39 protein-coding genes are annotated in these 51,684 nt (G+C 46.1%); 10 read left to right on the top strand and 29 right to left on the bottom strand.

The annotated features are described in order from the left end of the window. Positions 1-336: 336 nt before the first annotated feature. Entirely contained in the window at positions 337-921 is a 585-nt protein-coding gene (locus tag ACKI5J_RS06670) for a riboflavin synthase (RefSeq protein WP_407427786.1), read from the bottom strand. Positions 922-1,033: 112 nt separating this feature from the next. Between ACKI5J_RS06670 and rpoN the strand changes: the two genes are divergently transcribed. Together rpoN and ACKI5J_RS06680 are read left to right on the top strand one after the other, a co-directional pair. Continuing rightward, positions 1,034-2,506, top strand: a complete 1,473-nt coding sequence (gene rpoN / locus ACKI5J_RS06675) for an RNA polymerase factor sigma-54 (protein ID WP_407427788.1) — start codon at positions 1,034-1,036, stop codon at positions 2,504-2,506. A gap of 89 nt (positions 2,507-2,595) precedes the next feature. Beyond that, positions 2,596-2,790 carry a cold-shock protein gene (locus ACKI5J_RS06680; protein ID WP_106294003.1) on the top strand — a complete coding sequence of 65 codons (195 nt, stop codon included), beginning with the start codon at positions 2,596-2,598 and terminating at the stop codon, positions 2,788-2,790. Between the two features lie 64 nt (positions 2,791-2,854). Here the strand turns inward: ACKI5J_RS06680 and ACKI5J_RS06685 are convergent, their stop codons facing one another. Beyond that, positions 2,855-4,198 carry an MATE family efflux transporter gene (locus tag ACKI5J_RS06685; RefSeq protein ID WP_407427790.1) on the bottom strand — a complete coding sequence of 448 codons (1,344 nt, stop codon included), beginning with the start codon at positions 4,196-4,198 and terminating at the stop codon, positions 2,855-2,857. Between the two features lie 213 nt (positions 4,199-4,411). Here ACKI5J_RS06685 and ACKI5J_RS06690 point away from each other — a divergent pair, with 213 nt between their 5' ends. Beyond that, positions 4,412-4,984: a hypothetical protein gene (locus tag ACKI5J_RS06690; RefSeq protein WP_407427792.1), complete on the top strand. Its 573-nt coding sequence runs from the start codon at positions 4,412-4,414 to the stop codon at positions 4,982-4,984. 49 nt (positions 4,985-5,033) lie between these two features. On the opposite strand, the gene ACKI5J_RS06695 is transcribed toward ACKI5J_RS06690, so the two are convergent. The 12 genes from ACKI5J_RS06695 to ACKI5J_RS06750 all read right to left on the bottom strand — a co-directional run bounded on the left by ACKI5J_RS06695 (position 5,034) and on the right by ACKI5J_RS06750 (position 24,790). After that, positions 5,034-6,542 carry an amino acid permease gene (locus tag ACKI5J_RS06695; protein WP_407427794.1) on the bottom strand — a complete coding sequence of 503 codons (1,509 nt, stop codon included), beginning with the start codon at positions 6,540-6,542 and terminating at the stop codon, positions 5,034-5,036. Between the two features lie 145 nt (positions 6,543-6,687). Then, positions 6,688-7,068, bottom strand: a complete 381-nt coding sequence (gene gcvH, locus ACKI5J_RS06700) for a glycine cleavage system protein GcvH (RefSeq protein ID WP_407427796.1) — start codon at positions 7,066-7,068, stop codon at positions 6,688-6,690. A gap of 4 nt (positions 7,069-7,072) precedes the next feature. Continuing rightward, the gene (locus tag ACKI5J_RS06705; RefSeq protein WP_407427798.1) at positions 7,073-7,519 is read right to left on the bottom strand and encodes a hypothetical protein; all 447 of its coding nucleotides are present in this window, start codon (positions 7,517-7,519) and stop codon (positions 7,073-7,075) included. A gap of 58 nt (positions 7,520-7,577) precedes the next feature. Further along, the gene (locus ACKI5J_RS06710) at positions 7,578-9,188 is read right to left on the bottom strand and encodes an amidohydrolase (protein ID WP_407427800.1); all 1,611 of its coding nucleotides are present in this window, start codon (positions 9,186-9,188) and stop codon (positions 7,578-7,580) included. Positions 9,189-9,213: 25 nt separating this feature from the next. Further along, positions 9,214-10,866 (bottom strand): amidohydrolase, encoded by a 1,653-nt coding sequence (locus ACKI5J_RS06715; protein ID WP_407427802.1) that lies wholly within the window; start codon positions 10,864-10,866, stop codon positions 9,214-9,216. A gap of 26 nt (positions 10,867-10,892) precedes the next feature. Then, a complete protein-coding gene (locus ACKI5J_RS06720) occupies positions 10,893-13,430 on the bottom strand; it encodes a zinc-dependent metalloprotease (protein ID WP_407427804.1) in 2,538 nt (845 codons plus the stop codon). 66 nt (positions 13,431-13,496) lie between these two features. Continuing rightward, positions 13,497-14,945 (bottom strand): RagB/SusD family nutrient uptake outer membrane protein, encoded by a 1,449-nt coding sequence (locus ACKI5J_RS06725; RefSeq protein WP_407427806.1) that lies wholly within the window; start codon positions 14,943-14,945, stop codon positions 13,497-13,499. 104 nt (positions 14,946-15,049) lie between these two features. Next, complete coding sequence (locus ACKI5J_RS06730; RefSeq protein WP_407427808.1) at positions 15,050-18,328, bottom strand: SusC/RagA family TonB-linked outer membrane protein; 3,279 nt, start codon at positions 18,326-18,328, stop codon at positions 15,050-15,052. Positions 18,329-18,904: 576 nt separating this feature from the next. After that, positions 18,905-19,945, bottom strand: coding sequence for a flavin reductase family protein (locus ACKI5J_RS06735; RefSeq protein ID WP_407427810.1), 1,041 nt, complete (start codon positions 19,943-19,945; stop codon positions 18,905-18,907). Between the two features lie 140 nt (positions 19,946-20,085). Beyond that, positions 20,086-22,863, bottom strand: a complete 2,778-nt coding sequence (locus tag ACKI5J_RS06740) for a glycosyl hydrolase (protein WP_407427812.1) — start codon at positions 22,861-22,863, stop codon at positions 20,086-20,088. A gap of 41 nt (positions 22,864-22,904) precedes the next feature. After that, a complete protein-coding gene (locus tag ACKI5J_RS06745; protein ID WP_407427814.1) occupies positions 22,905-24,044 on the bottom strand; it encodes a glycoside hydrolase family 88 protein in 1,140 nt (379 codons plus the stop codon). Positions 24,045-24,058: 14 nt separating this feature from the next. After that, entirely contained in the window at positions 24,059-24,790 is a 732-nt protein-coding gene (locus ACKI5J_RS06750) for a rhamnogalacturonan acetylesterase (RefSeq protein WP_407427858.1), read from the bottom strand. A 481-nt stretch (positions 24,791-25,271) separates the two neighbouring features. Here ACKI5J_RS06750 and ACKI5J_RS06755 point away from each other — a divergent pair, with 481 nt between their 5' ends. After that, the gene (locus ACKI5J_RS06755; RefSeq protein WP_407427816.1) at positions 25,272-26,003 is read left to right on the top strand and encodes a sulfite exporter TauE/SafE family protein; all 732 of its coding nucleotides are present in this window, start codon (positions 25,272-25,274) and stop codon (positions 26,001-26,003) included. Positions 26,004-26,260: 257 nt separating this feature from the next. Then, positions 26,261-27,847, top strand: coding sequence for a glycoside hydrolase 43 family protein (locus ACKI5J_RS06760; RefSeq protein WP_407427817.1), 1,587 nt, complete (start codon positions 26,261-26,263; stop codon positions 27,845-27,847). Positions 27,848-27,886: 39 nt separating this feature from the next. Here ACKI5J_RS06760 and ACKI5J_RS06765 read toward each other — a convergent pair whose 3' ends face one another. From ACKI5J_RS06765 to ACKI5J_RS06785, 5 genes are all read right to left on the bottom strand, one after another. After that, the gene (locus ACKI5J_RS06765; protein ID WP_407427818.1) at positions 27,887-28,564 is read right to left on the bottom strand and encodes a GIN domain-containing protein; all 678 of its coding nucleotides are present in this window, start codon (positions 28,562-28,564) and stop codon (positions 27,887-27,889) included. Between the two features lie 5 nt (positions 28,565-28,569). Further along, a complete protein-coding gene (locus ACKI5J_RS06770) occupies positions 28,570-29,307 on the bottom strand; it encodes an EcsC family protein (protein WP_407427820.1) in 738 nt (245 codons plus the stop codon). Positions 29,308-29,386: 79 nt separating this feature from the next. Beyond that, a complete protein-coding gene (locus tag ACKI5J_RS06775) occupies positions 29,387-31,297 on the bottom strand; it encodes a DUF3857 domain-containing transglutaminase family protein (RefSeq protein WP_407427822.1) in 1,911 nt (636 codons plus the stop codon). Then, on the bottom strand, positions 31,294-33,267 hold the full coding sequence (locus ACKI5J_RS06780; RefSeq protein ID WP_407427824.1) for a DUF3857 domain-containing protein: 1,974 nt from the start codon (positions 33,265-33,267) through the stop codon (positions 31,294-31,296). Before ACKI5J_RS06780 ends, ACKI5J_RS06775 begins: the two co-directional genes overlap by 4 nt. Positions 33,268-33,299: 32 nt before the next feature. Further along, positions 33,300-34,901: a Na+/H+ antiporter gene (locus ACKI5J_RS06785; RefSeq protein WP_407427826.1), complete on the bottom strand. Its 1,602-nt coding sequence runs from the start codon at positions 34,899-34,901 to the stop codon at positions 33,300-33,302. Positions 34,902-34,990: 89 nt separating this feature from the next. Here ACKI5J_RS06785 and ACKI5J_RS06790 point away from each other — a divergent pair, with 89 nt between their 5' ends. From ACKI5J_RS06790 to ACKI5J_RS06810, 5 genes are all read left to right on the top strand, one after another. Continuing rightward, the gene (locus tag ACKI5J_RS06790; protein WP_407427828.1) at positions 34,991-36,124 is read left to right on the top strand and encodes an XdhC family protein; all 1,134 of its coding nucleotides are present in this window, start codon (positions 34,991-34,993) and stop codon (positions 36,122-36,124) included. A gap of 8 nt (positions 36,125-36,132) precedes the next feature. Continuing rightward, the gene (locus ACKI5J_RS06795; RefSeq protein ID WP_407427830.1) at positions 36,133-36,741 is read left to right on the top strand and encodes an NTP transferase domain-containing protein; all 609 of its coding nucleotides are present in this window, start codon (positions 36,133-36,135) and stop codon (positions 36,739-36,741) included. 66 nt (positions 36,742-36,807) lie between these two features. Further along, a complete protein-coding gene (locus ACKI5J_RS06800; protein WP_407427832.1) occupies positions 36,808-37,293 on the top strand; it encodes a (2Fe-2S)-binding protein in 486 nt (161 codons plus the stop codon). Next, positions 37,286-38,305 carry an FAD binding domain-containing protein gene (locus tag ACKI5J_RS06805; RefSeq protein ID WP_407427834.1) on the top strand — a complete coding sequence of 340 codons (1,020 nt, stop codon included), beginning with the start codon at positions 37,286-37,288 and terminating at the stop codon, positions 38,303-38,305. The genes ACKI5J_RS06800 and ACKI5J_RS06805 overlap by 8 nt, the downstream gene beginning before the upstream one ends. Before the next feature lie 10 nt (positions 38,306-38,315). Continuing rightward, on the top strand, positions 38,316-40,553 hold the full coding sequence (locus tag ACKI5J_RS06810; RefSeq protein ID WP_407427836.1) for a xanthine dehydrogenase family protein molybdopterin-binding subunit: 2,238 nt from the start codon (positions 38,316-38,318) through the stop codon (positions 40,551-40,553). 4 nt (positions 40,554-40,557) lie between these two features. Here ACKI5J_RS06810 and ACKI5J_RS06815 read toward each other — a convergent pair whose 3' ends face one another. From ACKI5J_RS06815 to ACKI5J_RS06860, 10 genes are all read right to left on the bottom strand, one after another. Beyond that, entirely contained in the window at positions 40,558-41,229 is a 672-nt protein-coding gene (locus ACKI5J_RS06815; protein WP_407427838.1) for a hypothetical protein, read from the bottom strand. 13 nt (positions 41,230-41,242) lie between these two features. Then, on the bottom strand, positions 41,243-42,373 hold the full coding sequence (gene ribB, locus ACKI5J_RS06820; protein ID WP_407427840.1) for a 3,4-dihydroxy-2-butanone-4-phosphate synthase: 1,131 nt from the start codon (positions 42,371-42,373) through the stop codon (positions 41,243-41,245). A 376-nt stretch (positions 42,374-42,749) separates the two neighbouring features. Next, positions 42,750-43,754, bottom strand: a complete 1,005-nt coding sequence (locus ACKI5J_RS06825) for a transcriptional regulator (RefSeq protein WP_407427842.1) — start codon at positions 43,752-43,754, stop codon at positions 42,750-42,752. Positions 43,755-44,070: 316 nt separating this feature from the next. After that, the gene (locus ACKI5J_RS06830; RefSeq protein WP_407427844.1) at positions 44,071-45,417 is read right to left on the bottom strand and encodes a rhodanese-like domain-containing protein; all 1,347 of its coding nucleotides are present in this window, start codon (positions 45,415-45,417) and stop codon (positions 44,071-44,073) included. A 67-nt stretch (positions 45,418-45,484) separates the two neighbouring features. Beyond that, complete coding sequence (locus tag ACKI5J_RS06835) at positions 45,485-45,898, bottom strand: DUF6691 family protein (protein ID WP_407427846.1); 414 nt, start codon at positions 45,896-45,898, stop codon at positions 45,485-45,487. A gap of 17 nt (positions 45,899-45,915) precedes the next feature. Next, on the bottom strand, positions 45,916-46,473 hold the full coding sequence (locus ACKI5J_RS06840; protein ID WP_407427848.1) for a YeeE/YedE family protein: 558 nt from the start codon (positions 46,471-46,473) through the stop codon (positions 45,916-45,918). Positions 46,474-46,600: 127 nt separating this feature from the next. Further along, positions 46,601-47,398, bottom strand: a complete 798-nt coding sequence (locus ACKI5J_RS06845; RefSeq protein ID WP_407427850.1) for a sulfite exporter TauE/SafE family protein — start codon at positions 47,396-47,398, stop codon at positions 46,601-46,603. A gap of 66 nt (positions 47,399-47,464) precedes the next feature. Then, positions 47,465-48,106, bottom strand: coding sequence for a Crp/Fnr family transcriptional regulator (locus ACKI5J_RS06850; RefSeq protein WP_407427852.1), 642 nt, complete (start codon positions 48,104-48,106; stop codon positions 47,465-47,467). 68 nt (positions 48,107-48,174) lie between these two features. Then, positions 48,175-48,678: a thioredoxin family protein gene (locus ACKI5J_RS06855; protein ID WP_407427854.1), complete on the bottom strand. Its 504-nt coding sequence runs from the start codon at positions 48,676-48,678 to the stop codon at positions 48,175-48,177. Positions 48,679-48,684: 6 nt separating this feature from the next. After that, the gene (locus tag ACKI5J_RS06860) at positions 48,685-50,985 is read right to left on the bottom strand and encodes a TonB-dependent receptor (RefSeq protein ID WP_407427856.1); all 2,301 of its coding nucleotides are present in this window, start codon (positions 50,983-50,985) and stop codon (positions 48,685-48,687) included. Positions 50,986-51,684: the final 699 nt, after the last annotated feature.

Consider the following 51,684-nt stretch of genomic DNA (forward strand, 5'->3'; position numbering starts at 1 on the left):
AATACGCTAATCAAGGACTTGCATTCCTGCGAAATATATAAACAAAAAATAAGCTCTCGATGGGCGAGAGCTCAAACTAACCAATTATAAACCTAAATTATTGAAAGGAGCTGTAAGGGAAGGAATCGAACCTTCAAGGAGTGGTTAGCCATTGCTGGTTTCCCGTTTTCTCCGCCACCGAGACAAGGAGGTGTGTCTGCCTGTTTCACCACCTTACAGTAAGTAAGCAACGTCTACCGTTTGCTTGATACAAATATCACCATATTTTTTAGAATTGCAAACTATTTAACAAAAATTAACATTTATTGATAATAAGACAGTTTTTTCTAAGTATACCTACATTTTTAACAATCTCGCTACATACTTTCCTATGATATCAAATTCCAGATTTACCTGGTCACCGGCTTGTAAGGTCTTAAAATTGGTGTGTTCATGGGTATAGGGAATGATCGCTACAGAGAAACTACTTGCTTGAGAGTCGACTACTGTCAGACTAACCCCGTTCACGCAGATTGATCCCTTCTCAACAGTCACGTTTCCCAATTTGGCGTCATAATCAAAAGAATAAACCCAGCTCCCTTCGAGATCCCGGACGTTTGTACAAATAGCAACCTGATCAACATGACCCTGAACAATATGCCCGTCTAGCCTTCCGTTCATCTGCATACACCGTTCCAGGTTAACGAGACTGCCAGGCTGCAGCTTACCCAGATTTGTTTTAGACAGCGTTTCTTCTACCGCCGTAACCGTATGGCAGTCGCCCTGAAGATCTACCACCGTCAGACACACTCCATTATGGGCCACAGACTGGTCAACCTTTAGTTCAGATGAAAATGACGAAGATAATTTTATGTGAAGATTTCCCTTATCCTTTTGTAAGTCAACGACCTCACCCAAGGTTTCAATAATGCCTGTAAACATGATACGAAGGTAAACAAAACCTAAATGCACTCAAACTGTTAGTTGTCTTCGTATATTTAAACATACGCCACTTCGTATTAATTTTAATATGTAATTTTGGCAATCAATATTTATGTTAAGACAGAACCTACAACAGAAGTTACTTCAGAAGCTATCGCCTCAACAAATTCAGTTCATCAAATTATTGCAGGTGCCAACAGTCTCACTGGACGCCCGGATAAAGGAGGAGCTTGAGGAGAACCCTGCTCTTGAAGATCTTAGTTTATCTAATCTTAACGACCCGGTTGAAGAGTATCCGGATAAGGATCCCGATGACACGTATGATGCTGAAGAAAAAACAGACGATTTTGACGAGTTTAATATTGATGATTATCTTCAGGAAGACAACATAAACGACTATAGCTCCAAATACGACCAGAATAGTGATGATGAGGACGAAAAAAAGGAGATGCCTATTGCTGTGCAAAGTTCTTTCTATGAGAATCTGCAGGAACAACTTGATCTGATTCCGCTTTCGGACAAAGACTTCCAGATTGGGCAGCAACTTATAGGAAGCCTGGATGATGACGGCTACCTCAGACGCTCTGTCGCTTCCTTAATTGATGATCTTGCTTTCTCGCAGAATGTATTCGCCGAGGAAGAAGAAGTTGAGGAGATGCTGAAAGTGATTCAGAATTTTGAACCGGCTGGTATTGGCGCACGCGATCTGCAGGAGTGCCTCCTTATCCAACTCAGGAAGAAAGATCAAAGCAATCCCTATATCATTAAAGCTATACGTGTTGTAGAAGACTATCTTGATGAATTCACGAGAAAGCACTATGACAAGCTTGAGAAAGCCCTTAACATTTCTTCAGAAGAACTGAAGGAGATCATCGCGGAAATCCTGAGATTGAATCCTAAACCTGGAGATTCAGGTGCCGTTACAACGAAACAGTTGCAGATTATTCCGGATTTTCATATCAGCAACAAAGAAGGAACATTGGTTCTGACACTCAACTCGCAGAATGCACCTGAGCTAAAAGTGAGTCGTTCCTATCAGGAAATGTTCCAGCATTATGATAAAACTTCTCAAAAGGATAAAAAACTTAAAGAAGCAGTTCAATTTGTAAAGCAGAAGCTGGACTCGGCAAAATGGTTTATCGATGCTATAAAACAACGTCAGCAAACCTTGTTAAAAACGATGAATGCGATTATGCACTACCAGTACGACTATTTCCTTACCGGCGACGACAGAAACCTGAAGCCAATGATCCTGAAGGACATAGCTGACCGCATCGGTATGGACATTTCGACTGTCTCCAGGGTAGCGAATTCCAAGTACGTACAGACCGAGTTTGGCACCTTTTTACTGAAATCATTCTTTTCAGAAGCTATTCAGACTGAAAGCGGAGAAGAGGTCTCTAATAAGGAGGTTAAAAAGATTCTGGAAGAGTGCATTGGAAACGAAGATAAACGCCATCCGCTGGCAGATGAGAAGCTGGCTGAGATTCTTAAAGAAAAAGGATATAACATTGCCCGTCGTACAGTGGCGAAATATCGTGAGGCCATGAATATCCCTGTGGCGCGGCTAAGAAAAGAATTATAAGCGTATAATGGCCTTACGTAACAGACCTATTCTATAGCACCTTATTGGATAATAATTGCTACCTTGCGCGCTTTATTAATTTGAATACAATGCAAAACGAAGGAACAGTAAAATTTTTCAATGAAACTAAAGGTTTCGGATTTATCGTACCAGCTAATGGTGAACCGGATATCTTTGTTCATTCAACAGGACTTATCGACGAAATTCGTGAGAATGACCGCGTTAAGTTTGAAGTTGAAAAAGGCAAAAAAGGCCTTAATGCGGTGAATGTAGAAGTTATTTAATTCATACATATATCATTAAGCTTTCAAGCATCTGTCTTTGACAGATGCTTTTTTTGTTTCAGGACTATGCAGCCAGCGACACTCCTTCATTCCGTTTTGATATTCTAAGGAACCTAAGAATAAGGAAGATAGAAGCTAAAGTGAGTCCGGTTATCAGCCCCAGCCACATGCCGGTTGCACCCATTTCAAAATGAAATGCGAGCAGATAGCCGACCGGCAAGCCTACTACCCAGTAGGATATCGCTACCAGGATAGTGGGTATTTTAACATCCTTTATTCCTCTGAGCAAGCCGGCCCCTATGGCCTGGGTACTATCGGAAATTTGAAATACCGCTGCGAAAAGCAGTAAACCCGAAGCCAGATGCACAACTTCACTGTTATTATTAAACAGTTGAGGCAACTGGAAACGGAAAACGGCGAAAATTACCGCACAGAAGATTCCGTAACAAAGAGCTGTTATCAGTGTACTACGACCTATTTTGGCGATAAGGGAAAAGTTATGACCTCCGTAAGCATTGCTCACCCGTATAGATCCGGCCTGGGCGAGCCCCATGGAAACCATAAATGTAAAGGAAGCACAGCTCAGCGCGATTTGATGTGAAGCCTGGGAAACGGCTCCCAATGTTCCGATTATGATACCCGAAACAGCAAATGCTCCGGCTTCCATTCCCATCTGCAAACTGCTTGGAACGCCGATATGAAGCAGCTCCTTCATCGTTTTAACTTTGAGCTTCCATTGACTTCTGCTGACCAGAATATATCTCTTAAAGGTACTGTGCTTCAACACTACCAGTGCAAGCAGCAAGAAAATAAACGTCCGGGTTATTAACGTTGCCCATCCAGCCCCAACAAGCTCCATTCTCGGAAAGCCAAGGTTGCCGTAGATCAGCAACCAGTTGAGGAAAATATTCACAGGCATCCCGATTAACGAGAGAAGCATCGCTGTGCGTGTATATTCTAGCCCATCAGTAAACTGCTTTAGCGTCATAAATAGCAGCATCGGCACGAGCGACATGCCCATTAGTTTCATAAATGGTAATGCCAGCACTACCACCTCCGGATCCTGTCCGAGATGATACAATATATTGCGTCCAAAGACCAGCAGACAGGAAATCGCAACGGCGGCAACAGCGCACAGCACGAAACCATTAAAGAAATAGTGTGACACCAGGTTACCGTCCCTCCTGCCATGGGCCATAGATACCATTTGGGAAACAGATATGGTAATACCGATACCAAAAACGAACGGAATATTAAGGGCATTGAGTACCAGTGCCGCTGCTGCAAGCTGCTTATAACTAATTGCCCCAACCATCGCTGCGTCAATCAGATGCAGCGCCATCTGAGCCAGTTCGCCAATGATGATCGGCAGTGCTAATTTGATTGTTTTACCTGCTTCAGAACTCATATTCCACATCCCAATTTAAGGGCTGCAAAGGTACTAACTTTTGTTAGAATAATATCTCAAAGGCGTTGCAGAAGAACCATATATCATTAAGAGAAATTGGTTATCTTGTCGGTAAGTTAAGCTACTATTGTTTAGAGAGGAAATCCGCCGGGCAATAATCAGCAGGAGAAGTTGGGTTGATCCTTATCAGATTTAACAAAGAAATTAAAAGTAATGAAGAAAAAAGAAAAGGAACTGACGAAAAAAGCCAGAAAGCAAATACGCCTCTCGCTGGAAGATCTGCTTACAGAAGAAATTAAAAAAGCCATTATCGGCCAGGGAAGGAATCCGAAAAAGGCTGCAAAAGAGATAAAGAAATCCGTTTCTCTGATTGCTAAGACACTAGCACAGAAGGAATCTTTATCACAGTCCACGGAGAAGAAGGAAACCCCTGAAATCCCTTTGGTAAGAGAAAGTGTCAAATCCTTTGACGTACCGCCAATACCTGCACCAGAGCTTCCGGTTGTTCAGGACCCGCCTCTCGCTAAGGCCAGACGCGTAAGAAAACCTGTAGGCACTGCCACAGTTGAAGCGAATACAGCACCTGCTTCACCCGTTAGAAGAGGGAGAAAGCCTGCAAGTCAGTCAACAGCTGAAAGTGAAGCCGTAGCGGTTCGTCCGGTTCGAAAAAGATCAAGCCGGACGCCTGCAATGAAAGTTGAACCAAGCTCCGCAGATAACGAGAAAACAAAACTGGAGGAGGGTTCAGATCTTTCTACAACCGATCAGGATAAAGCAGACTCATAGAAAAAGAACAGGTCCGCATAGAAAGCGGGCCTGTTCTTTTGGATTATTCTTACTGGCGATCTTTACGACTCTGTTTTCTAACTATAGAATGTTTAACGCTATAGGCAAAATAGATGACGAAGCCGAGAGCCATCCATATAATGAGTCGCTCCCAATTGTGCTTACCTAAACCTACCATCATCAGGAGACAGGCGACAGCACCGATTATCGGCAGATACGGCATTCCCGGCGTTTTGAAAGCTCTCGGAGTATGAGGATCTGTACGCCGCATCACAATTACACCTATACACACCAGCACGAACGCGAAAAGAGTTCCTATGCTTGTCATATCGCCCACCACATCTCCCGGTACAAATGCAGCAAACAAACCAACAAACACTAAAAAAATAAGATTTGACTTGTATGGGGTCTGGTATTTCGGATGAACCTCTGAAAAGATTTTCGGCACCAGGCCATCTTTTGACATGGAGAAGAACACACGAGACTGTCCCAACAGCATGACCAGTATCACCGAGGAGAATCCTGCGAGAATTGCTACAGTGATCAATATCGACAGCCATTCATACCCGGGCATATAATTTTCAATCGCAAAAGCTACTGAGGCCTCTTTCCCGGCACTTGCAAACTCGTTATAGTTGGCTACACCTGTCAGCACATGACTAAACAAAACATAAAGTACTGTACAGATCACGAGCGATACTAAAATGCCAATAGGCATATCCCTTTTGGGGTTTTTAGCCTCCTGAGCCGCTGTAGACACCGCATCGAAACCTATGAAGGCGAAGAAGACAACCCCAGCACCGCTGATGATCCCGCTCATTCCGAACTTACCGAAGTCGTTTTCAAAATAGTCGAGAAACCCCTTTTTGCCCGCTATCATTTCTTGTTCGCCAACATTCACAGGAATATAGGGTGTATGGTTAACAGGATTGATGTACGACCAGCCCAAAAGAATAAAAGCGATAACGATAGCCACTTTGAGTATGACGATAATACCATTCACATTGGCCGATTCTTTGGTACCTCGGATGAGTACAAGAGACAAAAGTATCACGATAAACAGCGCCGGGAGGTTGATAATGCCGTTCACCCCGTCAGGAGAAACCTGAAATGGAGAATGACAGAGTTCATAAGGTATGGAGAGACCAAAGGTTTCCAGGAGCTTGTTCAGGTATTCAGACCAGGCGATGGATACAGTGGCAGCACCTACTGCATATTCGAGCACAAGATCCCAACCGATCACCCAGGCGATCACTTCCCCCATGGTTGCGTATGAGTATGTGTAAGCGGAGCCTGCAATAGGTATCATGGAAGCGAATTCCGCGTAGCAGAGGCCTGCAAGGCCGCAGCCAACAGCTGCCAGAATAAACGACAGCGTTACCGAAGGTCCGGCGTGATCTGCAGCGGCGGCGGCGGTCCGTACAAATAAGCCGGCCCCAATGATAGCGCCAATTCCTAACGCCACCAGGTTACCTGCCCCCAACGTTCGTCTTAACGTTCCTTCACCGGTTTCTTCGGCCTCCTTCATTAAAATACCGAGTGGTTTCCTGAATTTCATATAATACGCTAGTAAAGTTTTGTATGGAAAGGGTTTATTAAATAAATATTATTCATTTCGAAACTGAAGCTTGCTGTTTCGCCTGTGTAACCGAAATAAGTCTTTAAAACAATCAGTGGTACTTTTCATCCGGAAAGAGCAGATCCTAATGACCAACCAACAACTTGTACTCGTCTGCTGTAAGTAACTTCTCCAGCTGACCCGGATCGCTTAGGGATACAACAGCCATCCAGCCTTCGCCATAGGGGTCGGTATTGACTAGTTCAGGAGCTTGATCGAGCTTGTTATTCAATTCGACGACAACACCAGATACCGGCATGAAGAGATCTGATACTGTCTTAACCGCTTCAATGCTACCGAAAATATCGTGCTGATTGAGCTCAGCGTCGTTTACAGGAATGTCGACAAATACAATATCGCCCAGCTCACCCTGAGCAAATTCGGTGATGCCTATTGTAGCAAGGCCATCTTTTAGCTTCACCCATTCGTGGTCAGCCGTATATTTAAGTTCTGATGGAAAATTCATATCGTTATTTTATCATCTCGGCTTCCATAAGGAAGATTTCCGAGCGTTTGTCACCTGTTTTATTGAGTATCAGCTTGCCCTTTATCCTGACCGGCCTGTCGGATGCTCCAACCGGACGCTTTGAATACACCTCAATCATGGAGGGAATATCACCCTGCCCGCAATATGCACACTGGTCATAAGGAACCACCGCCAGCATGAAATTGGTGTACTCCATTTCCGCCTTTAGGGGGATAATGTATCCGCTAAGTTCGATAAACTGGTTCTCGATGTTCAGCAACCTTTGCGGGAACGAAGGCACCATTTTGAACTGGGCGTTTTTGACATATTTTTTCTGCGCAATCATCCTCCAGGTATCATCCATTAAAGGAACATGGGTGGGAGCCTGCCCTTTTAACGTTACAGCGCTGGACACAAACAGGGCAAGTATCAGGATTAGCTTCAATTTCATGTTTTGCTTATTGGTTTTTAAAGCGGGCAGCGGTGCGGCTGCCTGCTGACTGCACAACCTAGTCCTTTTTAACAGTAGGATATTTAATTCCAAGCTGTTCCAGATAGGTCTTATATTTTGCGGGGTTATAGTAGTATTTCTTCATCTCTGGTCTGAATTCTTCCATAATTTTCTTGTTAAGGGATATGGCTGGTTTATCCGTTTCAGATATAAGTGGGGTGTATTTTACTTCTTTCGTTTGGACGTCGGCAAAATAATTTTTAGCACTTTTCAGAATTTCCGGATCAGTAAACAGATCCAGCAATGTCATGGCTTCGGCTTTAGCTCCTGCCGTTACCCCTTTGTGGGCAATCGGAGTGGCCATGGCGATGGCATTGGCCCAATGGTGACCGGGTAAGCCAGGTATATTAGAGGGAAATCTTAGCACAACAGTCGGAACATTCCAGGAGATATCGGCAATATCGTCAGAACCGCCTCCGCCGGCAGATAAGGAGATCGCTGGTTTTGCAAGTCCGCTCAAAGCCATAGGCAAGCCTTCTTGACTGGAACCAAGCTCCTTTTGAAGAGCCTTCGCCAGGATTTGATCATTATCTGACCACTCCGGGAGTCCGACAGCTTTAATGTTTTCATATAACGCTTCGGCTATCGGTTGATTGAAATGACCTGGCCATGCACTACCTAAAACTTCATAGGTCATTTTGGTATCCGTCATCTTTGCTGCGGCCTCGGCGATCTTAACCCCGTCTTTGTACATCTTCATAATCTTGGGATAAGATCTTTCGCGGAAGTAATACCATACTGAGGCTTTAGATGGCACCACATTGGGCTGGTCTCCCCCGTCGGGAATGACATAATGAGAACGTTGTGTAGTTTCCATGTGCTCCCGATGGTAATTCCAACCGAGGTTCATCAGCTCGACAGCATCCAGACCGCTGCGTCCCTTCCACGGAGCGCCAGCTGCGTGTGCAGCTTCACCTTCGAAATTAAATTTTACTGAAACCATCCCGTTGCCTCCCCCATCGCCGTAACTGGTGCTCATGTTGTTGCCCACATGGGTGAAGATGCAGGCATCCACATCCTTAAAATATCCCTCGCGAACATAGTAGGCTTTTGATCCGAGTTGCTCCTCGGCTACTCCAGGCCATAAGATGATTGTCCCCGGAATTTTTTCACGCTCCATGATCTTTTTTAGGGCAAGTACCGCTGTGATATTCAGAGGCTCTCCGGCATTATGGCCCTCTCCGTGGCCGGGTGCACCGGCAATGATTGGATCGTGATAGGCTACGCCGGGCTTCTGTGAGGCCTTGGGGATACAGTCGATGTCACTGCCTATAGCGATAACGGGTTTTCCTGATCCCCATTTTGCTGTCCAGGCGGTTGGAATACCTGCAATGCCTTGCTCTATTTTAAAACCATTTTTTTGTAAGATACCAGTGAGGTATTTCGATGTCTCCACTTCCTGAAAGCCGAGTTCTCCAAAGCTGAATACCATATCGACCATCTCCTGTGTAGACTTTTGTTGATTGTCAATCTCTTTCATCAGTTCGGTTTTCAATGCGTCGAGCTTTGCAGGCGAAATGGTCTGAGCAGCCGCCTGGCTGGATATAAACCCGGCACCGGTCATCAGACAGGCCTTCGCAAAATTGCTTAAGCGTTTTGAAATTTTCATTGTTGTTACCATGTCGAAAATCTTGTTATTTGCTGATTTGAGTGTTTACGCTTTGAGTACGAACGGTGGGATACTTTATCCCCAGCTGTTCCAGATAGGTCTTGTACTTAGCCGGGTTATAGTAATATTTTTTCATCTCTTCCCGATACTCACTCATTATCTTTTTATTCAGGGAAACCGCAGGTTTATCTGTACCGGAGATCATTGGCGTGTATTTAACGTCTTTAGTCTGAACGTCTTTAAAATAGGCCCAGGCATTCTTTATAATTTCAGGTCTAACCAGCATATCCAGGACGGTAAGCGCTTCAGCCTTAGCACCTGCGGTAACTCCCTTGTGCGCTATAGGGGTTGCCATGGAAATGGCACTTGCCCAGTCATGCCCCTTCAAACCGGAAATATTGGAGGGATAACCCAGCACTATTGTCGGTACATTCCAGGAAATATCACCGATATCATCCGATCCTCCTCCGCTGAAAGAAGCGCCGGGAACTACTTTCATAATCGGACTCAGCGTTGTTGGCAGGCCCTTATGCAAATCGGTGTTATCCGGATTAAGTTCCTTCTGTGTGGCGATCGCTAGTTGCTGATCGGCCTCGCTCCATGCAGGCAGGCCCACTTGCTTGATGTTTTCGTACATCGCTTCGGCAATAGGCTGATTCATGTGGCCCGGCCATGCGCTGCCAAGCACTTCGTATGACATCTTGGTATCAGTCATGGATGCTGCTGCTTCGGCTATTTTAATGCCGTCCTTGTACATCTGCATCACCTTCGGATAGTCCTGCTCCCTGAAGTAGTACCAGACAGATGCCTTTGATGGTACCACATTAGGCTGATCTCCGCCATCTGTAATGACGTAGTGGGAGCGCTGACTGGGCAGCATGTGTTCACGATGCATATTCCAGGCGGTGTTCATGATTTCTACAGCATCCAGCGCACTTCTTCCCTTCCAGGGGGCACCGGCTGCATGCGCCGCTTCGCCTTCAAAGCTAAACTTTACGGAGATCATGCCGCTGGTTCCGATTGGACCATATCCTGTACCTAAATTGCTACTCACGTGGGTGAAGATACAGGCATCGACGTCTTTAAAGTAACCATCTCTGACGTAATATGCTTTTGTCCCCAGTTGCTCTTCTGCCACTCCTGGCCATAACACCAGGGTCCCGGAAAGCTTTTCACGCTCCATAATCTTTTTGAGAGCCAGCATGGCGGTAATGTTCAGCGGCGCACCAGAGTTATGGCCCTCACCGTGACCCGGAGCTCCTTCTATTATTGGGTCGTGGTAAGCGACACCCGGCTTTTGTGAAGCTTTTGGAATGCAGTCGATATCACTTCCTATGGCAATAACGGGTTTGCCTGAACCCCATTTGGCGGTCCATGCGGTGGAGATGCCCGAGATACCATGCTCGATGGTGAAGCCATTCTTCTTGAGGATATCGGTAAGGTATTTGGAGGTCTCTATCTCCTGGAAACCCAGCTCACCGAAACTGAATATCATATCGACCATTTCCTGGGTCATCTTTTGTTTACTATCGATCTCCTTGATCAGCTCGGTTTTCAGCGCATCGAGCTTGGCGGGACTGACCTCCTGACCGGAAGATGTATCGGGCCTGAGAACGAACAAAGCGAGTAAAGCGAGAAGCTGCAGGCCTGGAGTCTTCCTTTTTAATATTTTCTTCATGGTTGTCATACTGGCTGTTTTAAGTTTTACATTTCGCTAAAAGAGCACACATGGCCGGAGGCATCGGCATTCAGGAAGTCCATCGCCGGCATACCGATCGGTGCCCCTGGAGGCATATCTGCCGAAGCTGGTGTTTCGAACTTATTGGGGCTGGCCTTAAATTCATCGATTTGAGCGAGCGCAAAGAGCATATTTGCTTTTTGACGCGGCGCGGAGCCGCTGAGTTTGGCTTTCATCCATTGTTGAAGCTCTCCGATTTCATAGAGTGCCTGTCCTCTGACAATCTCTGAAGTTTTTGTGTCGGCAGCCAGCATGAGGAGATATTTCAACACCTGGTTATTTACTGTGCTCTGAAGCTCCCCTCTGTAGCCGGCAGCCAGTGGCGTCTTCCAGGTTCGCTCGATTAGCTTGTCGGCCACTTCTAAGAACCCGGGGTATTTGCTGTCCCTTGCATGGTATTCTATTAAACGACTTGCACGCTCGGCGTTAAGTAAATACGAGAGGGTACTGCTCGCCGCCGTTTCTGCTGCCGCAATGGGATCGAACGTTGGACCGGTATAACCTTTGAAAGTCTCGACGGACGCAGGGTATCCGGATGGCCTGGGAGGAATCATCTGGATGAGTTTTTCGGGCAGGCTAAGTGCGTCGGGACTAATGGTAGCCATCAGCGACTCAAAGGCGCGCCATTGTTCTTTAGGCTCTACCATCCGGGTGACGACCTGACCGTCGTTCTTGACGGCATGGGTAAAATATAGGCCTCCGATGGATTTAGCGACCGCCTCTATCTGATAGCGATGTAGCAGATAAGCGGGAACCAGGACTTCTTCAATGGTTGCCATCGGCTGACCGTCGGGTATAGCTTTCTCAGAGAACTTGTCGAGGATATTTCGACGCACCTTCATAATGTTGCTGAGCTGATCGATAGGATTCGCTCCGTCATCCCATTGGTGAGAAGTTGGATGCGCATGTCCGCCAATATCCGGGATGTAGATAAATCCCTGCGCTAGTGTTTCCTTCATGATTTTTTCAAGTTCGGCATGTTCATCTGTGCCCTTGTCAAACTCACTATAGCCCCACATAACAGCACGCTTATCCCATTCTCCTATTCCTTCACCATAGGCATCGGAAATATCAACCGTTCCATCGGGTTTCATGGAGAAGCGCGGATAAGGGTAGTCCATAACGGAGGCCCGGCCTTTCGGACTGGCGGCAAAATTATGGTTGAAGCCGAGTGTATGGCCAATCTCATGAGCGGATAGCTGTCTTATTCTGGAGAGGGCCATTTTTTCCATCGCATCGGTTACGGGTTTCCCGGTTTCATATGGAAGAAGCAAACCTTCTGCAATCAGATAATCCTGGCGATGACGGTCCGATCCCAGGGTAACAACACCCTTAATAATCTCGCCGGTTCTTGGGTCGAGGAATGAGGCTCCGGAAGAAAATCCTCTGTTTGGATTGCCCGAACGGTTGATCCAGTTGACAACGTTGTAGCGAATATCCATTGGATCAGCATCTTCAGGCAGCTCCATAATCTGGAAAGCATTTTTGTATCCCGCCGCTTCGAAAGCCTGATTCCACCATGCGCCGCCGTCAATCAAGGCCTTTTTTATAGGTTCCGGTGCGCCGCGGTCAACATAATATACAATTGGCTTTACAGCCTCACTAACCGCAGATCCGGGGTTCTTTTTCTGTAAGCGGTGACGTCTAATGAAGCGCTTCACGATCGGTTCTGTCATGGGCGCGGAGAAATCCATGTAGGCAAACTGGCCAAAGGCAGAGCGCGGATCAAATTCTCTGGGTGTATACCCTACTTCAGGGAGTTCAACGAACGATTGGTGCATGTGAATGGTGATCGCTGTCGGATCGGGAGCAATGTCTATGCCCCCGCCCCAGGGATTTGCGTTGGGGTTGCCTCCGGTAAAAGTGAGCAGGGATTCAAATTCGGTGTTCTTCGGGAAGTTTTTAGTATTTTCCATAAAGACCACCGAACGTGATTCATCAAGCTTATAAGTACCTGCAGGGCTCGCACTCCTCGTTGATACAGGTCCGCTAACCCGGGCAACGCCCAGCCTGGAGGTAATGCCCTGGCTGTCGCGGATAATGAAGGGAGTAAGGTCGAGAAGATATTTGCCGCCGGCTGTGGAGACTGGCGTGAAGCCAAATACTACGGACTTTGCGAAATTGTTGTCAACGGCTTTTATCTGGTCTTTGTTGGTTGTTATCGCCCGGTAATTGTACACCGGCTGAACCAGAAGAATCTTCGGCCCTGCCTTAACAAACTTAGCTATCGCCGACGCCGCCTGGCCCCTTTCAGGCCCTCCATTACCTACACCGCTGCTGAGCGATCTGAAGTATAAAAATTCAGTATCCAGCTTATCAACTTCGAGGTAAACCTTTCCGCTTTTGTCATCGTAATAGAAATCAAAGTAGCCTTCGAATTTCTGCATACTTCGAACATTCGGTCCCTGCGTACTTTCAACAGACTTCGTCTGGGCTGAGGCTGGAAAATAGGATGTGGCCGTTAAAGCAATCAGCCCGAGAAAAATTTTAGAATATAGTTTCATTAGCAGTCATGATATAGAAATGAATGGATAATTATGTCGTGTTTCTGACTCTTTGAATACCGCTTGCTATAAATCCTTATTCGCCGAGATCTCTGCGTTCGGAATCGGGAAAATATACTCAGGCTGATCAGGAGAAATTGAGGGCGCTGTTCCTTTAGATGGGATCGTTAGCAGATTTCTCAGCAAATCGCCTGACCGCATCCCCTCGCCCAGAAACTCGATTCTGCGTTCTATAAGAATGGTGTTAACCAGCGCTTCCCTGCCGGAGATTGCTGATGCCGGGAAGCTGTACCCTGCGTCTGAACGTTGTCTCACGGCCGTAAGCAGTTCTGCTCCTTTTGCAAGGTCGCCGGATTTTGCAGCGGCCTCTGCATAGTTTAGCAAAACCTCCGAGTACCGCAGTACAGGCACATAGTCTAAAAAGGTAGGATGCATGTATTTAGTAAGATAAGTGCCGGTACCGTTAGTCCTGAACATGGTTTTCCTTTGGTCTGAACTTCTCCATGTCGGGTCTCCGTAAATCCCTGCCGGGTTCATGCTATACTCCTGATTGGTATTGAACTCATAACCCAGTGAACTTTGTCCGGATACGTAATCGAGAGCGGTCATCGGCATCGAGAGGATGGATTCGGTGGTGGTATAGTCTGACCGGAAGATGGTCAGAATACTCGGCTGAAGCTGATGAGAAACTCCGGTTGCGGACTTGAAAGGCGCTGTTGCGGGGACAATCTTTTGTGCTTCCTCAATGACCCTATCGTTCATTCCCATAGCGAGATAGACCCGGGTTTTGAGTGCTATGGCCGTGTTCTTGTGTGCCCTTGTGGTATTCAGGAGAGCGGAGCTGTAAGTCAGCGGCAGGCTTGCTTCCGCTTCATTGAGATCCTTTAAAATCTGAGTGTAAACCTCAGCAACCGTACTCCTTGGCAGGTTGTTATTTGCAGAGGTCATCTCTCCCGACAGACGAAGGGGGATGCCCTGAGAGGCTCCGCCATCTTTAACGTAGGGCTGGCCATAAAACGTGATCAGCGAGTAGTAAGATAGCGCTCTAACAAATTTGGCTTCTGCGATATACTGAGCCTTTAACTCCGCTGAGACCACATCGGGGTTCGCTGCAAGCCCGTCAATCAGAAGATTGGATAAATTAATCGCTGCATAAGCGGAACTCCAGGTTGTCAATGCGTCATTGGAACCCGAGTTGATAGTATGGTTCCAGGCATCGTAACCTGTAAAGATATTGTTCAGCCGGTTGAGGAAGTCCTCCCCGCGAATGTCGCTCAGCATCGGGTAGCGGCCGCCTAAGAAGTTGCCGCTTTTTAGCGCCTTGTATAAACCGTTAACCTGTCCTAGTACGCGGGAAGGCGTAGAGAACACGAGGTCTGCCTGAACAGAAGTCTCGGGCAGAGGGTTCAGTAGTTCTTTTTCATCACAGGCTGTAAGCACGAAGCTCAATCCAACTGCCAGGCAGCTTAACCTGAGGATGTATGGTTTGAATATACTTTTAGATGTACTTTTCATCAGAATATAGTTTGTTTTTTAATGGTGATGATGCAATCATGAACTATTCATTTTTCTTTCGAGCGACATGCTCATGATGGTTCATATGAGTGCGTTTATAAGACCTAAAAACCGATGTTGACTCCGAAAGTGAACGTCCTGCCCTGAGGTACTGAGTTCTTATCCACCCCGGGGGTCGTGTTCGTATTTCCGTTCACGGAGATATCCGGATCCTGACCGCTATAATTGGTGATCAGGAATGCGTTGAACACCTGCGCATAGAGCCTTACTGAGCTTATTCCCGACTTGCCTAGAACTTTCGGAGGAATACGGTAGCCAAGAGATGCTGTCTGTAGCCTGATAAAATCCGCTTTCTCTACGTTCTCGGATATCGGAAAGGACGAACCGTTTGACAGCAGATCGCCGATAACAACACGCGGTATGTCGGTAGTCTGGCCTGGTGTAGTCCAGCGCTCCAGCACTTCGGTTGTATTGTTCCAGAAACGCTGATCTCTCCATGTTCCCTTGGTTCCGTTTTGGATATAGTTACCGCCAGAATAAGTGAAGTTAATGCCCAGATCGAAGTTTTTGTATTTAAATGTATTGTTGAACCCTCCGTAAAAGGTAGGAAGGGCATTTCCCAGGAGCGCATAATCGTCAACACTTATCGCTGAAGCAGTTCTTCCGTCGAGATACGTCCAGCGGCTCTGACCTGATGGCACAGAATGACTATACTGGATCCTTTCACCGGCTCTGTTGATGAAGATACGCTGTCCGTTCTCAGGATTTACACCATCCGTTACGGCACCATAAAGGCTACCAACGGAATAACCTACCCGGGTGATATTAGTGGTTTCGGAGGCAGTGGCTGTAGTACCTACTATCTCGGCACCTTCACCGAATAACTCGGTCACCTTATTTTTGTTATGCGTGTAATTAAAGTTGGTGTTCCATGTAAAATCACCTTTTTTAATGACCATCGCAGAGATGCCTACCTCTATCCCTTTGTTATACATGGCGCCAACGTTCTGTAGAATGGCATTGCCGGGAATGCCTTTGGAAGGTGCCTGGGGCACATTTAGTATCAGGCCGTCAACGTTATTATTGTAATAGGTCAGATCAACCGTGATCCGGTCGTTCAGGAAGCCTAAATCTGCGCCTATATTAGTCTGCTTGCTGGTCTCCCATCCAAGCTCTTCGTTTCCTCCCTGGGTGAAAGCAAATGTCGGAACAGAACCGTAAAGACCAGATTCATAGAGCGACAACGATCCATAATTATTGGTCAGGTTTCCATTACCCACCTTACCCCAGCTCGCCCTGAACCTTACGTTGTTCATGATGTCTGAAAGATGGGACGACTTATAGAACTCCTCCTGAGACAAGGACCAGCCTCCTGATACACCTCCGAAATCGCCATATTTTTTGCCGGCGCCCAGAGCGGAATTTCCGTCCCTACGGTAGTTGAGTGTAATGAAGTACTTTTTGTCGAAGTCATAACTTAGCCTTCCGAACACCGAAGCGAATGCTTTCTCACTTAAAGAGTTATTACTTGCTCCGGGAATAATGTTGAGGTATGAGCCCTGGTAGTTGTCAAAAAAAGTATCGGCTAATCCTGTACGCTGCGCCCCCCAGGAGGAATTGTTGAATTTCTGAACATCATAACCGGCTAAAAAGGAAAGATTATGGAGCTCCGCGAAGCTTTTTTGATACGACAAGGTTTGCGTAAGGTTCCAGTTGTCTATTAAAATACTGTTATTATTCGCTTGCCCCCCCGCAGCAAAACCCGGTCCATGAGTTGCACTATCGAAGGCTTTGTTCTCGATTTTGAAGCGATCAATACCATAACTTAGCTTGTATACGAGATCTTTAGCCAGATTGACATCAACCGAGAAGTTCCCGATGATCCTGTCATTCTCTGAGGAGTATTTATTGTATTCAAGAAGGGCAGCGGGATTAAAGAAGTTACTGGATACGGTATTATTGCCCATACCCAGCGTATTCGTGGCGCTCATATTGAAGGAGCCGTCAGGATTCTGTGCGTAGACATTAGGAGCTGACAGTGTCGCTAATCGCGCTATTGCTGTGAGCTGAAATGCGTTTCCCTCTAAAGACCCTGTCTGAGGAGAAGCATTCAGGCTATTATTATAATTGACATTAGCGCTGAGTTTTACCCAGGATAATAGTTTATGATCGACGTTAAAGCGGGCAGACTTCCTCGTAAACTCATTTGTCTTGAGAATACCCTTCTGGTTGCTATAATTAGTGGAGAAATAATATTTCGTTGATTCCGAGCCCCCGGAAATATTGAGACTATGATTTTGAGAAACTCCTGTCTGGTACACCTCATCAAACCAGTCTGTATCTACCAAAGAGCCATCTTCATTAAATGTTGGAAAAAAAGAAGCCGACGGAACAGCAGGGTTGTTCTGGTTATTCGACAGAATCTTTGAATTCAGTACCGCTTCATTTTTGATTTGCATGAATTGCTCAGCGTCAAGCAGATCCGGCAAACGTGTTGCGTTGGTCATACCGGCCCAGCCTTCGTAATTCACTTTGGGCTTGCCTGATTTCCCGCTCTTCGTGGTGACCAGAATAACCCCAGCGGCCGCGCGGGATCCATATATGGCCGTAGAGGCTGCATCTTTAAGGACATTTATAGATTCAATATCGGCAGGATTGATATCACCAAGGGGATTATTAGCCACTTGTGAATTACCGGAGCTATTGCCTGTATTAATAGGAACCCCGTCTACGACAATGAGCGGATATGAACTGAGAGAAATGGAGTTAATTCCACGAATCCTGATAACCGGGGCATTATTCAGGACTCCGTTTGGCTGGCCTATACTGACCCCGGTTGCCTTGCCCGCCAGCCCCTGGTCAAAACTTTGCACAGGCACATCTTTTAATGCTTCGCCTGAAACCCTGGCGGCAGATCCGGTAAATTCTTCCTTGGTCTGTGTCCCGTAGCCTACAACAACTACGTCGTTCAGCATCTTCGAGTCTGGTTTTAGTGCTACTTTTAGGGCGCCCTTATTCCCCACAGGAACCTCTTGCGCTACATAACCGATGTAAGCGAATATAAGGGTAGCTTTAGGATCTTCAACAGAGATAGAAAACTTGCCATTCAGGTCGGTGATGGTACCGCTGGTAGTTCCTTTTACTTTAATGGAAACCCCTGGAAGCGTTTCGCCCTTTTCGTCTGTTACCACACCTGTAACCTTCACCGGCGGACGGCCAGGAATATTTGTATGAGATGTTAGATGGACAGAAAAACGTTCATTAGCTGAAGATAGAGCGGGATGAGCAGCTATCAGAAGGCAGACAGCAATCGACGAAAGCTTACCCTTGGGCGTCAGGGCATACCTATAGTATTTAACTCTATCAAATAGAGATTTTTTCATAATTTTGTTGCGTTAGGTGTTAAAGTAATTTTCGTGTAAGAATGCCTTCAGGTTCCGAGGCCCGGCATCTTACAGGTCTGATGCTTTACATTTGGTTTTCCTTCTGGTCTGGGTTTACCTGGCCAGAAGGTCTCTTTTTCTATTCCATATCTTTTCTTTGTTAATTGTTATACATTTCCATCGCGTTTACATATCTTTTCACATTAGTAGCACATCTCCCGATCACTCAACATACAACATTTTTGTTTTTCTCATAATATCCTGGTTAAAAACCGTAAAAATTAAGATTATTTAGATCACTAACTTCTAGCATTACCTAAATATATTGAATTATTCATACATAAATAACTATTTATTTAACTTTTATTCAATTTAGAACCATTTTATTAATAGAAATATCAATAAGTGGAAAATAACAACAGTTATTATTTCGATATTCCCGGATATTCGAATAATTGCACTGATATTTTCTCATAAATCAGAATAAATTGAAACAAATAAGCGATAAGTGCAATTATTCCTATTAAACAAGCGATAAAATCTAATTATCTTGCTAATCACATCTTTAAACCATTCCTAAAGCAACACCTCAACGTCGCCATGTATTGGATAACCCTGACAAAGGAGAATTTGTCCGGAAGCCACTTCTTCTTCTGTCAGCACCTCATTATACGCCATCCAAACTTTCCCTGATTTACATAAAGCAAGGCAGCTTCCACATCTTCCCGTTTCGCAGCTGTAAGGCAAATTGATACGATTCAACTTTGCAGCACTCAATATGGTCTGCGGAAACTGCACCGAAATAACGTGCTTTTGTTCCTTAAAATAAATAGTTACTTGATGAGGGGACGTATCTTCAGGAACGGGAACTATCGGTCGCGGCAGACTACTAAAGCTCTCTTTAAATATATTGGCTGGAGGCGCATTGCCCAGGAGCGTAATATTAACGATTCGCATGTAATCAAGCGGACCGCAGATATAAAAAAAAGCATCCATCCTATCCACCTTAAGATATCTCTCGATCAGTTGCTGAAGAAGCCAGCTACTGAGTCTGCTATGATAAAGATCCAGGTTCTGGCTGAACAAGAAATGAATCTGGAAACGCTCGTCACATTCCCTCTGCAAATCTCTCAGCTGTTCCAAGAATAAAGCACTTTCTTCACTCTTGTTACTATAAATAAGAACGACTTGATTATTATGACGTTTAAGTATTCGCTTCAGAAGGGAGAAACATGGTGTAATACCGCTTCCAGCTGCAAGAAAAAAGAATTGATTGGAATCATCGAAATTTTTCGGCAACACAAAAAGACCGTTTATTCCTGATGTATAAAGTATATCACCAGCCTTGGCATGCATCAGAAGCAGTCGGGAGAACTCACCATTCTCAACCTTCTTTATGGTAATACTCAGGGGTTCACCCAAAGCAGGTGAAGAAGAAATCGAGTAGGAGCGCCTTTTCTCGCCATGCTTTGTATAAAACACCAGGGTCAGGAACTGGCCTTCTGTATAGGCCGGCTGCCAGCCTTGCAGCGGCTCAAGAACGAACGTTTTTGCGTTCGTCGTTTCAGGTAGGACCTGTCGGATCTTAACTTGTTTTATGAGTAGATCAGATGCCATGCGCCGGAGTATTAGATAAATATTTATTTAACTATCAAAGCAAGGCTTTGTTGGAATGAAATACAGATGAAGAACTGACATCCTGCGATAGTAGCTCTGTTCTTTCAGACTTCTGACTTACTTAGGGTCGCGCCCGTCAGTTAATAGGGTGTGATACTAACCGGCCCTGCAAGACCCGAAGGCTGAACCTTCCAGTTTGAAGCATTAAGCGGCTTATAGTTGATATCGACTATATTGATATCATGGAACTTCTTCCACTCAATTCCTTTCTGATCCATGTACCGAATGCGGTTCGCCATCAGGTTGGTCACTTCAACGCGAATGGTATTCTTACCGGGACGCAGGTATTTCCCTATCCTGGCTTTATATGGAATACTCCATAAAATTCCCGCATCTTCTCCATTTACCCAAACTCTGGCACTCTCATGTACCTTGCCCAGATCGAGAATATACTCAGAAGCCTTGTTTTTAGGCATCTTAAAGGTAACACTATACTGTCCCGCCCCCGAGAAATTATCCATATCGGCATCGCCGAATGCAGTCCAGTCCACCGGCTCATCCAAATTTCTATCCGCAGGGAGAACAGGTCCTCCACCGCTGAAATGCAGGCGCCATTTACCTTCGACTTCTATCGGCGTTTGCGCGCGGTCAAGGTACACCCAGGGCTTGATATCAGTCAGCGGCTCAGAAGAAGCTCTTACGATCATCGCCTCACCAGGCTGCATCTGAATCTTCACCTTTATACCGCTTCCTTCAGATGTGAATGATGCTGATCCTGTATAACCACTTTGCGGATCCATCAGGATCACAGATTTTGCCGTTACATTTAATGGCATTTCCTGATTAATCGTTTGCGCTGTGTGATTTACCAGATAATAGTACTTGCTTGCTCCGTCTTGCCTGCGGATAAATCCTAAACCTGAATCGGTTACTGTTTCTCTTTGTATTCCCTCGACGACCAAAGCCTTTTGGATATCCTCTGACAATACAACTTTACCCTCACCCAGATTCATTCGCTTGACACCATTGCCTGCATCTGCGAAAGACAAGCCCGATAAGATGTCTTTTAACAAAGCCTTCCGTTTATCCAGGTCGCCAAGCCCCGGCACATCAGCCGGTAATTGCTGAAATATTACGGTCGCTCCAGCTTTGGCAAGCGCCAGCATTTGCTGTAATGTTTCAACAGGCATCATTTGCGATTGCGGGACTACGAGCACTTGGTAAGGTGTGGCATTTTCAGCGGTACGGATCATACCCTCACGGGCAGACGCCTTCTTCAATAACAAATCGGAAACAAAATCAATCGAATACCCTACTTTCTGGAGGTTTTTTACGTTCGCATAAAATGGCGTAGGATGCAGCCAGTCGTCGATGTCATGGACTTTAAATGGCATATCCTTTCCCCTCGCCTTGTTCCATGCGTCGAAGACAGGCCAATACATCAGGATCTCATTATCCGATTTACCCGACTGCAACACCGATTGAACCCGAGTGATATAGGATGTAAGTCCTGGCAAATGCTGCCAAAAGCTATTCGCAGGTGTAAAATCAACCGAGGCATAAAACAGCCATCCCGGCCATGCCGCCTTGGGAGGCGAATAGGTCGTACCATGAAAAAAGACGTGATTGATACCTGATAGAAAGACCTGCTCCACTTCCGGCTTGCATTGAGATAAGGAAGTTTTAAAATGCTCTGTGAGCCAGGTAAAGGTTTCGCAGGATACGAGGTTGTGACCTGCGACATGCGCTGCTGAAGAAGCAAACTTCAGCATCACCGGATCAGGATCAACGTTACGAATATCCGCACTGTCTCTCCTCAGACCCGGAATGTGAAAATAACTGGAACCGAAGGTTTCGCATTCGGGAATATCTACTGCAGCATATAGGTCTAACAGATTTCCAGGTGAGCCATGTGCCTGATTCCTGGTGATACCTTTATGCTTGCGTGCCCAGCTAGTCCAGGGCTGCGTAAAGTTCGCCAGGAGCATTTCAGACATTGTCTCTCTATAATCAGATTTCAATCTGGCCTGATGAGCTGTGGCTTCCTTACTAACAAATTCTTTGATGAACGGCCTGAAATCGTAACCTCTGTTCTGCTGGAACAATGCCAGGAATTCTTCAGACCAGTCTGCACCATAGACCTCATAGCTGTCATTATAGAAAGCCCTGACATTCGGCGCTGAACCTTCAAAGGCATCGTCGAACCGCTTGAGATATGCATTCAGGGCGTTGTGCGAAAAATGGTTCAACGTATATCCTTCGCCTCCCGGAGAAGAGCGCTTTACCATTTGCCGAGTCTTGCCATTAAATGCTGCGTATAGCTCCCAGCTTCCTGATTTCGGAACCCAGCGGAGGGTACCGTCCGCTGCAACTTTACCGGCGATCTGAAGTATCTCTCCTTTATTTCCATACGCTGTCAGGAATTGTAAAGACGCGGATTCCTGGCGGGGTTCTTTCACTACTATTTTTTCCGCGAGCTTCTCGCCTCCTTTCAACTGATAGGTTTGCACAATTAGCTTAGACGCTGCTTCGCCCAGGCTAATCTGAGGTCCGCCAAACGGCCATCCGGTTCCGTTTGTAAGGTCAACTCCCATATTCAACGATTCAGCTGTACCTACGGTCGTATTCAGCATCTTCATCCATTCGGGTGTCAGGTAGGAAATATACTTCTCTTCCATTCCCTTGACTCCGTAAATAGGCGCTATCTCTACACCGCCCAAACCAGCTTGCTGAAAAGATATTAATGAAGTCTTTATATCGTCCTCGCTCACTGCATTTCCCATCCACCACCAGCGGGTCCACGGCTTCATCTCCTTCTTAACCACTGGCCAACCAGTAGTTTGAGCTTTTATCCCGGAGCTGGCCAGGAATATCGTTCCCAATATTGCAGCTGTTAAAATTCCTCGTCTTCTGTTCATGAACATTTCATCTGCAGGTTATGAATTTTCTATTATTAAAGCTATTTCAGCTTATAAACTTCTGTGCCAGCCAGCAAGAAACAGCCCAAGCCGTAATCTTCAAAGTCAGGTTTGCTCGTATAGCTAACGGGTTGACCGTCTTTTGGCTCCTTACCTGTTCCCTGCACATAACCAAGGAAACCGTTTGGATGAACAGATTCTTTAGACATTGCATTCCAGCCCCTGGTTAACGGCTTCAGATATGTAGCTTTGTCCAGGATTCCGTGGTTAATACCCCAGGCCATACCATACACAAATAATGCAGTGCCTGTGGTTTCCTTACCTCCAAAATGATTCGGATCATGCAAGCTAACATTCCAAAAGCCATCTGAACGCTGCACCGGAAGCACCGCTGCCATCAAATCTTTATAATCCTGTAAATACTCGTTATAGTGCGGGTCTGACTTTGGCAACATCTCCAGGGTACGTGCAAGAGCTGCAACAACCCATCCATTTCCTCTCGACCAGTAGCAGTCTTCGCCGTTCGGTTCCTTATAAGGAGCTACGAAATCCTTGTCTCTCCACCATAACTTATCGGCCTGGTTATAGAGTCCGTTACCACCATGTTTGTGCTTCGTATAGCTGTACAGGTCGTACATTTTATCGAAATAGGCATTATCGTTATACAGCACTCCAAGGCGAGTGAAAACAGGCATGGCCATCTGAAAAGCGTCAATCCACCACCAGTCGTCACTCTGCTCGCTTTTGACCATCAGGTCTATGCTTTCTTTGATATCCTTTATGCGCTCAGGTTTCTTATCAATTAAATACAAATCAATATACGTCTGGCCCGCCGTATGGTTGTCCGCATGCCGTGTTTTAACCGTGCCTGCCAGTCCCCAATTATGTTTCTCGCCCCATTGCACTGCATAGTCATAGTACTCTTTCTTTTTATCAATACCATACATAGCCATAAGTCCTTCATAATAAACTCCTCTGGTCCAGATATTACTTGGACGGGCTTTGTTCGTTACGATGATTTTTCCGGCGTCGGGCCATTTATCCATAAAGTATTGATTCGTTAATCGCATCTGCTTCAATATCTGCTTCTTCTTAGGAAGCGTCTGCGCCGATGACTGAAGGATAAAGCAAACAAAGAGGATTGGGAGAATAAAGAATTTTCCCGCAAAAGGCTTATTCATATGGGTCTATAGGTTTAATTTTTCGATTTATTAAGGTAATTGTTCAGTGAAAATCCAGGTATACTTTTGAGGCCGTCCACAACTGCCGACGCATTTACTTTCGCACCTTCCATATTGGTATGCGTATGATCTGCCGGGAACATTAACCTTACCTGGTCTTCTCCTAACGTGTCGTACTTATCTGAAATGAGCAGATTGAGATCAATATAATGAGCACCGGCTGTTCTGGCAGTTTCCTCAGCAAGTTTGCTGTAACCTTCCCCGCCTCGCTTCACCTTGCCTTCCGTCCAGTTACTTCTGGGAACCGGAGAACAAACGATAGGTATTGCGCCTTTCTCCCGTGCTTCGGTTATAAACCTGGACATATACCAACCGTAGGTATGAACTACTTCCTGTTGTTTGGTGATAGGGTTGTAGATTTCTCTGATTTCATCGCCCGTGGACTTAATCGTGCCGCGTGCACGTGCGGTATCGTCAAGCGGACTACCATCGTTGTGCCCGAACTGCATAATCACGTAATCGCCCGGCTTAATTTTGTCAAGTACCTTAGCCCACAATCCCCTGGTTCTGAAAGTGCGGCTACTGGTGCCACCCAAAGCATGGTTCTCCACGTTTATACGTGTTGTATCAAAATAATCACTTATGAAGCTACCCCAACCCCACTGACCGCCGCCCCCCTTACCCTGGCCATTTTTCACAGTCGAATCACCAATCAGAAAAAGTGTTGGTTTGTCAGACGGCCTCATCAAAACGAATGAGGAAAATAGAATTAAAGCTAAAAACAGGCAAATGTTGTAAAATGACTTTCTTTTCAATGTTTATTCGTTTGGTTATTAATATTTCGCAATGCCAATATCATGGAAGCAATGAACTATTGTAACAGTTTTTTTTCAAAAAAACGCATCATTTTCGTTAGCGTTCTGATCCTTCTGCAGACAAACAGGTGATTAAAACAGTAATCGCTAGTCCAATCTTACACGTGAAAATCTATCTCTATTGTGTTTATAATAAGCAAGTTAACAATAACTGGTTCCAGATCTTGCGTATTGCCTTCGGCAAATCGATTAATCTTACGCTATCTTACAACCTTATTATCATATCTGCAACCCGTAGCATCCTGTATCTTAACCAATAATGAGGAAAACAGAACCGTACCTAACCCGTTGTCTTCAAACGTAGTTCAGAATATTTTTCAGACCTTAGGAAACCTCAACGTCAGCAGAACAAATGAGCTTAGATATTATCATCGCCCTATCACTATTCCTCATCGGGTTCCTCTATTCATCTGTAGGCCATGGTGGTGCGAGCGGATATATTGCTGTACTGTCCTTGTATGCAGTGCCGGTGACTGCTTATAAGCCGATAATTCTAATCCTCAATATAGTAGTAGCCGGGATGGCCTTTTACCAGTTCAGAAAAGCAGGATATTTCAAATGGAAAATATGCAAACCTTTCCTTTTCACATCAGTACCGGCTGCGTTTATCGGGTCTCGGTTTCCTTTACATGGTGATTTATACAATCTGCTGCTGGGACTGGCGTTGGTAGTGCCTATCATAAAGCTCCTGGGAGTGTTACCGTCCGACTCTCAAGGCAAAAAAACAATACCCGTTTTGGCGCCGCTTATGTGGGGGGCAGTGCTTGGATTCCTTTCCGGAATGTTGAATATTGGTGGAGGAATCTTTCTAAGTCCGGTTCTCATTCTGCTGTCATGGGCAAACGCAAAGGAAGCAGCGGCAGCATCCGCTCTTTTCATTGTTCTCAATTCTCTCGGCGGGCTGCTCGGAAGTTCAGATCCGATAAACGTAAGCCCCTCGGCGGCAATATGGTTTTCAAGTGCTGCAGCCGGGGGAGGCCTGGGGTCCTACATCGGCAGTCAGCGACTTCCTCAAGTTACCGTGCGCTATCTGCTGACCGCCGTTTTGGCAATCGCTTCCTGTAAGCTGATCTTCTTTATGTAAACTGATTCATTTTAGTCGGTGGCAGTATCTATAACAGGATATCCGCTGCATCGGCAAATCCCCCGGGAATTTACTGATGCCGTGCTCGCCGTAAAGCTTGCATAATAAGCGATAATGCATTAATCCTTGTAACGAATATATAGCTGTTATTCGCCTTTCTTAGCTGTACATTTGCTTCCTGATAATTTTGTTCGTTTTTTTATACTCGTAAGCCGACCGCTTTTGTCAACCATATTTACCCTGCTAACCAATACAACATGTATAAACAACCTCTTCTCACTGCTCTTCTATGCTGTTTCTCCATATGCATGAATGCCCAGGTCTGGATACCCGACAACGGAAACGGAACATATAAAAACCCCATCATTCACGCAGACTATTCAGATCCAGACGTTATCCGCGTTGGTGACGACTATTATATGGTGGCATCCAGCTTCAATACCCAGCCGGGAATCCCCGTCCTGCATTCGAAAGACCTGGTCAACTGGACAATCATCAACCATGTCTATGATCGTCTCCCTCTTCAGCGATATGAAAAGATGCAGCCTGGCCAGGGCTCATGGGCTCCCGCAATCAGACATCACAATGGTCTCTTTTATGTGTACTTCTGCACACCTGAAGACGGCTTGTTTGTAGCTACAACTGCAAATCCAAAAGACAAATGGTCTTTAACCCATGTCCAGGACGTAGCAAACTGGGAAGACCCCTGCCCTTTCTGGGATGATGACGGGCAGGCCTACCTCCTTCGCGGAAAAGTAGGCGCAGGCCCTGCAATTCTCCATAAAATGTCGGCCGACGGAAAAAAACTGCTCGACAACGGAAGATTAATTTATGAAGATTTAAAAAAACAGCCCGTTTTGGAAGGCTTCAAATTCATGGATAAACGCGACGGATATTATTATTTCGCAGCACCTGCCGGTGGGGTCGCTACAGGCTGGCAATCTATATTCCGCTCTAAAAATATCTACGGGCCTTACGAAGATAAGATTGTTCTTCACCAGGGAAATACCTCCGTCAATGGCCCTCATCAGGGTGGATTGGTGGAAACCCAAACCGGTGAGTGGTGGTTCATTCACTTTCAGGATAAAGGCGTTTACGGCCGCATCGCACACCTTCAACCGGTCACATGGAAAGACGGATGGCCTGTTATAGGCAACGACCCCGATGGTGATGGCACCGGCGAACCGGTCATGAGCTATAAAAAACCAAACGTCGGAAAGACCCATCCGCCAGCGGCACCACAAACATCCGACGAATTCGACTCTCCACAACTTGGATTACAATGGCAATGGCAGGCAGCGCCGAAAAGAGAATGGTTCGACCTAACCGCATCAAAAGGTAATATCCGTTTATATACCATTTCCAACCCCACCGACAGCGCGAGCTTGTTTTATGCTCCAAACCTGTTGCTTCAGAAAATCACTGCACCAGCTTTCACCGCTACCACCAAACTGCAGTTTCATCCTCAAAATACCGGCGACCGCGCCGGAATAACCATGACGGGCAACTACTATACATTCCTATGTATTGAAAAAACAAAAAGCGGCAATGCGCTCGTGTTATATGAGGCCATAAGGGAGAACAGAAAATTCCTCGCACCTAAAATTCTCCTCAGCATACCTGTTAACTCGAACAACGTATGGCTGCAGGTGAGCCTGAGCGACAAGGAAATGTGCCGTTACAGCTACAGCACAGACGGAAAAAACTTTAAAAACATCGGATCAGAATATCGCACAGAAAAAGGTACATGGATCGGTGCCAAGGTGGGAATTGCCAGCCTGAACCCGCATCTGTTACCATCAAAAGGATATGCTGACTTTGACTACTTTAAAGTCTCCCGGTAATTTCAAAAGACTAAACAAGTGAAGCCTCACTTGTTTAGTCTATAACCTTTTCACTTGTCCGGATCCATTGATATCACTTTTGACTCTCGGAGAGCCTTTGTAGTAAACCGTTCCACTACCGTTAATCCTTACATCAAGTTCTTCCTCAGCATGAACATAGGCATCTCCACTACCGGATATAACAATAGTTGAACGCACCGTCTCAAGGTTGGTCAACTCAGCCTTACCAGAACCTGAGATATCCGCCTCAAGCGATATGCAAGTAAAACTTTCACTTATGTTGATATCTCCCGAGCCATCAATATTTACAATAAACTTCTTGGCTTCCGGAAACTCACCTCGAATGTCGATATCACCACTCCCACTGAGTGTCACTCCATTTAACAAAGGCAGTGTTACAAACACCTCCACATCATCGTCGTCTACATGCACATCATCGCGGTACCTAAGTATTAAGGTCTTGTTATCAACCTTCGTTTCGTACGCTTGAACTAAGTTAGAAGAACCCTTCAATTCCACCTTAAAGCTCTGACCATACACTATATGCACATTATTTGCGCCGCCCGCTTCAACCCGCTCAAATCCAGAGACATCCCTGACCTCTGAAATCACGTTGTTGTCAGCTACCAGTCGCTCTCCATTACAGGAAGACAAGATAAAAGCAATGATCATTAGAAAGCCTGCTGTGAGGCCCGTTTTCAATAGGTTTGTTTTCATATGGTCTATTTTAGTATAGTCAATGGAGACATTTTACGCATGCGGTAGCAGTTCATAGCGGTATCTCCCAACTGAGCGACAAGCTTATAATTAGCCACCGCGCCCACCGCAGCCCCTATTACAGGAACCAGCTGAGCCATCTTCGCCAGATCGATATAATCACGATATTCCTGCTGGAATGTCCGCCAGTTGAATTCTTCAACGTCATCGGGCAGCGAACCACTGTAACCCTGCCAGCGTTCGACAATTTTGTATACCTCATTTCTTCGTTGCTGACTGGAGAAAGCCAACTGGAAAATATAGAGAAGATATAATCGCTCTTTGTAATCTTTCACATCATAGCCATACAAAGCCGCGATCTCAAACAACATTTTAACTTTTATACCTAATAGAATAGGAAAGTCAGCTAAGCCCAAAAGTATTCCCCCCGCACCAGTAACGGCTCCTTCAACTGTCGCTGTCTTTTGATAAAACGCTATCTTTTGTTTGACATATGACTCTCGAAGAAATAAAGACGCATCCTCATCAAGTCTGGTGAACGTAGTATGTTTAGAGCCGAAAAGAACAGCCTTGACCATCTTTTCTATGGTCAAGGTAATCGCTTTATGCGCCTTTTCAGGGATAAATCCGTTGATTTTATTCTGAATATGTTTGGAGAGCCGGTTACCTATGGACGGCTTCCTTCTCATCTTATATTGCCAGAACTGCAGCATTAAACCGGCTTCTTCCTCATATTTTACCATAAGCGAAGCTAATATAAGGATATTCACCAAAGCATTGAATCACAATATCCTAACAAAATGCTCCGCATCAAGAAGCGTCTTATTTATTTTTGATCAACGTCAGTCCGGCCCTGTCAAACTCATAAACACGCTGGTAAAACTCAACAAGTTTGGCGTATGCTTCCGCAGGATATAAGCCTTCGTCTAAACGCAGCTTCCGTTTGTATACCAATACATTACCGCTCAGCGTACTTTCAGCGCTAAACTCACCGAAATCAGTTTTCAGGTTATGGTCCGCCGGTCTGGATTCTATTGTGTAACCGTCAGGCAATGAATAAGCAATCTCGTCCAAATCGATATAACCACGGCTGATATACACGGGATTCTTACGGTTAACCACCTCTCTGAGACTTCGGCCCCGGTTAATTACATTAAGTGACCAGGTATAGCGATCCCCGTTGATTAAAGCATAGTCCCGGGCATGAAATTCAAGACTTTCTGTAACTTTCGGACGGTCACCTTTGTCCTGTTGTAGACTGACCGCCTGTATTTCCAAATTATTTAAAGGGTAAATTTCCCTCAGCATCTTTACTTGCTCCTTTAACGGTTCTCCTATCAATGCCTCCCGGTTGTCATACTGCCAGCCAGCAAAAGTCGTTGTCATCTTTCCCACAAGTTCACCTTCAGCACTTAACGCGAAGGTTCCTTTTCTCATCTGCAGATTCTCATCTGTTTTCATCTTCGGAGTCCGTAGTAACTTTCCGCCATCTTCAGTACACGCCAGCACCAGGCGGTCATCCGTAAAATCACCCAGATACCCAAAGGGAAGCGTCTTGCTGGTACAATCGACCCAGACAGTATCCTTTTCAAAAGGTATGCACAGAATCGCATGATTGAACTGGTTCATACTGGCGAAGTCTACTATTGCATCTGTTTTATAGTTTCCAGCTTCCACAAGCGTGTAGTATGATTTAATACCCGCTGCCGCCAGCAAAGCTTTCGCGTAGTTAACCAAGCCCTTACAATCTCCATATGCGAGACGGTCTACTTCGCTCGCCGGTACGGGTTCATACCCTCCGATGCCTATCTGCACACTTACATACCTTGTTTTTTGTTGTATAAACTCGTAAATCTTCCGGGCTTTTTCTCTTGGTCCATCCACCTCCGCTATCAGCTCCCTCACCATAGCGAGCGTCTCTTCCGGAATCTTATCCTTACCTTTCAACAGCGCATCGTTCATCCACTGTCCATACTCTTTCCAGTTGCCGAAAGATCCCGTTACATCCTGAAATGTAAATTTTTCAGGGGCAACCTTTACTGCAGGCATCACCAGGGAAGGATCCTGACTGTAAGGCTCTGCTTTGAACGCCTTCACATTCTTAACCTCCCATACATAGCTTTTTTGCCCCTTAGCGTCAGTACTCATCAGTACCTTCCCTGGATAGTTAAGCTCCTTAAACCTGATGCCGAAGTCGACACCGCACAGAAAAGTAAACCGCGAAAACTCAAGAGAAACACCTTCTTCCTGAATAGCAGACCATTCCGGGAATATCAGACTTTGCCTGGAGCGGATCTCGTATTCATATTCAAGTGTAAACGGATACGTCACCACTGCCGGATTAAAGCGCTTCACCCGAGAGTCTTCAAATAAGGAATAGTTGCTGGCTGCACTCTCATCTCTGAAATCCTTTAACGAAATCTTACTTATGGGTACACCAAATTCGTTATATATGGTCGCCTTTATAGATTTGATGTTTCTGGTTTTATTATACCAGACGGCAATTTTCGCCTCCGCGTCTGCACTGCTATTCAGAACCGTAACCACTCTCTTGTACCGGTAATCCACCTGATTGAACGACTTCACTTCAATGGTAAGCTCTTCGTTGCGAACCACAGCGCCCGCGCGAACTTTCAGATCGGAAGAAATAAGACTAGCAGCATAGCTTTGCTGCCCCTTCACCGCCAGGCTATGCCAGAAGCAGAAACAAATAAGTATCACGAACCGCCTCATTTCTTCCGGAATATCACCTCTGCCTTCTGTGTCTGCACGATCCTGTTAAATAGTTCCTTCAGCGCCGGATATTCATGCGCCAGGTATATGGATTTATTTAATTGTGTCATTTGCGACAATGTCAGCTGATTGTTTGCCTGCTCCATACTTGCCATATATCGGCCACCACCGTCTGGAAGTGCAAGTCCGACATTCCCGGGCTTGCTCGCCAGCTCGAAAGTATCCGGATAGTTAAGCACTACACTTACTCGCGTATCCGAAGGTGCTCCCCAGTCAACCGGATAAGACCGGCTGTTCAATTTGAAAGGATTCTCCTGGATCGGATCCATAAAATAAGGATTAAAGGAAAATTGCTCCTTATCAAGGTTATCGTAAGCATCGATTTCCACCTCGTACGTCTCCACCAGCGAATGATCCAGACTATCCACGTTTTTAAGATCAAAACCCAGGATCTTTATCCGTGGCATCTTCTCGTCCAGATTCTCCACATATTCCTCCAGCGAAGTAAACTTTTTGATTGCGCTGCGCTTGTTATAAGCTTCATAGCCCATTGAATAGCCCGTAATTGTTCCTTTTATTTTTCCGGTTTCCGCCAGTATAAGATTCAGCGAATAGACTTTGCTCTCCTTTTGTGACGCTTTAAGGTCGGTCCAGTATGAGGGTTTGGACAGGCTAACAACCCGCCCCTGATCGTTTATACAACGAATAGGAAGCAGTCCGAAAGGTAAAAGAGGGTCGGTAGCATCAAGCAGATAACTTTTGTCACCAATATTTACCTTAGCCACTACATAGTTGAAGTCACTCAATACGGGATACAACTTGTTGATGATACCATTTTCACGTGTAGATAGCAAAACAGCATCGGCATCCACACCTGCGGCTCCCAACGCAGCCAGCAGAGAAAGGTTGATATCAGCCACATTTCCAGAATGCTTCTCAAGCGCTTTCTTTATACCGTCTTCACTGTAAAAATGCCTTGAATTGTTCCACTTAAACCATTTTTGTATATAGCCATACACCGCTTTTGCTTTGCTAAGTTCATCGGTGGTTCCCCGCAGCACGGGCTCCAGCCTTTCCTTAAAAAGATCCGTTTTCTTTATCTGCGACCCAAATAATGCTTCTCTTTTTAACTCCAGGTCAATATCCTTCCACTCCTGCGTTACCTTACGCTTAACACCGGTATAGTCTACATAATCCGACAGCTCAAAAGTGATAGCGGAGCGAAAGTTACTCGACGCTGTCATATAATCCTCTTCCACTAGTGCCGGTATATTTTCCATGACATAGAAGAGTTTCGAGCAATCCGCCTTGACACCACCTCCAGGGGTGAAACATTCCTTCTCCAACTCTGCCTTATTCGTTGTCAGCGGCTGACTCCCTTTCAAAGCCACGTTGTAATTATATACAGCCGGTATCCTCGCAATATATTCACTGTACATCTTCGGAATATCCCACTGGAAAACCCAGTTCCTGAAGTTGAAAACATACGGAGATTCCAGTTGATAACTGTATTCGATAATGCATCCGTCCCTCATATTAGGCATCGCAAATTTCACATGGTCCCAATGCTTGTTCTTATTCTCCTTAAACACCTTCCTGTCATCCAGAGGCGTCCTTACCACATTTCCGTTCTGGTCCTGCGAAATGGTTACCGCTTTAATTTTCGATACCGATTCAAATTGATCATTATCTGTCTTGTACACAGGGATAATAACATCTCCCTGATCAAAACCCTTACTATTAAAGATTTTTATCCTGACGTGATAATCAAATATTAAGGGGGTGCGGAAGCCATTGCTGATTCTCGCCGTTCCAAATTCGCGTAATACAACTGCGTTCGCCGTTGTATCGGCAGCATATTTCTTCAGGTCGAGTTCTTCGGGATTGAGCTGTGCAAACTCAAAATCCTGAGCATAGACAGTTAAGAACGATGCTAGAAACAGCAAAACGCCAAGTAAAGATCCTTTCATGTATGATAGTTTAGGTGCCTAAATATAGCAATCTATTTCTTATTTAGTCGTGCTTCTTCCAGGTCTAAATTATGTTCCATATCCCTGAGCACCTCCTCATCATACTGCTTCTCTCCGGCAATAACTTGTAGCGTATTTCGGCGCAGGTTGATCAACTCCAGCATCACCTTTTTGTATAGCTTCTTCACTGAACCAACATCCACGTTCAGCTTTCCGCTTTCGGCCAGTTCAGACACGCGGATCGTGCGTTCAAGCTGTTCACGTATCCGCTTTATTGCTTCGCTTTCATACATTTCTTTACTGTAATGTTTTTCGAGGTAAGCCACAGACTGCCTGGCAAGCTGCAGCCTGATGGCCTCAAACTGCTCCTCAGCGGGCATATAGTCGTCAACCTCTTCAACCTTTAGCCATTTTAGAAAGAACGGCAGGGTAAGACCTTGAAACACAAGCGTGACAAGAATCACAACAAAAGTGATAAACAAGATCAGGTTACGGTGCGGAAATTCATCTCCATTACTCATCGTAAGCGGAATCGCCAGTGCCGATGCGAGTGACACTACCCCTCTCATCCCCGCCCATCCAATGATAAATGGAAGCTTATACCCGGGATGATTTTCACTCCGACGAACCTTTCCGCTGAGCATACGTGGAAGGAAGGTTGAGAGGTAAACCAGTATGATCCGGATCACGATCACAATCGCGCTGATCATCAAAGCATAGGTGATCGCCTCTTCCCTGGAATAATCGCCCAGCTCTTCGACAATCAAAGGAAGCTCCAGTCCTATTAAAATGAACACAAAACCGTTTAACAAAAATCCCACCGTTTCCCATACCTCTTTAGTCTGTATGCGCGTGTGGTAGTTAAGAAATTCATGGGAACGAAATGACAGGAAGAGCCCGCCGCTAACCACAGCGAGTACACCTGACCATTCAAACTCTTCAGCAGTGGTATACATCAGGTAAGGAGCAATCAGCGTAATGGGTGTCGTAATACTGGATGAACGTGCCCAGAATCGCAGCATGAAATAAAGAACATGAGCAATAACTAACCCTACAAACACCCCCATCACCGCAAGCTCGAGGAAATCTACTGCCGCTTCCTGCAAAACAAAGTGGCCTGTTAACACAGCCGCAGTCGCAAAGCGGAACACTGTCAGCGAAGCTGCATCATTCACCAGGCTCTCCCCCTCCAATATGGCCAGTCCCCGCTTTGGCATATTCAGGCCTTTTAAAACAGAAGTAGCGGCCACCGCATCCGGCGGGGAGATAATTCCTCCTAGAAGGAACCCGAGCGCAAGCGTAAAACCCGGTATGATATTGGCCGAGAAATAAGCTATTGCCAGTGATGTGAAGAAAACCAAACCGAAGCCCAGGGAAAACACCGATCTTCTCCAGCGCCACAAACTTTGCCATGAAGTATTCCAGGCCGCTTCAAACAGCAACGGAGGAAGGAAGATCAAAAACACAAGATCCGGATTAATTCTGATCAGGGGCATCCCCGGCAGCAGTGAAATACCCAACCCGCCGATTACCAAAAAAATAGGATATGAAATTTTTAGCTTCTGACTCAGCAGGTAAAGCAGAGCCATGGCGAAAAACAAAGTCATAATCAGCAGGAGGTTTTGATGTATCATAATAATGGCTCCTTATAAAGGTAAATAAAACATACCGTTCCTTTGGATGTTTTATCAAGCCGGCCGTTAAGCCAATCTGCAAATAGGGAATGAAAGAAATAGACGATATTATCAAAGCATATAAAAGAGCCTTGGCACAAAAGACAAAAACCGCATTGGCTACTGTTGTCCATGTCGAAGGGTCTTCATACCGTAGGCCAGGTGCACGCATGCTCGTCACCGAGACAGGAGAATTAACAGGCGCGATCAGCGGAGGCTGCCTGGAGGGTGATGCGCTGCGCAAAGCACTTTTGGCGATACATGAAGACCAAAACAAGCTGGTGACGTATGATACCAATAACGAGAACGAGGCAGGTTTCGGCGTACAGCTCGGGTGCAACGGCATCATTCACATTCTCTTTGAACCTATCAACCCACAGGCACAACATAACCCCATTGCGCTTTTAAAGAAAGCGACTACCGAACGCCGCTGCTCCGTTATTGTAACGTTGTTCTCCCTCCTCAGGAACCAGCATCAGCCCGGAACCAGCTGCCTGCTGAACGACAGCGAATTTATTGTTAATGACCGCACACGGGATCAAGAACTTCCTTCCAACCTACGTCACGATGCTCAAACGGCTCTATCCGCACAGGTCAGTCTGGTTAAAGATTACAGACATGACCTCGTGGGCTTTGTTGAACTTGTGGAACCCAAAATAGCACTGGTAGTACTTGGTGCAGGCAATGACGTCATTCCCCTGACCGAGATGGCGGGCATTCTTGGCTGGAGCACTACCCTGGTGGACGGGAGACATACGCATGCTAACAGGCAGCGGTTTCCCAACGTGAACCAGATTATTGTATCCAGGGCTGATTCAGCCCTGGACAACGTGACGATCGACAACCGGACAGCTTTTGTATTGATGACCCATAACTATAATTACGACCTGGAAGTATTAAAACAACTGGCAACGGTCAGCTGTGCCTATATCGGTATTCTCGGACCTAAAAAGAAGTTCTTTCGAATGATCGACGATCTCGCCGATACAGGCTTTATACTACCACAAGCCATGCGTGACATTATTTACAGTCCCGTTGGTTTGGATCTGGGAGCCGAAACTGCCGAGGAAATCGCCCTATCTGTAGTATCTGAAATAAAAGCAGTTTTCTCCAGCCGCAACCCGAAATTTCTTCGGGAAAAAGAAGAATCCATACATTCCAGAAGCAAGAAACTCCAGGCTTAATATTAAAGATGGAAGACTACGCAATCATTATCCTCGCCGCAGGGAGTTCAAGCCGAATGGGACGTGCTAAGCAGCTTTTGAAAATACATGACAAAACATTGCTGAAACACACTATCGACGAGGCGAAAATCCTGCTTCCCTCCGCCGTCTATGTCGTTTACGGCGCAAATGCGGATGCTATCTCCTCCGAATTAGCCAGCGACAGCAGTATCTCTATCTGCTACAACGCTTCATGGCGGGAAGGAATGGCATCTTCTATTAAAACCGGACTGAAGGCCGTGCAAGGCAGCAACCCGAGCGTCAAAGGATGCCTGATCAGCGTCTGCGATCAGCCCTTCCTTACAGCACAAGTATTTGCCCGGCTTATATCCGCTCATGAAAAGACCCCCCGCAGCATCGTGGCATCAGTTTACAACGATACTGCAGGCGTACCCGTGCTGTTCGACAGCCACTACTTTCCCCTCTTGATGGCGCTGAGCGGACAGGAAGGCGCAAAAAAAATATTAAGCAACCCAACCGTTCAGGTAGTACATATACCCTTCCCTAATGGCGATATTGATCTTGACACTCCTGGAGATTATCACCGGTATCTTAGCAATGTAACCGACAAGAGCTAAAACTTTTTTATCAGGCAGTCTGTTCTATTCCTAACCTACAGATCATCTACCTTTAATTTTATTAGTATGGCAGCACCCGAGCTTCGCTCCATCAATCTGAACATCAATAAGCAACAGTATTCTCTTCAGGTGCTACCCTGGGTATCACTATTGGATGCCTTGCGTGATCACCTGCAGCTGACGGGCACCAAGAAAGGTTGCGACCATGGACAATGCGGAGCCTGCACGGTTCTGAGCAACGGAAAAAGGATCATCAGCTGCCTCACACTTGCCGTTATGAAAGACGGCGCCAGTATAACCACCATCGAAGGTATCGCTGACGGCGAACAGCTGCATCCCTTGCAAAAGGCGTTCATTGAACATGACGCCTTCCAATGTGGCTACTGTACACCCGGACAGATCTGTAGCGCTATCGGTATGATTGAGGAAGGAAAAGCAAAAACCAGGGCCGATGTCAAAGAGCTTATGAGCGGTAACCTCTGTCGTTGCGGTGCCAACATCGGAATAATCGACGCCATAATGGAAGTGATGGAAGGAGGTTCTAATGAATAATTTCGAATACCGGAGGGCCGGTTCATTTGATGAGGCGATCAGTCAGCTAACAGCTGCCAAAGGCACACAAGTCGTTGCCGGCGGCACGAACATCCTTGATCTGCTGAAGTACTTTCTGACGTCCGCCGACACGCTTGTCGATATCAATCATACTGGCAGTCATCAGGGCATTACTGAAACCGAGTCGGGAGGCCTGCGTTTGGGCGCCCTGGCCACCAACGCGGATACTGCCTATCACCCCCTGGTCGGGAGCCGATATCCACTACTATCCAGGTCGATTCTGGCCGGCGCATCTGCACAGATCCGTAATATGGCAACAAACGGGGGTAACCTCCTGCAGAGGACGCGCTGTTACTATTTCTATGACGCAAGCAGCCCCTGCAACAAGAGGGAGCCGGGTACAGGATGCTCCGCCATCCCTGGTTATAACCGGATTATGGCTATTCTTGGAACCAGCGAACACTGTATCGCCGTATATCCTTCAGATATGAGTGTCGGTTTGGCTGCTCTTGATGCCGTTGTCAATGTAAACGGGCCCCAGGGAGTGCGCAGCATTCCTTTCCCTGAGTTCCATCGTCTACCCGGAGAAACCCCTCATCTGGACAACAACCTGCAGTATGGGGAACTCATCACAAGCATTGATCTCCCGCAAAAAGGATTCTCCGAAAATTACTCCTATCTGAAGTTACGCGACAGAAACTCTTATGCATTCGCTCTTGTCTCTATCGCTACCGGCCTGGAGCTTGACGGCGACATCATTACTGATGCCCGCATAGCCCTCGGAGGAGTAGCCCATAAACCATGGAGGAATGTGGAAGCCGAACAATTCTTAACAGGAAAGCCTGCAGTGAGAGAAAACTTCGCCGCATGCGCAGACATAATCCTGCAAGGTGCGGTACCTTACAAATACAACAGCTTCAAAATCGAGCTGGCCAAAAGAGCAATCGTTCGCAACTGCATCATGGCGCTCGACCCCTCATCTCAACTACCCGGCGCGCAGCCTTCAGTCTAAACGATAAAGCATGTCAGTTCAACCATCAATAGGAAAATCGCTGAACCGTCTGGAAGGACATTTGAAAGTTACGGGAGCAGCAAAGTATGCGGGAGAATATCCGGCGGAGAACCTGGTATATGGCTATATAGTCAATAGCATTATCACGAAAGGAAAAATCAGAAATATAGACACAGGCCCCGCCATGTCTCTCAACGGTGTAATTAAAGTCTTTACCCATAAAAACAGGCCGTCTCTGGCATGGTTCGACTTCCAGTATGCCGACATGGACGCTCCTCCTGGCGCAGCATTCAAGCCGCTCGCAGACGCCGAAATCAAATATAACGGACAGCCGATAGCGCTGGTAATCGCAGAAACGTTCGAACTGGCTCGCTATGCCGCAACACTGATCGACGTCGAGTATGAGGAAGAAGATTTCGAAACGAACCTGGTCGACAACCTCGACAAAGCCCGCACACCAAAAGTAGGCCTGGCGACCTTCCTGAAGCCACTCCCGACGAAACCCCTCGGCGAGTACCGGAAAGCTTATGAAGGATCCTATGCAAAGGCGTCCGGAGAATTCTACCACGGCACCGAACATCACAACCCACTCGAACTATTTGCTACAACAACGATTTACGGAAAAGACGGAAAGCTTACGATATATGATAAAACGCAAGGCACGGTAAACTGCCAGCTATATGTTGCTAATGTGTTCGGATTGAAGTACAAAAACGTACAGGTGATATCCCCTTACGTAGGCGGAGCTTTCGGCTCTGGCCTTCGTCCACAGTTCCAGCTCTTCTTTTCCGTCATGGCCGCCATCGAACTGAAACGGGCGGTGCGCGTCACGCTCGACAGGCATCAGATGTTTACCTTCGGGCATCGTCCTCCCACACTACAGCATACGCATTTCGGAGCAGACGCTACAGGCAAAATACAGGCCCTGCATCATGCAGCATACGCCGAAACTTCGCAGTTTGAAGATTATACAGAAGTGGTTGTTAACTGGAGCAATATGCTCTACCCTTCCAGGAACACCCTGATGGAGTATAAGCTTGTGCCTCTGGATGTGTTTACTCCCCTTGATATGCGCGCCCCGGGGGGCAGTACCGGGAGCCATGCTATTGAAAGCACTATGGATGAGCTATCCTATGCATTAAACATGGATCCTGTCGAACTGCGCCTCCTTAATTATTCGGAAATTGACGAAAGCACCGGACGGCCTTTTTCCAGCAAAGAGCTCCGTCAATGTTACCTGCAAGGTGCAGAGAAGTTCGGTTGGCATAAACGGAGTCCGCAGCCAGGAAGTATGAAGCGCGGAAATAAGCTGGTGGGATATGGCATGGCTACCGGCGTCTGGGAATCTATGCAGCTGCCCGCCCGTGCAGAGGCTCAGCTCACAAAAGAAGGAAAACTACACGTTCTGAGCGCGGTTACAGACATCGGCACCGGAACACTCACAGTCATGACGCAGATCGCCGCCGATGAGCTCGGTCTGGCGATGGAAGACGTATCTTTCTCCTACGGAGATAGTAAAATGCCCTTCGCGCCTATCCAGGGAGGTTCATTTACGGTATCTACGGTAGGATCTGCCATCAAGGCCGCAGGATCTGCCCTTCGTAACAAGATTTTCAAAAAGGCGCAGGCAATCAAAGGCACACCATGGAAAAATCTCAAAATAGAAGACGTAATTTTCAATGGGGGCTACATCAGTCTGAAACAAGATCCCGCCAATGCTATATCATTCACGGAAATCATCGCAGCCAACAAAGGCCGGATGATCAAAACCACCAACCTCTCGCTTCCCAAAGCCCTGAAATTGAAGAAATATACGAGGGCGGCTCACAGTGCCGCATTCGTCGAAGTAGAGGTTGACGAAGAGCTTGGAATAATCAATGTAACGCGAGCTCTTACCACTGTAGCAGCGGGCAAAATCATTAATCCCAAAACCGCACGGAGCCAGATACTAGGTGGAATGATCTGGGGAATCAGTAAAGCATTGCGGGAAGAAACAATCACTGACCATGAAATGGGTAAGTACATGAATCAGGACCTGGCAGAATACCATATCCCTGTACATGCCGATCTGCACGAACTTGACGTCGTGTTTGTGGAAGAAAGAGACGATATCGTCAACGAACTGGGAACGAAGGGAGTAGGGGAAATTGGCCTGGTAGCCATCCCACCGGCAATTGCCAATGCAGTCTTTCATGCTACCGGAAAGAGAATCAACCAGTTCCCTATCCATTTTGACTCGCTTCTATAGAACTCTACATACGCGATATATCGTTATAATCGTAAACAAGATCCCTCAACGTTTTCTCGGTAAACCGGGAAGCGTTGTTGATCTTATCAGCAATCTCCGGTATATCGCCCATCACGCTGAGAAGAATCTCTGTAACCTCCTGTTTGCGGCTATCGCCAGCCATAAATCGCGTCACCACATCTTTGAGAACGGTATTTTCACCATCTTTTTCCACAAAATAGGCCGGAGATTTCCCTCGCCCAGAGCCTAGCGAAACACCTACGCCACCACCCATCATGCCACCGCCAAAAACGCCCGAAGATACAGAAACCGATGGCGAATAACCATCATCCAGGGTCAACAGATTTACCGCGCCGCTGTCTACCAGACGAAGGAAGCGCCAAACGCTGCCCTGCTTATGATAGACTTTTCTGCTCAAGTAGCTCATGCCGTTATCAGACAACCGCAGCACGTTCTCCGGACTTAATTTTACTGTCCGTTTATCCTCTGTTTTGATTTTCAGCGATGAGGAAGTCAGCGCGGTGATCTTCCCCCGAAGCGTATCCCCCTCAGCAGTAAGGACATAATCCTGAGAATAGGCTACAGACACCGAGAGTAGAAGAACGGCAAAGAATACGGTTTTAAATAATTTATACATCTCCTTCTTAAACGCCACCGTAAAATGAATAGTATCCAACCAGAATCCCGATTCAGGAAATCGGCACAATATCCACAACCTCAATTCCGTAACCTTTCAAACCTGCCCTTTTCTTTGGATTATTAGAAAGCAATCTCATTTTGGAAATCCCCAGACTCCTGAGAATCTGAGCACCGATACCATAGTCGCGCTGATCTGCACTAACAGCCGTTGGTGCAGAAGGAGCACGCTTTCCGGCCTCCATTCCATTATATTTATACAGTTTGTCGAGCAATGTCGTCCCAAAGCTCTCCTGGTTCATATAGATGATAACGCCCTTGCCTTCTTTGTCAACCATTTGCATAGCCTTATGCAGCACATTATTACAGTCGCACAGACAAGATCCGAAAATGTCCCCTGTTATACATGACCGATGCACACGCACCATGACCGGCTCTTCCGGTGCCCATTCCCCCTTTACCAGCGCCAGATGATGATCACCTGAATCAAGCTGCGTATAAGCAACCATATTGAAGTTGCCCCACTCCGTAGGAAGTGTAATAGCTACCTCTTTTCGTATAGAAGTCTCCGAGCTCAGACGATAAGCAATCAGGTCCTTAATCGAGATGACTTTCATGTCAAGCTGTTCAGAAAGCTTAAGAAGATCCGGAAGCCGGGCCATTTCACCGTCCTCATTCATAATCTCAACGATCACCCCTGCAGGTTCCAATCCAGCCAGGCTCGAAAGATCCACTGCTGCTTCGGTATGTCCCGCTCTCCTCAAAACCCCTCCATCCTTGGCGCGCAGCGGAAAGATATGTCCGGGCCGGCCAAGATCAGAAGGCTTAGTTGAAGGATCAATCAAAGCAAGTACCGTCTTCGAGCGATCAGACGCCGATATACCGGTCGTGCAGCCCTTGCCAATCAGGTCAACGGATACGGTAAAATTGGTTTCATGAGTGGCTGTATTCGTACCAACCATCAATTCAAGCTGGAGATCATCACAGCGTTTCTCAGTCAGAGGAACGCAAATCAGTCCCCTCCCCTGAGTAGCCATAAAATTTATTGCTTCCGGAGTAGCGAATCTGGCTGCAACCATAAAGTCACCTTCATTCTCTCTGTCGTCGTCATCCACAATAATGACGATCTTACCGTTCCGGATGTCGGATATCGCCTCCTGAATTGTATCTAAGCTGCTTTTCATTACAACAAAACTACTGCAAATATCATTAGTTGTTCAATTTTTATCTGCTTTACTGCCCTGCATACCGGCCATACTGTATTTTTTTGCCCTCAGCTAACTTTTCAGCATCAGCAGCAGCTGTATACTCCCTTTTCATTTGCCTCATTAACAACCATTCCTCTTCAGATATTGGTCGCTCTTTATTCTGCAAATCGGAAGATAGCGGAAATCTGCATCCTGCTCTTGTCGTCTGTTGCCTGTCCTCCGCCCTGCTTCAGAAAACCGGGAGCCAGGGGTCTCCTCCTTCCCGTTAAGGTTGGGCATGATAGTCTTAGACCCTCCTCGTCAGTGCTGAAATGTCGTAGGATCTCCCGCTTTATTGCGGGATCTCATCAGGTTACAAAGATTGCCTTTTGATGATTTTGAAAGGATTATGAACCTGCGCGAACTCTTTGTTTAAGATCAGACGCGCTGTTGTTTTTCCCATAGCCGCGAAGTCTGTAGTGATTACTGTGATATCGAGCAACTCCTTTAAAGCTGTCTCGTTAAAGGAAATTATACCAATATCCTCTCCTATCGAAAGACTCTCGGCCCTAACGCTTTTTATCAGAGATGCCAGATCGGAATCAGTAAGCGTAATGTAAATATGCCTCTTTACCAGCTCAATCTCCCCTACATCGGAGACAATCGAAAAGTGCTTGTTATACTCTTGACAAAACTGTCGAATGCCGTCTGTAATTTCTGCAGGATGATTTCTATGCTCGGGAAATAGGATCGTGATGCTGCTGTACTTATCCACCAAGTCAGAAGCAGACCGCAGTGCATCGTAGATATCTTTCCTGAAATCCTGGTAAACCGCAATATATCCATCAAAGTCCAATGATACATTTTTGTCCAGCAGGACAAGCTCATGCGCCGGCACGCTTCTCAGAATGTCTGAGAGTTCTTTCTTGTCTACATGTTGAAAAAAATGGGGCATGATCACGTAGTAGTGGTACTTGCCTCTTGCCCCATCCAGGATCTCTTTCAACATTTTGGGATCATAGTGATGCACCTGCAGATCCACTTTAGCCTTGCGACCGAGCGTTTTAATAAACGACTCATAAACATCTTTTTTATAAGAACTCAGCTTGTTCAGGATCATCAGGATCTTTATATTCGATCGCTCAACCTCGTCAATATAATTACCTTTCCCCGGAACCGAAATAATATAACCCTCTTCTTTCAGTTTCTTGTAAGCTCTCTCAACCGTATCACGTGCGATCTTGTGTTTCTTACTGAAGTCAGTAATCGATAGCAGCCGGTCGTTTTTTTTCAACAAACCCTTTTCAATATCACGCACAATCCCCTGCACGATTTGAGTAACTTTCGGAAGTTTATCCTTCGGATCAATAAAGAGCATTACAATTTGGTTAGTTTAAGTCTGCTCAAGGTAACAATTTTTAAGCATTCGATATATCGTTCAAGACCGCCTGGATTAAAAAAAACTCAGCTCTTCTTCAAGTTCCTATCGCTCCTTTGACCCTTTGCGAACTACGTAAAAGCTGTTTGCGCACGCGCCACTGACATACAGGGGAGCGCCAGCACCAGGAGTGATAGGTTTAATTTCATTTAAGTGTGGTTTATTTACGTGTAAGGTAGTATTAATCCACGTTCGGCAAGATTCACCGATCACTCCCGGGACGGGCCATATCCTTAAATATTAAAGCCCGTCTCTGTCAATAGAACTCCTTAATATCCTCGCTCAGATCATAAACTTTAACATCGAGCCTGCTTTCCAGCAAACTGCTCCCGGCCGCGCTTCGGTACCCGCCCGCGCAATGAACCACAACTGGCTTATCCGTTGGAATTTCGTCAAAACGTTCGGCAAGCTCCGGCAGCGGAACGTTAATGGCTTCCTGGAAAGCAGGCTTTTCTTTTGCTTCGCTTTTATTCCTTATATCGACTATCGTATAAGCAGAACGATCTTCCTTAAACTTCTCCAGGTCCAGCATATCCGATACCTCATCTCCGAAATCCAGCGCGAAGGCCTCTTTAACAAACGGTTCGTAGCCGATCTTCGCGATCCGCCCTAATAAAGCAGTGAGCGCTCCCTCATTCTCACCCGCGAGATAAAACAAGGTGCCCGGAGCGACCAGTGTTCCCAGCCAGGTCTCAAACTTCTCCCCATCCATTATGTTGACGGAGTTCTTCAGATGCTGCCTTTTATAAATACCCGAATCCCGGGTGTCAACAATCAGGATTTTCGGATCCAGCATGGCTGCTGCTTCTGCACTATCAATTTTCCGGCCCCAGGTAACATTTTGCAGACCTTCATCGAAAAACGGTGCGCCTTTCTTATTCAATTCAACATCATAAGGAAAATACTTCGGAATAAAAGGCTGATCAGCCGTAAGTGCTGCAACAAACGCTGATTCAGACATCTGCTGCAAAGACCAGTTAGCTAATTTCTCCGCACCTATCGTACTGCTGTTTGCTTTGCTCAGAGCCTTTCCGCAAAGTGTTCCGGCTCCGTGCGCGGGGTATACCGTCACATCATCATCCAGCAGCATCAGCTTATCCCGAAGTGAGCTGTACATTTTCCGGGCAAGCTCCTCGCGTTTCAAATCCAGGTCCTCTCCCTTTTCTCTCAAATCCGGCCTTCCGCAATCGCCGATAAACAACGTATCACCCGTAAACACGGCCATGTCTTTTGACTCATGTTCCAATACAACTGAAATACTATCCGGAGAATGACCGGGCGTGTTTAACGCTTTAAGTTTGATATCACCAAACTCCAAGACTGCGCCTTCATCAAAAGAGCTGAAAGAATACGCTGCGTTCGCCAACTTACTAACCCATACCTTCGCCCCCGTTTCCTGATGAATCTGAAGGTGGCTGCTTACGAAGTCTGCGTGAGGATGCGTTTCGATAACGCCAATAATCTTTGCTTCATTCGCTAAAGCGAAATTATAGTAAGGTTTAGGGTCACGGGCGGGATCGATCAGTACCACTTCCCGGCTATTGCTCAATACGGCATAGCTGTAATGGGCAAGATTTTTATCTTCAAATTGTTTAATGTTCATGGCTTTGTTTGGTGTTTGATTTAAAAAACAGCTTGTAAAAGCATCTCCTCTAATTATCTTACATCGTTTAATGCGGAAGCTTTTCTCTTATCAGTCCATATACATAGGTACCAACTACCGCTCCAAATATAACGATCAGCATCCCCAGATACCCATACCCAACATTCACGAACATGGGGCCGGGGCAGGCACCGGTTAACGCCCATCCCAAACCAAAAACTGTTCCTCCAATTAGGTAACGCGGGTAACTTTTATCCTTGTCACGAAAGACGATAGGCTTTCCTGAGTAGTCCCTGAGCTTAAATTTCTTAATGAGATATACGATCACTGAACCAAGAAGCACCGCTGTTCCGATAAATCCATACATATGAAAGGACTGGAAACGGAACATTTCCTGAATGCGATACCATGATATGGCCTCGGATTTACTCATAATTATACCGAACAATATGCCCGCTATGATATATTTTAATGATTTCATTTTTTTGAGCTTAAGTTTTAAAACAGGTGCGGAAGAATCAAATAAGTCATAAGCAATCCGCCAATAAAGAATCCGATGACCGCTACCAGCGAAGGCATTTGCATATTGGTCAATCCCGATATCGCATGGCCTGAAGTACAGCCTCCTGCATACCTCGTCCCGAATCCGACAAGTACACCTCCCGCCAAAAGAATAAGAAAACCTTTGGCCGAGAATACGGCATCCAGACCAAATAGTTGCGAAGGATTTAATTTACCATCAAAAGCAATCCCTATGCTTTCAAGGTCAGCAATGGTAGCACCAGAAAGCTCAACGGGCTGATGATTATTCAGGAAGGCAGAGGAAATAAATCCTCCTATCACCGCACCAAGTATGAACATCAGATTCCATTTTTGTGCTCTCCAGTCAAAGTCAAAGAATTTCACCTTTTTGCCTGCACCTGCGATAGTACATATCGTTCTCAGGTTTGATGATACACCAAAGAATTTGCCGAAATAAATCAGCAACGTCATGATGAGGGCGATGGCAGCACCTGAAATATACCAGGGCCAGGGTTGTTTAAGTAGTTCTATCATGTATTCACATCTTTTAATTAGCAGATTTCAATAATTAAGGAACAAAGATCTGATATTTATCAGGAGCCGACGGTGACTTCTGTCACCGAAGAACATCTTATTCTTAATCAGAAGCACGGATTAGCCCTCAGTTATTCATAAACATCTCTTTAAACAGGATAAAGGCGCCAATTGAGAGCACAAACCAACCAAATCCTTTCTTTAAATTTCCACCATCAATTTGGGTATTCAAGAATGCCCCGATAAACAGCCCGGCAATCGCGATGGCCGCCATTTTGAGCAAAAAGGGCCAATCGACCTGAAAGTGTTTCAGGTCCCCTGCGAAGCCTACCAACGAATTTAACGCGATGATCATTAGCGACGTTCCCACGGCCTCTTTCATCGGCAAGCCCAGCACAATAACCAGGACCGGAACAAGCAGGAAGCCGCCACCGGCACCCAGTAAACCGGTAGCCCCGCCGATCCCGATCCCAAGAAGCAGAAGCCTGAGGCCATTCTCCGAATGTGCTGATCTCGCTGGCTCCCCGCTCTGCTCTTCTTTAACCATTGAAAAAGCCGCTGCGATCATAAGCAGTGCAAACAGCACCATCGTAGCCTTGTTCAAGGTTATATCAAACCCGGATATCCTGAATAAATGTTCAGGAATTACCGGAATCAGATACTTCCGAATCAGAAACACGGTTGCAACGGACGATAGCCCAAAAGACAGTACGGTCTTCACATTAACAGAACGATTCATCCAGTTTTGGTAAGCCCCCACTAAACTCGTTGATCCCACAACAAACAGTGAGTAGGAGGTCGCTAACAAGGGGTCAACGCCAAATAAATAAACCAGCACCGGAACAGTGAGAATAGAACCACCACCACCTATAAGTCCCAGTGAGATGCCAATGAATGCCGACGCTATATAACCAAGAATTTCCATGTCCGTTTTCCTCCGACAAATATGACATGTTAAATCCGCTAACACGGTGACGTAAGTCACACAGGCCTACATCAGGTATTCGATATAACTGCGGTGAAGTATCACTTTCTTTTGCTGCTCCATTTTCTTGAGCAAGCGTGAAATGACCTCTCTGGAAGAGTTCAAATCCCGCGCAATCTCGCCATGTGTAAGCACGAGTTTCCTGGTCTTGAGATCTTCGTGTTGTTTCATGAGATACAACGCCAATCTTTCATCCATTGCCTTGAATGCAATATGGTCAATAACCACCAGCAACTCCTCGAATCTTGCCCGGTAAGTTTCCAAAACAAAGTAATACCATGTCTTATAGGTCCTCATCAGATCATCCATCAGACCGGTAGGAACGGCCAGCACGGTGGTCTTATCCACAGCGCTGGCTTTGACCTCACTTGTACCTTGTTTAGTCGAGCAGATCATCGACAGCGCGCAGGCTTCTCCGGGCTGAATGTAGTACATAAAGAACTCGCTTCCATCCTCAGCTTCGCGGTAAAGCTTTACAGAACCTTCTACGATCAACATGGTAAAACGCATATTCTGCCCGGTATTCATCAGCAGATCGCCTGCTTCAAAATACTTCAGTGATGCATGCTCCGAAAGAATGCGAACCAAACCCGGCTCGAACTGAGGAAAAGACGCTAAAAGGTGCTGCTTTACTGTTGTTTGGTCCATAGTTTCTTCTTGATCAGATGTCGTGTGACATTACAAAAATGCGCTTTTATACCCGAAAGCTGACAGATTTAATCACTCAATTTAATCAGCGACTCGGAAAGGATCTGTAAATTTTGCCGGTCAAGCACTCCGCTATGACGGTAAAGAACATTAAGGCCCCTGTCCATCACCACCCATGTGGGATAGGCCAAGGTGCCATTGTGCTTTCCAAGTGCTACGGCGAGTTCATGAACACCCGAGGATTCGCCGCTTGCCAGAAAACGGTAGGTTTTGCCTTTGACTTTAATGGGTTCCTTAGACTCAGCATTCAGCTGTGCATAATAAAAATGACTGCTATTTTTCTGGAACCTCTTATTCCGCTGAATATGAAATTTTTGCATCTTGCAATAGACACACCAATCTGTCGAAAGCAGCAATAAGACAGGCTTAGGCTGGACACTCATGCTATCCAGCAAGTCCTTAAAATCTAGCGGCCGGGCCTGTCCGCTCACGACAGGCGGGTTTGCCAGTGCCAGGCCGAAAAAGACAAACAGCACTATGCATAACCTCATCAAGTTTCCTGGTAGCTTCATCTTGTATTATCGATATAGATTATAACGTATTCCGAGGAAACCTCTTATACCCTGGTTCGGACCAAATACATAAGATGGATCAAATGTCAGTCCGTAAGGATTTTCAGGGGTAACCATTGCCTGTCCGCCAGCATCAAACTGCACATTTTTATCAAACGGATCATGCGCACGGGCAATAATAAAAGGATTGCCCTTATTTGGCGTCCAATTTAAAAGATTTTTAACCCCTCCGAAGATCTCAAGTCCCTTGCCTGCCGACTTAGTAAGCTGAATATTCTGAATACTCCACCACGGCGAATTTTCCCGTCGTGGATCTGTATCACTTAGAAGAGGAAGACGCATCGGTCCATAAAGATTTCCCGTGTAATCAACCGTCATTCCTATACCCCGGAACGCATATGCCACATTCCATACCCCCGTAAACTGCTCAGTGAACAGTTGTCTCACCTTCGCTCCTCCTTCTTTACTGTAAACATCCATTGCCGTACCGCCCAGCAAAAACTTCAGCCCATTAGGCAAAGCCATATCAACATTCAGGGAAATACCTTTAGACACTGCATGTCCGGCCAAATTATCGTATATGATCTTGTTCGGATCGGTATCATAATCGGCAATAATTTTGTTGTCAAAATATGTATAGAATCCGGTTGCGTCAAATCCTATCACCCCTCCACTCGAGGTAAAGATCTTTTTCACGAAGTTGATGTTGCCGTTCCAAGAAGTCTCCGGCTTGAGATCACTGAGGAACTCCACATCTCTCGATCCGGTAAGCGCGGCATGATCCTCCGTAAACACATTCGCAACCCTGTAGCCGTTACCTATGCTCAGACGCAGAACATTATTTTTATTCGCGGAATTCCATTTATAGTTTATTCTCGGAGTCAGGATACTCCCGTGAACGGAATTGTAGTCATATCTCAAGCCCAAAAGCACCTTATTGTTCTCGTTAAGCGTGATTTCATCCTGCACGAAGACGCCTGGAAGGTTGATATGTGACGCCTTGTTTCTGCCGGGCTCCCGGAAGGACTGTGTTGCCGGCGTATTGTCATCATAATAGGTATAACGATAAGCAAGTCCGGCCAGGATATCGTGCCGCTTGATCTCCTTGTTCCAGGAAAGCTGACCGAAGGCTACATACTGGTCAGCATTATACAGGGTAGTACCGTAAACGCTATTCTGATCATGTCCGTTCGCACTAAACATGAACGTAATTTTCTCCTTTAAAGGAAGCTGATAGGTCCCAAAGTATTCCCATCTTTTCGTATAAATACTCTCTCCGTATACTTCACTTCCTCCTCTGTAACTTTTGTTCCAGTTCATTTGTCCGCCCCAACGGTCTTCATACACGTATCTTGCTGCCATAGACAGAACCCGGTTCTCCTTTCGCTGGAAGCTCCACTTGTTAAATACGGAGATTCTGTTTTGGAGGGTGATATCTGTAAATCCGTCGTTGTTATTGTCTACCGGATTCTGGTAGTTAAAGTAATTAACACCAATGAGTGAATGAGCCTTCCCTCCTACCTTGAATTTGGCTGCAAGGTCGGCGTTTACCTCAGCCCAGCTCGTACTGAAAACGTCTGCGGATAGGATTGGTGCCGTAGAAGGATTCTTGGTGATAATGTTGATCAGACCACCTACCGCCTCACTTCCGTAAAGCGTTGATGCCGGCCCTTTCACTATTTCTACCCTTTCAATGAGCGATTGTGGTATACCGCTCAGGCCATAGACGGTGGACAGTCCGCTCACGATGGGCATCCCATCGATAAGAATCATGGTATAGGGTCCTTCGAGCCCGTTGATATGAATATCGCCGGTACTACATACATTACAATTCAACTGCGGCCTCACCCCATTAATATTTTGCAATGCGTCGAACACAGATGGTGTCGGATTAGCCCTGAAAAATTTAGAGGTATACACTTCTACGGGAACGGGACTGTCCAGTTTTGAAACCTCTTTCATCGTTCCCGAAACCACCACTTCGTTGAGAGAAGCATTGGATGCTTCGAGAGTTATATCGCGTATTACCGCTCCCGAATCTGATACGTCAATATGTCCTGACCAGGATTTGTATCCCGTAAAAGTCGACTGGATTCTCCAGTGTCCGTTAGGTACTCCTGTAATACGGTAGTATCCGAGGCTGTCTACCGAGGTTCCCATCTTCAATTGAGGGAGGAGTACGGTAGCCATTTCTACGGGATGACCGTAGGTGTCGGTTACCTTCCCCATAACTGCTCCGGACTGAGCGTTTGCGTAAAAGGAGCAGAGAACGAGTGCGAAAGATAAGAGCGAGGATAAAAAATTCATATAACCTAATTTATTTTTTTTGTTAATCAAAAACACTAAGTTAGATAACTCTAACAATTATAGCGAAACTTTGTTACAATATTTTTGGATTGCTGAATCTCTCTGGGTCAGCTGCACCTATTGCGGCCAATAAATTGCAGGATATCTATAGGCGATCCCGTGATCAGACTTAGCCCAGGGTGGGATCAGACTTAGGCCAGGGTGGGATCAGGCTTAGGCCAGGTTGTGGGTATAGCCGCACTTTAGCCATGGTAAAGCCACGTTGTAGCCACGTTCTTCTAGAAAAAGGTGGCTACAACGTGGCTGCACTGCGGCATTATTGCGGCTATACCCACTAGCTGCTCCCTAGCTGCTCCCCAGCTGCTCCCCAGCTGCTCCCCAGCTGCTCCCCAGCTACCCACTAGCTGGTCATGAATTGGTCACTGACATCCAACATCCCGAATACCGCCTATGTCATTGATCTTAAATCTGTTACCACTAATCATTCCACCCTCATCCCTCAAACATTCATGCTGATTTGGTGTATTCTATAGAACCATCATAAATTACCTATGGCTTCAGAGATTCAAGTCGGGCTCAGGTCGCATAAAATCTTATTTCTCAACACGCTTGGATTCCTTGTGAGTTTTTCTGCCTGGATGATAAATGGTGTTTTGGTTACTTATCTTACCGACAACGGGATATTTGAATGGAGCATGG

The organism is Arcticibacter sp., assembly GCF_045629565.1.
Classification (GTDB): Bacteria; Bacteroidota; Bacteroidia; order Sphingobacteriales; family Sphingobacteriaceae; genus Arcticibacter.

What these genes read in the sequence shown, in the direction of transcription:
- ACKI5J_RS06775 (WP_407427822.1), bottom strand. Translation starts at nt 31,297, where the DNA reads ATGAGGCGGTTCGTGATACTTATTTGTTTCTGCTTCTGGCATAGCCTG.
- ACKI5J_RS06705 (WP_407427798.1), bottom strand. Translation starts at nt 7,519, where the DNA reads ATGAAATTGAAGCTAATCCTGATACTTGCCCTGTTTGTGTCCAGCGCT.
- ACKI5J_RS06670 (WP_407427786.1), bottom strand. Translation starts at nt 921, where the DNA reads ATGTTTACAGGCATTATTGAAACCTTGGGTGAGGTCGTTGACTTACAA.
- ACKI5J_RS06710 (WP_407427800.1), bottom strand. Translation starts at nt 9,188, where the DNA reads ATGAAAATTTCAAAACGCTTAAGCAATTTTGCGAAGGCCTGTCTGATG.
- ACKI5J_RS06730 (WP_407427808.1), bottom strand. Translation starts at nt 18,328, where the DNA reads ATGAAAAAATCTCTATTTGATAGAGTTAAATACTATAGGTATGCCCTG.
- ACKI5J_RS06690 (WP_407427792.1), top strand. Translation starts at nt 4,412, where the DNA reads ATGAAGAAAAAAGAAAAGGAACTGACGAAAAAAGCCAGAAAGCAAATA.
- ACKI5J_RS06810 (WP_407427836.1), top strand. Translation starts at nt 38,316, where the DNA reads ATGTCAGTTCAACCATCAATAGGAAAATCGCTGAACCGTCTGGAAGGA.
- ACKI5J_RS06840 (WP_407427848.1), bottom strand. Translation starts at nt 46,473, where the DNA reads ATGATAGAACTACTTAAACAACCCTGGCCCTGGTATATTTCAGGTGCT.
- ACKI5J_RS06830 (WP_407427844.1), bottom strand. Translation starts at nt 45,417, where the DNA reads ATGAACATTAAACAATTTGAAGATAAAAATCTTGCCCATTACAGCTAT.
- ACKI5J_RS06770 (WP_407427820.1), bottom strand. Translation starts at nt 29,307, where the DNA reads ATGGTAAAATATGAGGAAGAAGCCGGTTTAATGCTGCAGTTCTGGCAA.
- ACKI5J_RS06720 (WP_407427804.1), bottom strand. Translation starts at nt 13,430, where the DNA reads ATGAAACTATATTCTAAAATTTTTCTCGGGCTGATTGCTTTAACGGCC.
- ACKI5J_RS06745 (WP_407427814.1), bottom strand. Translation starts at nt 24,044, where the DNA reads ATGAATAAGCCTTTTGCGGGAAAATTCTTTATTCTCCCAATCCTCTTT.
- ACKI5J_RS06760 (WP_407427817.1), top strand. Translation starts at nt 26,261, where the DNA reads ATGTATAAACAACCTCTTCTCACTGCTCTTCTATGCTGTTTCTCCATA.
- ACKI5J_RS06790 (WP_407427828.1), top strand. Translation starts at nt 34,991, where the DNA reads ATGAAAGAAATAGACGATATTATCAAAGCATATAAAAGAGCCTTGGCA.
- ACKI5J_RS06845 (WP_407427850.1), bottom strand. Translation starts at nt 47,398, where the DNA reads ATGGAAATTCTTGGTTATATAGCGTCGGCATTCATTGGCATCTCACTG.
- ACKI5J_RS06715 (WP_407427802.1), bottom strand. Translation starts at nt 10,866, where the DNA reads ATGAAGAAAATATTAAAAAGGAAGACTCCAGGCCTGCAGCTTCTCGCT.
- ACKI5J_RS06805 (WP_407427834.1), top strand. Translation starts at nt 37,286, where the DNA reads ATGAATAATTTCGAATACCGGAGGGCCGGTTCATTTGATGAGGCGATC.
- ACKI5J_RS06685 (WP_407427790.1), bottom strand. Translation starts at nt 4,198, where the DNA reads ATGAGTTCTGAAGCAGGTAAAACAATCAAATTAGCACTGCCGATCATC.
- ACKI5J_RS06765 (WP_407427818.1), bottom strand. Translation starts at nt 28,564, where the DNA reads ATGAAAACAAACCTATTGAAAACGGGCCTCACAGCAGGCTTTCTAATG.
- ACKI5J_RS06695 (WP_407427794.1), bottom strand. Translation starts at nt 6,542, where the DNA reads ATGAAATTCAGGAAACCACTCGGTATTTTAATGAAGGAGGCCGAAGAA.
- ACKI5J_RS06785 (WP_407427826.1), bottom strand. Translation starts at nt 34,901, where the DNA reads ATGATACATCAAAACCTCCTGCTGATTATGACTTTGTTTTTCGCCATG.
- ACKI5J_RS06735 (WP_407427810.1), bottom strand. Translation starts at nt 19,945, where the DNA reads ATGGCATCTGATCTACTCATAAAACAAGTTAAGATCCGACAGGTCCTA.
- ACKI5J_RS06750 (WP_407427858.1), bottom strand. Translation starts at nt 24,790, where the DNA reads ATGAGGCCGTCTGACAAACCAACACTTTTTCTGATTGGTGATTCGACT.
- ACKI5J_RS06680 (WP_106294003.1), top strand. Translation starts at nt 2,596, where the DNA reads ATGCAAAACGAAGGAACAGTAAAATTTTTCAATGAAACTAAAGGTTTC.
- gcvH (WP_407427796.1), bottom strand. Translation starts at nt 7,068, where the DNA reads ATGAATTTTCCATCAGAACTTAAATATACGGCTGACCACGAATGGGTG.
- ACKI5J_RS06860 (WP_407427856.1), bottom strand. Translation starts at nt 50,985, where the DNA reads ATGAATTTTTTATCCTCGCTCTTATCTTTCGCACTCGTTCTCTGCTCC.
- ACKI5J_RS06780 (WP_407427824.1), bottom strand. Translation starts at nt 33,267, where the DNA reads ATGAAAGGATCTTTACTTGGCGTTTTGCTGTTTCTAGCATCGTTCTTA.
- ACKI5J_RS06835 (WP_407427846.1), bottom strand. Translation starts at nt 45,898, where the DNA reads ATGAAATCATTAAAATATATCATAGCGGGCATATTGTTCGGTATAATT.
- ACKI5J_RS06855 (WP_407427854.1), bottom strand. Translation starts at nt 48,678, where the DNA reads ATGAAGCTACCAGGAAACTTGATGAGGTTATGCATAGTGCTGTTTGTC.
- ACKI5J_RS06795 (WP_407427830.1), top strand. Translation starts at nt 36,133, where the DNA reads ATGGAAGACTACGCAATCATTATCCTCGCCGCAGGGAGTTCAAGCCGA.
- ribB (WP_407427840.1), bottom strand. Translation starts at nt 42,373, where the DNA reads ATGAAAAGCAGCTTAGATACAATTCAGGAGGCGATATCCGACATCCGG.
- ACKI5J_RS06850 (WP_407427852.1), bottom strand. Translation starts at nt 48,106, where the DNA reads ATGGACCAAACAACAGTAAAGCAGCACCTTTTAGCGTCTTTTCCTCAG.
- ACKI5J_RS06825 (WP_407427842.1), bottom strand. Translation starts at nt 43,754, where the DNA reads ATGCTCTTTATTGATCCGAAGGATAAACTTCCGAAAGTTACTCAAATC.
- ACKI5J_RS06725 (WP_407427806.1), bottom strand. Translation starts at nt 14,945, where the DNA reads ATGAAAAGTACATCTAAAAGTATATTCAAACCATACATCCTCAGGTTA.
- ACKI5J_RS06800 (WP_407427832.1), top strand. Translation starts at nt 36,808, where the DNA reads ATGGCAGCACCCGAGCTTCGCTCCATCAATCTGAACATCAATAAGCAA.
- ACKI5J_RS06740 (WP_407427812.1), bottom strand. Translation starts at nt 22,863, where the DNA reads ATGAACAGAAGACGAGGAATTTTAACAGCTGCAATATTGGGAACGATA.
- ACKI5J_RS06755 (WP_407427816.1), top strand. Translation starts at nt 25,272, where the DNA reads ATGAGCTTAGATATTATCATCGCCCTATCACTATTCCTCATCGGGTTC.
- rpoN (WP_407427788.1), top strand. Translation starts at nt 1,034, where the DNA reads ATGTTAAGACAGAACCTACAACAGAAGTTACTTCAGAAGCTATCGCCT.